Below are 57,671 nucleotides of genomic sequence, written 5' to 3'. Positions count from 1 at the left end.
CGGGCGTCGCGCGTTTTTTGCTCCTTCGGCCGCCGGGCGCGTAGGGTCGCGCGCATGAAGTGGCTCGAGTCGATGCACAGCATCCGCGCGCTCAAGCTGGAGCTCGCGCGGATGGATCCGCGGCGAGGGATGCCGATCGCGCCGCCGGCGGGAGCGTCCGAAGCGGCGATCGCCGGCGTCGAGCGTCGCCTCGGGATGCCGCTGCCGCCGAGCTACCGGGAGCTGCTCGCGCGCCACGACGGCTGGCCGCAGCTCTTCGAGGGCGCCAGCTTGCTCGGGGTGCGCGCGCTCGCGCGCGGCTCGTACATGGATGTCGGCCGGATGGTGCTCGAGCACTGCGAGAGCGAGGAGGCGCGCGGCGCAGGCGGTCGCGACGCCGTGCCGACGACGGTGCGCGGCCGCTACGGCGCGCGGAGCGCGCTCGTCCCGTTCGGGATCGACGCGGCGGCCGAGACCGTGTTCGCCTGGGATCCGGAGGCGAGGGCGCCTGACGGCGAGCTCGAGGTGATCCTCTGGACGAACGACGTCGGGCTGCGCCTCTCGGGCTTCCCGGAGCTGCTCGACATGGTGAAGGACATGCTCGCCGCGGAGCTCGACGATCGCCGCCAGCGCGCCGCCGCGCAGCTCGATCTGACGCCGCGCCAGCGCGCCCTGGTCGCGCCGAGGAGCCGCCCGCGCGCCGTGGCGGTGCCGCTCACGCCTGCGCCTCGCTCGTTCGCGAGGAGCGCGCTCACGGGCTGAGCCCCGCGTCGCGTCCGGACGCCCGTCCTCGTCGCTGCCCGCGTCGAGAGCGCGTCCTCTGGACGTCGAACGCGCTCGTAACAGAGCGCACGCCTGCGCGTCGCGCGCAGGGCGCCGGGGGGAAGAGCCGGTTGTTTCCGCGCACAGCGTGGGACGTGATGTACTAGGCGGAGCATGACGGAAGCCCACCAGCAGCAGCGCTATCGGGTCGTCGAGCGGCTCGCTTCGGGCGGCATGGCCGAGGTCTTCCTCGCGGAGAGCGCGGGGATCGAGGGGTTCAAGAAGCAGGTCGCGATCAAGCGCGTGCTCCCGCACCTCAGCGAGAAGAAGCGCTTCATCGCGATGTTCCTCGACGAGGCGCGGCTGTCTGCGCACCTCTCCCACTCCAACGTCGCGCAGGTGTTCGACATCGGCGTCGGCGACAACGCGTACTTCATCGTGATGGAGTACGTGGACGGCGCCGACCTGAAGGCCGTCCTCGAGTCGATGCGCAAGGCGGGCCGCACGCTCCCGGTCGAGTCCGCGGTGTTCATCACGGCGAAGCTCTGCGAGGGGCTCACGTACGCCCACGAGCTCAAGGCGGCCGACGGGCACCCGCTCAAGATCGTGCACCGGGACATGTCACCCCCGAACGTGCTCATCACGAAATACGGCGAGGTGAAGATCGTCGACTTCGGCCTCGCCAAGGCGACGAGCCAGCTCGAGAAGAGCGAGGCAGGGATCATCAAGGGCAAGTTCAGCTACCTCTCGCCCGAGGCAGCGCAGGGCCTGGAGGTCGATCACCGCACCGACATCTTCGCGGTGGGCGCCATCCTCTGGGAGATGCTCGCCGGGAAGCGGCTCTTCCTCGGCGACACCGACTACCAGACCGTCAAGCTCGTGCAGCAGGCGCAGATCCCGCCGCTCTCCACGATCAACAAGGCCGTTCCCCCCGAGCTCGATCGCATCATCGCCCGCTCGCTCGCCCGCGAGCCGGGCGATCGCTACGCCTCGGCGCGCGAGTTCGGCCGCGATCTGACGAACTTCCTCTACAGATTCGGCCGGCCGGTCAGCGCCTACGACATCGCCGAGCACGTCCGCAGCGCCATGGCGCTCCGGAGGCGCGCCCCCGCGTCGGAGAAGGCGTCGTTCATCGACAGGCTCATCGAAGAGACCCTGCTCGAGTTCACGTCGATCCCGGACGACAAGGCGGCGCCGAGCACCGCACGGCTGAACGAGCCGCTCAAGATCTCGGCCTTCGAGGACATCGGGAAGTGGGCCGACGAGATCAAGATCTCGGCGCCTGGAGAGGACCTCATGCGGCGGTCCCTGGCCGCGGTGTCGGTCGAGGCGGGCAACCTGGCCGCGCTCGAGGAGCCCGAGCTGCTCGCCCCGCCCCCGACGCTGCCGGCAGCTCCTCCGCCCAGGCCCGCGGAGCCGCCGCCTTTCGCCCTCACACCGCCGCCGCTCACACCGCCGCCGCTCACACCGCCGCCGCTCGCCGAGCAGCCCTTCGTGAGGAAGCCCGAGACGACCCTGGCCTCCCCACAGCACGCGCCCGGGCTCCAGCGCGCTGCGCCGCCCTTGCCGGCGCTGGCGCCGCTCGCCGTGGCGCCCCCGCGCGACCTGGACCCGGGGCCGCTCCCTCCGGCAGGGGGCGGCGCCGTGAAGGCCGTGCTGATCCTCGCCGCGCTGGCGGTCCTCGCCGCGGGCGCGTGGTTCGGCGGTCTGATTCCGCACTGACGCCGCGGCGGGCGCGCACCGACGCCGTGACGGGCGCGCACCGACGCCGTGACGGGCGCGCGCTGACGCCGCGGCGGGCGCGCACCGCCGCCCGCGCCGCGCTGCAGGCGCCGCAAGCGTCGTGGCGCGCTCTCGCCGGGCGCTTTACGCGTTCCCCTCGGCCTCGTCGTCGTCGTCGTCGTCGTCCTGCTCTTCGAGCTGCCTCTCGAGCTTCTCGATCTCCTCGTCCTCCGCGTCGGCCGTCGCCGGAGCGGCGCGTCCCTCCTGGAGCGCCTTCTGGCGGGCCTTCTCGGCGGCGGCGCGGGCCTGCGCGACCTTCTGCAGGATCGCGGGCTTGGGCGCCATCATCAGCGTCATCGTGCGCTGCTCCATCATCGGGCGCACCTCGACGTTCGCGATCTCCTCGCAGTGCTGGACGATCCAGTCGAGCTGCTCCTGCGCCTTCTCCGGGTGCGTGATCTCGCGGCCGCGGAAGCGCACGGTGAACTTCACCTTGTGACCGGCGCCGAGGAACCGGTGCGCAGCCCTGGTCTTGAACTCGAGATCGTGATCGTCCGTCTTGGGACGGAGCTTGATCTCCTTGATCTCCACCACACTCTGCTTGCGCTTCGCCTCGCGGGCCTTCTTCTTCTCGTCGTACTTGTACTTGCCGAAGTCGAGGATCTTGCAGACCGGAGGATCCGCCTTCGGGTTGACCTCGACGAGATCCAGCCCCTTCTCCTGTGCCCGGCGCAGCGCCTCGTGGGTCTGCATGATGCCGAGCATCTCGCCGTCATCGCCGATGACGCGGATCTCCGGGACGCGGATGCGCTGGTTGATGCGGATCTGCGGCCCCCGCTGGGCCTGCCGGGGGTCGAAGCGTCTCATCGCCATGTGATATTTCCCTGCCTCCTTGTGTTCTGTGATCCTGAAAGCGACGGACCGCCGCTGCGCGACCGAACCTGGTCGCGGCGACCATCACCATGCCAATGTCGCCTGACTCCGCGCCGCAGGCAACGGCAGCAAGCACGACAGCCGCTGCGGCGCACGGGCGTTCCGGAGCCCGGGGCAACCGGGCTCGACGGGGGTGGGGGAGGGGCCTGCCGGCGGGAGGATCCGGACGGAACGGCAGGTCACGAACTCGATGAGCTCACGGCGAGGCGAGGGGGCCTCGACTCCGCGGCGAGCCGGTCGGCGAACTCCTCGAGCGGCATCGCCCCGAGGTCCTTGTTCAGGTCGCGCGACCGGGGGGCGACCTTGCGGGCCTCGGCCTCCTTGTCGCCGACGACGACCACGTACGGGACGCGCGTCAACCGCGCCGCCCGGATCTTGGCGCCGAGCTTGTCGGAGCCGAGGTCGGCCCTCGCCCGGAGCCCGCGGCTCCGGAGATGGGCGACCACCTCCTCGGCGTAGGCGGCCTGCTTCTCGCTGACCGTCACGATGATCGCTTGCTCCGGGGCGAGCCAGGCCGGGAAAGCGCCCCCGATGTGCTCGAGGTACACCGAGAAGAACCGCTCGAGCGAGCCGAGGATCGCCCGGTGGAGCATCACGGGGCGATGGGCGGCCCCGTCGGCGCCGGTGTACTCGAGCTCGAACCGGTCGGGCAGCGCGTAGTCCACCTGGATGGTGCCGAGCTGCCAGCTCCGGCGCAGCGCGTCCTCGACGTGGAACTCGAGCTTCGGGCCGTAGAACGCGCCCTCCTCGGGCGCGTACTCGAAGGGGAGGCCCGCCTGCTTCAGCGCGTCCGCGAGCGCCCCCTCGGCGGCGTCCCACTGCGCGTCGGTGCCGATGCGCTTCTTGGGCCGGGTCGCCAGCTTGATGTCGATCCTGGCGAACCGGAACGCCGCGTACACCTCGAGCAGGAGGCGCAGGAACGCCTGGATCTCGCCGTGCATCTGCTCCGGCGCGCAGAAGATGTGCGCGTCGTCCTGGCAGAAGCTCCGCACCCGGGCGAGCCCGTGGACGACGCCGCCGCGCTCGTACCGGTGGAGCCGCCCGAAGTCTGCGAGCCGCCACGGCAGCTCGCGGTAGCTGCGCCGCCGCTGCCCGAAGATGAGGCAATGGCTCGGGCAGTTCATCGGCTTCTGCGCGAGCCGCTCGAGCTCGGCGAGCTGCTCTAAGACGGCCGCGTCGCGCTTCGTGTCCGCTTCCTTGTACGCCGCCGCGTCCGCCTCCCCCGGGGAGACGCCGAGCCGGAGCGCGAGCCGCATCGCATCCAGGTGCTCCGCCGTGACCGGCAGATACATGTTCTCGCGGTAGTTCGGCAGGTGACCGCTCGTGTCGAACAGCCGCTTGTCGAAGATCTGCGGGGTGATGACCTCCTCGTAACCGTAGTCGACGTAGAGGTCGCGCATGTACTGGACGAGCGCGTTGTAGACATGCGCGCCGCGCGGCAGGAGGAACGGCATCGCCGGCGCGTACTCGTGGAACATGAAGAGCTCGAGCTCTTTCCCGAGCTTCCTGTGGTCGCGCTCCTTCGCCTCCGCGAGGAGCTTGAGGTGCTCGTCGAGCGCCGCCTGGCTCGGGAACGCCGTGCCGTAGATGCGCTGGAGCATCGGGTTGCGCTCGTCGCCGCGCCAGTACGCGCCCGCCACGCTGACCAGCTTGACGGCCTGGAGCACCGAGGCGTCCGGCACGTGCGGCCCCTCGCAGAGATCGACCCACTCGCGCTCGCCGTCGCTGTGACGGTAGAGCGAGACGTCCTCGCCCGGCGGGATCGCGTCGATGAGCTCGCGCTTGTACGTCTCGCCCATCTGCGCGAAGAGCTCGTGCGCCGCCTCGCGGTTCACCACGTCGCGCCGGAACGGGCGGCCCGCGGCGATGATCTCGCGCATCTTCGCCTCGATCTTGGCGAGATCCTCGTCCGTGAAGGGGCCGCTCGGCTTGTCGAAGTCGTAATAGAAGCCCGCCTCGATGGCGGGTCCGATCGTGACCTTCGTGCCCGGAAACAGGCGCTGCACGGCGTCGGCCATGATGTGCGCCGTCGAGTGCCGGATGATGCGCAGGCCGTCCGGATCGGTCGTCCGGACCGGCTCGATCCGGGTCGCCTCGTCGCGGAGGATGGGAGTGTGGAGATCGAGGAGGCGCCCGTTGACGCGGGCGCCGATGACAGTGCGGTCCTTGGCGATGTCGTCGGCGAGAGCCTCGCGCACCGTGGTGCGGGCCGCCGAGGCGGCCTGGGCTGTCTGATCGAGGGCCATGAAACCTCGCAGGCTAAGTCTCCTGCTGATTTGTAGGCGCGGCCGGTTTCGAACCGGCGACCCCTACCGTGTCAAGGTAGTGCTCTACCACTGAGCTACGCGCCTATGTCCCGCTCGCTCGGCACGAGGCCGACGAAACGGAGAGCGCCTCCTATCAAGGGCGTACGAGTCCGTCAAGCGATCATTTTCTCGCGACCGCGTTTTGAGCGCGGAGGCACGCGCGGCAGCAGCCATCGGTGCCGCCGGCACGGCGCCCTCGCCGGTGCTGCCTGACGTCCCCCGCCCGGAATGCCCGAGCTCGAGCGAGCGGCCGCCCAGGGCCATGGGGGGGCTGCGCGCGGCGCCAGCCGACGCCCTGCGCTGCGCGCCGTTGTCGAGCGCGGCGCAGGGCCGTTCAGCGCACCTCTCGGGTTGCCTGAGCCACGCCGAACCACCGATTCGCGCCGATGACCCTTACGTCCAGAGACGGGCGTCGTGATCGCCGCGCCACTTCAGGCCGGTCGTCGCGCGCGATCCGAGCGCGCTCGCGCTTGACCTCGGATGCGGCTCGGGTGACGAACGGCTGGATGGCAGGACCTGACGGTCTGGGCTCGCCGCCGGATCCGGCGGCGGTGATCGCGGTGGTCGAGGTGGCCGCGGGGGGAGCGCTCTTCGCCGCCCACGCGGCGGTGCCCGGTGATCTGCCGATCGAGCGCGCCGCGAGCGCCACCGAGGCCATCCGCGGCGCCGCGGCGCGCACCCGCGCCGGGCAGCGGGCGAGCGTCGTGCTGGGCGCTCACGAGCTCGTGGGGGCCCTCGCCGCGCTCGGCGAGGCGGCGGCGGTGCGGACGCCGCTCACGGTGCACGTCATCGAGCGGCGCGGCGGGCTCGCCGTGGGGCGCGACGAGCTCGCGCCGGCGCTCGACGTCGGCGCGGGGGTGCTGGTCACGTGGAGCAACCAGGAGGCCGCCGACATGGCGCTCGTGGCGCGGCGCGCCGCCGAGGACAGCGAGACGCCGTTCCTGCACCTGGTCGACGCGCTGCCGTCGGACGTGTCCGGCCTCGGCGGCGCGCGGGAGCTCGCCGCCCGCTTCCTCGGCGCGGAGCGGACCGCGCCGACCTTCATCGACGCGGCGCCCGGCGAGAGCGACGGCGACGGGGGCCCTCGCCCGCAGGGCCGCGGCGTCGTGCGCAAGCGGGCCGAGCGGAGCTTCTGCGCGCGCGTGCCGTTCGCGCTCACCAGCGCCATGCGGGAGCTCTGCGCGCTGACCGGCAGGCCGCTCGGCGTCATCGAGCGCGTCGACACCGTCGACGCGGAGGAGATCATGGTCGTGGTGGGCTGCGCCTTCCCGGCGGCCCGCGAGGTCGTGCGCAGCCTCCGCGCGCAGGGCCGGCGCGTCGGCCTCGTGGGCGTGCGCGCGCTCCGCCCGTTCTTCGGCGCGGAGGTGGTGAAGACCCTCGGGCGGGCCAGGGCCGTCGTGGTCCTCGAGCCGCTCGACGTGCCGCTCGCCCCGTACGGGCCCGTCGCCGCCGGGGTGAAGGCCGCGTTCGCGGACGCGCTCACGTGGGCCCCTGGCTTCCCCGGTGTCGGGCGCATCCCGCCGATCATCTCCGCGACGTTCGCGACGATCGACGGCACGATCACCGAGCGCGACGTGCGCCTCTCGCTCGCGGAGATCGCGAGCGGAGAGCGGGCCCGCCGGCACATGGTCTTCGGCAGCGACGGCTGACGCCGCGCCGCGGCGCTCCCTCGCTGGACCCGCGGCGTTCCGGCGGCGCAGGGCGCGACAGAGCAGGAGCGGAAACGCCCGCGACGCTGGATTCCTGGAGTGTCCGGGTGAGGCTGCCCGCCTAGCTCCTTGCGCGACCCTTGGATCCTGGGTATGGAGGCGGGCCCCGGGGGGTTGGGAGAGGCCCGCAATTTGCGGGCGAGCCCCGTCGGGTCCCGGAGAGACGCGTCACCTTGGCAAGCTCAAACTGGTTCCAGCCGAACGCCGCCCCCGGGCGCGCGGGCAACGCGCCCGCAGCGCCGGTCGAAGGTCAACCGTCGCCGCCGCCGTCCGGAGGGGAGGCGCCGCCTGGGCCGTTCGGCGGGGGGGCCTTCTCGTTCCTCATCCTGGCGCTGCCGTTGCTGCTCATCTTCGTGATGACGCGGAGCCAGAACAAGAAGCAGAAGCAGCTCGAATCGAGCCTCAAGGTGGGCGACCGGGTCTACACCCAGTCCGGGATCCTCGGCAGGATCACCGACCTCAGCCCGAACTCACCGAGGGTCAAGCTGGAGATCGCCCCCGGCGTGAACGTGCAGATCCTGAAGAGCGCGATCCAGGGCCCGGACCCGGGCGAGGTCGCGGCGGCAGACGCCAAGGTCGCCGACAAGGCGAAGGAACCGGCGAAGGACAAGAAGTCGTAGGCCGGCGCTCGGCCCAACAGGAAGCTTTTTACCGCCCCCCGCGGCGCCACACTCCATGCTCCTAAACATCTTCCAGTACGGGTTCGCCGGCGTCGCCGGCCTGTGCCTCCTCGGCGCGTGGCTCAGCCGTCCGCGGCGCGGCGTCTTCACCTGGGCGGCGCTCGCCGCGGGCGCCGCCGCGATCGCGGCCCACTACCACGTGTTCTGGGCCCTCGCGACGTTCGGGCTGATGGTGCCGTGGGCGCTGTTCTGCGCCGGCCCGTGGATCGACTTCGCGTGGCGGGCGAAGACGGGCTTCGTGCTGTTCCTCGCGCTCGGCTCGGCGCTCTGCATCTACCCGACCTACCACGACGAGCGGCACGGCCGCCCCGACCACTCGGGTCTGTCGTCCGAGGAGCTGTCGGAGCAGCAGACCAGGGCGCAGCGCGGGGAGCTCGGCTTCAGCCGCTTTCTCACCTCGAACATCCCGTTCCGCCTGGTGCGCGGGCTCGACCTGAAGGGCGGCCTCCGGCTCGTCTACACGGTCGACGTCGACGAGGCGATCAGCGACAAGCGCGACCGGTACTACGACGACCTGCGCGGGGCGCTCGCGAGGTCGTTCGGGTTCACCCAGGGCGACAAGCCGCCGACGATCGAGGAGATGCAGAAGCTCCAGACGAAGCTCCGCATCGAGAAGTCGCGCGAGCAGACCGACACGATCGTCATCACCTTCAACGACCCGGCGGACTCCGCGAAGATCAACGACGAGTTCCTCTCGAAGTTCCTGAGCGAGCTGCAGCTCCAGCGGTCGGCGGACCGCAACGTCGCGCGGTTCCGGATCCGCGACGAGGTGTCGAGCGGCATCCGCGAGCGGGCGGTGACGCAGGCCAAGGAGACGGTGCTCCGCCGCGTCGACGGCCTCGGCCTCAAGGAGGCGAGCGTCTCGACGCGCGACGAGGACGTCATCATCGAGGTCCCCGGCGATGACGAGAACGCCTTCAACACGATCCGCGAGATCATCAGCCAGACGGCGCGCCTCGAGTTCAAGATGGTCGATGACGACCAGGACTTCTTCGAGCCGATCGCCAGGAGCGCCAAGGAGGAGGACCTCCCGAAGGGGCTGACGTTCTCGATCGAGAACGCGCCGGTCGGCCCCGGGAAGACCAAGCCGGTCCACTTCGCCCGCATGGTGCGCGCAGAGCACGAGGAGATGCGCGACACGCTGAAGCGGCTGCGCGAGTGGGTCGGGACGCTCCAGGTCCCGCCCGACAACGAGGTCGGCTACGGCAAGCTGTTCGAGTACAACGAGGAGAAGGACGTCATCGAAGAGATCGGCTGGCGGACGTACTTCCTCTTCAGCAAGGCCGAGATCACGGGCGACATGGTGCGCGACGCCCAGGCGCTGCCCGACCAGAGCGAGGGCGGCCTCGGCGGCTGGTACGTGTCGATGGAGTTCACCCCGCTCGGCGCCGACCGGTTCGAGGACATCACCGGCAGGAACATCAAGCGGCGGTTCGCGATCATCCTCGACGAGAAGGTCGAGAGCGCGCCGGTCATCCAGACGAAGATCGGCGGCGGCCGCGCGCAGATCACGATGGGCTCGCAGAACCCGGATCAGCAGCTCCAGGACGCGCGCAAGCTCGAGCTGGTGCTCCGGTCGGGCGCGCTGCCGGCCCCGATCTCCCCGTCGAACGAGCAGCGCATCGGCCCGTCGCTGGGCAAGGACGCCATCCAGCAGAGCATGAAGGGCGCGATCGCGAGCGGGGTGCTCGTGGTCGTGTTCATGGTGGTGATCTACAGCCGCGCCGGGCTCATCGCGGACGTCGCCGTCATCTTCAACCTCATCCTGCAGATCGCCGTGCTCGCGATGTTCGGCGCGTCGATGACGCTGCCCGGCATCGCCGGCCTGGTGCTCACCATGGGCATCGCGGTCGACGCCAACGTGCTGATCAACGAGCGCATCCGCGAGGAGCTCCGGAACGGCAAGAGCCCCCGGGCGGCGGTCGACGTCGGCTACGACAAGGCGTTCAGCGCCATCCTCGACGGCCACGTGACGACGCTGATTTCGGGGCTCATCCTCGCGCAGTACGGCACGGGCCCCATCAAGGGCTTCGCGATCACGCTGATCGTCGGGATCGCCATCAGCCTGTTCACGGGGGTCGTGTGCACCCGCCTGATGTTCGACTGGGCGGTCCGCGGCCGGAAGGTCAAGAAGCTCTCGCTCGGCTGAGGTAGACGCGGGCGCGGGGCTCCGCGTCCTGAGGGAGGCCGCGAGCGCGGATCTCCGGCTTTCTGAGGGAGACCGCGGGCGCGGCGCTCCGAGAGTGGGACACGACGATGGAACTCATCAAACCTGGCCGTCAGTTCGACTTCATGAGCAAGCGCTGGCTCTTCATCGGGCTCAGCGGCGTGCTGCTCATCCTGTCGATCATCTCGTTCATCGTGCCGGGACCGAAGCTCGGGACCGATTTCAAGGGGGGCACCGAGGTCGAGGTCGCCTTCAAGGGCGAGGTCTCGAGCGCCGAGGTCCGCGAGGCCGTCACCAAGTCGGGCTTCGACTCGCCGGACGTCGTGTCCGTCGCGGATCAAGCCAACCCGAACCGCTACCTCATCCGGGTGCACGAGGTCTCCGCCCTGACGGAGCAGCAGAAGGCGACGCTGCGCGATCGGATGTGCCTGCCGCCCGAGAACGTCCCCGTCCCGGAGGATCGCTGTCCGCCGGCGGTGCGCGCGACCGAGGTCAAGTTCAGCCCCGGCGGCGACAAGATCTCCGCCCGCTATGACGCCGCGCCCGACCTGGAGGGGATCAAGAAGCAGCTCGAGGGCATCGAGGGGGTCGACATCAGGCCCGGCGCGAACAACCCGCTGATCGTCAGCGAGCGCGACCACAAGGTCGAGATCCACCTGAAGTCCAAGGGCGACCAGCTCATGGACGGCCTCCGGCAGCACCTCGGCGCGGACAAGGTGCCCGACCAGGCGCTCCGGGTCGAGTGGATCGGGCCGAAGGCCGGCGCGCAGCTCCGCGACGCGGCCATCAAGAGCGTCCTCATCACGATCTTCTTCATCATGGCGTACATCGCGTTCCGGTTCGACATCCGGTTCGCGCCGGGCGGCATCCTCGCGCTGGTCCACGACGTGGGCATCGCGCTCGGCGCCATGGTGATCACGCAGCGCGAGATCACGCTCTCCACCGTCGCCGCGCTGCTCACGATCGTCGGCTACTCGATCACGGATACGGTCGTCGTCTACGACCGTATCCGCGAGAACCTGGCGAAGCACCGCGACATGAGCTTCGCGGCCGTCATCAACTTCTCGCTCTCCGAGATGCTCGGCCGCACGATCCTCGTGTCGTTCACGACGTTTCTGTCGCTCGTCATGTTCCTCTTCTACGGGACGGGCGTGATCAGGGACTTCGCCTTCACGCTCGTGGTCGGCATCGTCGTCGGCACTTACTCCTCCATCTACGTCGCCGCGCCGCTCACCGAGTGGATCGATCGCCGGTTCTTCGGCTCGAACGGCGCCAAGCGCAAGAAGGTGAGCCGCGTGCGCGCGCAGAAGCGCGCCGACGCGGTCGTCTGAGCGCCTCGCCCGGCGTCGTGGTCGCGCTCGCTCGCGATGCCCGACCCCAGGCCGTAGACGCCTCCGTGGCGTCGGTGTACCCGTTCCTGCGATGACGAGCACGGCCACGGAGGCCTGGAAAGAGCTCGCCGAGCGCGAGGCGCCGACGCCCGCCGCGCGAGGCGGCGCGGGCGCGCCCTGCGCCGAGCGCATCGCCGATCCGGGCGAGGCGTCGGCCGAGGCGCTCGCGATGGCCCGCGAGCTCGGCCTCTCGATCACGGTGGCGGACATCCTGCACCGGGCCGGCCGCGCTCCGGACGACGCGACCCGGCGCTTCCTCGATCCTCGGCTCTCGCACCTCACCTCTCCCGACGCGATGGCCGACCGCGAGGCGAGCGCCGAGCGGATCGCGCGCGCCGTGCGCGCCGGCGAGCGGATCGCGGTCTTCGGCGACTACGACTGCGACGGGATCACCGCGACGGCGATCATGACCGGCGCGCTGCGCGCCATGTCCGGCCAGGTGGTGCCGCTCCTCGCGACGCGCGCCGAGGGCAGCTACGGCCTCTCGGCGCCCGCGCTGGAGCGCGTGATGCGCGCCTGCCCCACGCTGCTCATCACGTGCGACTGCGGCTCCAGCGACCACGAGCGGCTCGCCGCCGCGCGCGCCGCCGGCATCGACTGCGTCGTCATCGACCACCACCTCGTGCCGGCGGATCCGCTCCCCGCGATCGCGTTCCTGAACCCGCACCGCGCCGACTGCGGCTTCCCGTACAAGGGGCTCGCGTCGTGCGGGCTCGCGCTCTCGTTGCTGGCCGCCGTGCGCAAGAAGCTCGGCTCCTCGCTCGACCTCCGCCCCTACCTCGACCTCGTGGCCATCGGCACCGTCGCCGACGTCGCGCCGCTGACCGGCGACAACCGCGCGCTCGTGCGCGCCGGCCTCGGCGTGCTCCAGACCGGGCCCCGTCCCGGGCTCCGCGCGCTCGCGGCGCTCGCCAACCTCGACCTCGGGCGCGGCGCCTCCGCCGAGGACGTCGCTTTCCGCATCGCGCCGCGCCTCAACGCGCCCGGCCGGCTCGGTGACCCCGACATCTCGCTGGAGCTCCTGCTCGCGCAGGACAGCGTGACCGCCTCGGCGCTCGCGGCGACGGTCGAGCAGGCGCAGATGAAGCGGCGGGCCATCCAGGACGAGATGCTCACGTCCGCGCTCGCCGAGATCGAGCGCGCCGGCTTCGATCGCGATCCGGCGATCGTCATCGCGCGGCAGGGCTTTCACCCCGGCGTGGTCGGCATCGTCGCGGGCAGGCTCACGGCGCGCTTCGGCAAGCCCACGATCGTCATCGCCCTCGAGGGCGTGAAGGGACGCGGCTCCGTGCGCGGGCCGTCCGGCGCGCGACTCCACGACGCGCTCGTCCGCTGCAGCGCCGAGCTCGTCGGCTTCGGCGGCCACCAGGCGGCGGCCGGCGTCGAGGTGCGCGCCGATCGCGTCGAGGCGCTCCGGGCGGCGTGGTGCGACGCCTTCCGTGAGCTGGACCTCCCGGGCGCCGTGGGGCTCGCGACCGCCCACGCCCGGCTCGACGACCGCGACGACCCGGCGGCCGTGGCGCGCGACCTGGAGCGGCTCGAGCCGTGCGGCGAGGGGAACCGCGCCGCCCACGTCCTCGTGGCGGGCGCGGCCGTGCGCTCGGCGAGGAACCTGAAGGGCCACCTCAAGCTGGAGCTCACCGTCGCCCGCCGCGAGATCGCGTGCTTCGGGTTCGAGCTGGGTGAGCTCGCGTCCCGGCTCGCCGGCGGGCGCGTCGACGTGGTGGGCCGCCTCCGGCGCGACGCGTGGCGCGGCGGGGACGCCGTCGAGATCAGGATCGAGCACATCGCATCGGCCGACTGAGCGTTCGCGGCGGGCCCGGGCGGCGTGCTAGCGTTCGCGCGTGGCTGAGCCGCTGATCCGGTTCTCGCATGTGCGCAAGGCCTTCGGGCCGAAGGTCATCTACCGCGACCTGAACCTCGAGGTGTATCCGGGCGAGACGATCACCGTCATGGGTGGTTCGGGCGTCGGCAAGAGCGTCATGCTCAAGCTGCTCATCCGCCTGCTTGACGTTGACGATGGAAGTATCCAGTTCCACGGTGAAGAGATCACGACCGTGAGCGAGGCGCGCATCGCCGGGGTGCGTCAACGCATCGCGATGCTCTTCCAGGGTGGCGCCCTGTTCGACTCGACCTCGGTCGGCGAGAACGTCGCCTACGGCCTTCACGAGCACTACCGCAAGGAGATGACCGAGGCGCAGATCGCCGAGCGGGTGCACTGGGCGCTGTCGCTCGTCGGCCTGCCTGGCATCGAGCAGATGCGCCCGGGAGATCTCTCCGGCGGCATGAAGAAGCGCGTCGGCCTCGCCCGCGCCATCGCCGTGCAGCCCGAGGTGATCCTCTACGATGAGCCGACGACCGGCCTCGATCCGATCAACACCGAGCGCATCAACCACCTCATCAAGGGGCTCAAGGGGGCGCTCAACGTCACCAGCATCGTGGTGACGCACGACATGAAGAGCGCGTTCTCGATCTCGGATCGGATGGCGATGATCTACCGAGGCGAGGTCATCGCGACGGGCACGCCGGAGGACTTCCGCGCGTCCAAAGATCCTCGTGTCGCCGATTTCATTACCGGGACCGCCCCGGTGAACGAAGACGTCCAGACGCTTCTCGGCGCGTGACGATCCTCCCGAGATAGCGCAAGATGCCCTTCTGCATGGGCAGAGCGCGCGATCTGAAGGTCGGACTCTTTGTGCTGGCGGGGCTTGTACTGTCCGCCGTAGTCATTTTCCTGATAGGCGATGAGCGACGGCTCTTCGACTCCTCGGTCGAGTTCGGGACGAGCTTCGCCGACGTGCAGGGGCTGAAGCCGGGCGCGCCCATCCGCATGGGCGGCATCGATATCGGCCATGTCGCCGAGGTCGGCTACGGCCCCGACCCGAAGGACTCGAAGATCTACGTGAAGCTCGAGGTCGTCGAGAGCGAGGCGAGCCGGATCCGGACCGACAGCAGGGCCCAGATCGCGAACAAGGGCCTGCTCGGCGACAAGATGCTCGAGATCACGAAGGGGGAGAGCCAGGAGTCGGCCCCCCCGGGCAGCCACATCCCGGGCGAGGTGCCGACCGACGTGATGGGCAAGGTGACCGGCATGGCCGAGAAGGCCGAGGCGACGCTGGACAACATCCAGAAGGTCTCGGAGAACATCGCCGACGAGAAGCTGCACAAGGATCTCCGCGAGACGGTCGCCTCGGCGAACACGCTGATGAAGCAGGTGACGGAGGGGGATGGCTACCCGCACCGCTTCCTGACCGACCCCGAGGAGGCCGAGCGCATCTCGCGCACCCTGGCGAGCCTCGACCGCGTGAGCACGGAGCTCGCGGGCACGCTGCGCGAGGTGCGGGGGGTCGTCTCCCGCGTCAAGGAGGGGCCGGGGTTCGCGCACGACGTCATCTATGGCGACGGCCCGCAGAAGCAGATCCAGCAGTTCGGGAACGCCGCGGACGAGGTCGCCCTGACGCTGCGTGGCATCCGCGAGAGCGACAGCCTCGCGCACGACGCCCTCTACGGGGGCAAGGGTGACGGCGCCGAGGCGCTCGCCAACGTGACGGCGATGACGGGCGATCTTCGGGCGATCGTGCACGACATGAGGGCGGGCAAGGGGACGCTGGGCGCGCTCCTGGTCGATCCGTCGATCTACGAGGACATGAAGAGCCTGCTCGGAAACGTGCAGCGCAACGACGTGCTCCGCGCGCTGGTGCGCTACTCGATCAAGCAGGACGAGCAGAAGCCCGCGGTCCAGGTCGGCGGCGCCACGCAGTCGCCCTCGCCCTAGAGCGCGGGCCGGCTCCGGAGCGCCGGGCTGGCCGGCGGCGAGCGCCGCGCCCGTCCCAGGGCTCCCCGACGATCGAGGCGCAGGGCAGCGGCCCGCGCGGGGCAAGGCACATCCGGGCCGCCTGCGCAACCGCCGGGCGCTAGTGCCTTGCGTCGTCCCGGGCCCCCCTTTATTCCTCATTGTCTCGATGCCGAGGAAGCTCGCTGACCGTCTCTCGGCCGTCGCGCCGAGCGCAACGCTCGCCATGGCGGCGAGGGCTGCGCGTCTGCGCGCCGAGGGGCACAGGGTCTACTCCTTCAGCGTGGGCGAGCCGGACTTCGACACGCCCGAGCATATCCGCAGCGCGGCGAAGGCGGCGCTGGACGCGGGCGCCACCCATTACACGGCCGTGTCCGGCACGCCCGAGCTGAAGTCGGCGATCTGCGCGTCGACGGAGCAGCACCGCGGCTGGCGCCCGCTGCCGAGCCAGATCACCGTGAGCTGCGGCGCGAAGCACGCGCTGTTCAACCTCGCCGCCGCGCTGTTCGAGCCGGGCGACGAGGTCGTCATCCCGGCGCCGTACTGGGTGAGCTACCCCGAGCAGGTGCGCCTGGTCGGCGCCACGCCGGTCATCGTCGGGACCACCGAGGAGGCGGGCTTCCGGCTCACGGCGGAGGCGCTGCAGGCCGCGCTGTCTCCACGGGTGAAGGCGATCGTCCTGTGCACGCCCTCGAACCCGACCGGCTCGGCGTACGCGGAGGAGCACCTGCGCCCGCTCCTCGGCGTGCTGCGGCGCCACGACTGCTGGATCATCGTGGACGAGATCTATGCCGACCTCACCTACGACGGGTTCCAGCACGCGTCGCTCCCGGCCCTCGCCGAGGACCTCGCGCCGCGCGTGATCGTCGTCGACGGCGTCAGCAAGACGTTCGCGATGACGGGCTGGCGCATCGGCTGGAGCATCGCGCCGACCGAGGTCGCGCGGGCGCTCGACGTGGTCCAGGGTCAGAGCACCACGAGCGCGGCGGCCGTCTCGCAGGCCGCCGCCGTCGCGGCGCTGAACGGGCCTCGCGACGCGGTGTTCGCGATGCGCGCGGCCTTTGCCCGGCGGCGCTCGCTGATGGTCGAGGGGCTCAACGCGATCCCGGGGATACGTTGCCGGATGCCGGAGGGCGCGTTCTACGCGTTCGCGGACGTGCGCGGCCTCTGCGGCCGCTCGTTCCAGGGGAAGACGCTCGCGGGCGACGAGGACGTGGCGACCTGGATGCTGGAGCAGGCGCACGTGGCGTCGGTCGCTGGCACCCCCTTCGGGGCGCCTGGCTACCTCCGGTTTTCCTATGCGTGCGACGAGGACCACATCGAAGCGGGCCTCGCCGCGCTCCGGCGGGCCGTCGCGTCGCTGGACTGACGGGCTGCGTCACCGGCCTGCCCGCTCGAGGCCGCCACCGGGAGGTGCGCGACGTGGTCGCCTGTCTGATCCACCCCTTCCAGGGGCTGGGGCGCGAGGTCACCCGGGCGGTCGAGCCTCCGGCGGAGGCGGTCAGACCGGCCTGCAGGGCTCACGGCGGCCCGGTTTTCTGGGGTCTCATGAAGAATTCGACATCGACAGCGAGTTGTTCTTGTCGAACGCCGATGTCTGGGTTAAAAGCGCCACGTCTTTCCGAAACGGCCGGGTGACAACCGGCTGGAATCGGGCGCATAACTCAGCGGTAGAGTGCGTCCTTCACACGGACGAAGTCGCAGGTTCAAGTCCTGCTGCGCCCACCCCGATTCCCGTTCCTGGCGAGCTGATCCGTTGCCTCGTGCCACCCGTGTGGCCGTGCCGGTGCCGTCAGACGTTACGCAGCTGAGTCGACGTCTGAAGTCCTGTTCGGACGCGACGGCGTGATGCCCGCCGCCGCACGACGTGCAGCGGTTCCGGGCCGTGAGAGCGGAGGCCAGGCCAGCGTCGAGGTGGCCGTGTGCAGCGGCGAGGCGAGGTCCGCGCCTCACGCAGCGGCGACGTGGGCTTGCTGCCGAGGGGGGGACCTCAGGGCGCAGCGCTCGCCGCAGGCGGGGCAGCTGCCGGCTTCTCGTTCTTGCGCTTCTCGATGACGCTGGCCGCCGCGCGCAGCTCCTTGGCGACGGAGCCACATTTGATGCAGCGACGCCGGGACCCGCAGCGTTGCGGGGTGAGATAATACTTGATGTAGTGCAGCGAGCGGACATCGCCCTCCTCGCGTGCCCTGGCGATCAGCGCCCTGGTGGGGCAGTCCGTGAGCCGGCGCAGGTCGTCGGCGACGAGCAGCGCGGGCGTCGCGAGTTGCCGCACGCTGCTGTCGAGCATCAGCCGGCTCGCGTTGTCCCTGATCCAGTCGCCGAACTTCGGCGCGGTCATCACCTCGTAGAGCAGGTCGGGACCGCGGCTCCCCATGTGCTTGGCCATCAGGTCGAGCGCCGTGAGGGCGACGTCCGGGGGGCCGTTGGCGACCCTCAGGAGGAGCTGCTTGAGCTCGTCATTCCCGGCCTCCGCGGGAGCGATCTCGAACAGCCGCTTCGCCGTGACCAGCGCGGCCGCTACCGCCTTTTCGCGCCCCTGCGCGAGCGCGAGCGGCCGGAGGACCGCCGGATCCTCCGGATACCGCTGCGCGAGCGCGCCGAGCGCGGCGCTACCCCCGGCCAAGGCGCCCTCGATCTCCTCGGGCTGCGCGCGGGCGGGCTCCGCCTTGGCGGGAACCTCGGGCTCCGCGGATGCGGTCGTCGTGGGCTCGGGCGACGGCGGCTTGACGCGCTCGCCGCTGCTCAGCGCGGCGGGCGCCGCAGGCCTCCGCGTCACGACGGCGCCCCGCTCGAGCGTCGCCACGTCCGCGGGGTTCCGCAGCACGACCGCGCCGCAGACGAGGGCCGTCGCGGCCAGCAGGCCGAGCGCGGCCAGCGAGGCGGCCGTCTTGGGGCGGTTCAACCCTGACTCACCGGCGTGACTTCCCGAGCCGCTCATCGCAGCGACCTCTCCCGCTGGGAACGTGTGCCCTGGCCATCAACCGTAGGGATCGTCGTTCTTCGGCGGCCTGGGGGCCGCCGGCCTCGGCCTCGGCGTCGCCGGCTTGGGCGCTGCCGGCTCGGCCGTCGCCTTCGGCGCTGCCGGCTCGGCCGTCGCCTTCGGCGCTGCGGGCTCCGCCGTCGCCGTGGGCGCTGCGGGCTCCGCCGTTGCCGTGGTGGGCGCCACGGGCTCGGCCGTCGCCTTCGGCGCCTCGACGGTCGCGGTCGCGGTCGCCGTGGCCGTCGTTGTCGCGGCCGGCGGGGCCGTGTCCGTCGCCGCGGGCGCGGTCTGGGTCGGCTGAGGCTTCTCCTCCGGCGCCGCCGCGGGCTGCTCCGGCGTGGTCGGCGCGGCCGGCGTGGGCGCGGCCGGCTTGGGGTCGCTCTGCCCGAAGACGAGCCAGAGCGCACCGCAGAGCGCCGCCGCGACCAGCAGGATCGTGAGCAGCCGCCCGGTGCCGCTGCTCTCCTCTTCCTGCGCAAGCGGGGCCTTGCCCGTCGCTGCGGCCTTCGCGGCGACCGCCTTCTCGTCCTTCGGCTTCGCCGCGGCCGCCGCCGGCTTCGTCTTGGCCGGCTCCTCGACCGCCCTGGCTTCCTGGCGCGCAGGCCTGGCGGGCGGCTCCTCGACGGGCGCCACCTCCGCCTGCCTCTTGGCTGCCGCGACCTTCGCCGGCCTCGCCTCGGCTGCGGGCACGTCCTCCCGCGCTTCCCGCTCGTTCGCCAGCTGGGCGACCGCCGCGACCGGCATGGCCGCCGGCTCGGCCAGCGGCTTCACCCGCTCCTCCTTCGGCGCCGGCGCGGGCTCGGGTTCGACCTTCTTCGGCGGCGTGGCGATGAGCGGCTCCTTGGACGCGCCGATCTCTTCCAGCGACCCGCCGGCCTCCGCGAGCGCCTGCTTCAGCAGCTCGGCCGCCTGCTTCATCATCGTCCGCTCGTCGGGCGGCGGCATCTCCTTCTCGGGGTTCGTCTGCGGGAAGAAGCTGCCTCCCGCCTCGACGAGGTCGCCCTTCTTCATCGCCTCGCTCTTGCCCGCGTCGCCCTTCGGGCTCGCCCCGATCGCGCCCAGCCCGAGCATCGTCGACGCCCGCTTCACCTGCGCGGCCTTTGCGGCCGCGGGCTCCGCCTGCGGCGCGGGCGCGGGGGCGGGCGCCGCCACGGGCTCCTGCGCCTCGTCGCCCAGATCGGAGCGGTCGGTGATGCCCGCCTCGAACGCCGACCCGGCGCCCTGCTGCGCGTCGACGAGCCGGGTGATCACGGCCTTGGACTTCTCATCGATCTTGATGAACTTCACGCCCATGCCGGACGGGTGCACGTCGCTCGCCTGCGCGGGCTCGCGCTTCCACACGACGCGACCGACGCCGGCGATGACGGCCTGCTCGTCCTGCAGCCGGATCTCGAACTTGAGCAGCGTGCCAGCGGGGAAGGGCGACGGCGTCTTGATGAAGATGCCGCCCCGGCTCACGTCATGCGAGTGGTGCTCGATGAACTCGTCGACCGTGGCGCTCTTGTAGCGCACGGTCATCTGCAGCACTCTCGCTCGCGGATCTTTGCGTGTGTCCTGGGCCATCAGGGTAGAACTCCGGTCTACTTCGCGACTCGCTCCTGCGGATGTGGTCCGCATGTTACCCAAGGTTCGCCGCGAAGCCCAAAGGGTAACACGTGACGGTCGCTTTACCGAACGCAGCCTTGGGCTTCACCGGGCGAGCACGCTGTTCGTGCGCGAGCGCTCGCGCACGAGCGCGCACGCGTCCCGCGATGGAGGGCGCGGTGATACGAGCTTCCGCGCGCGTCTGTCGTGATATGTTCGCGCCGACTGGAGAATGCGCCGGGATGGCTGTCCGGGACCACTTTCGCGTTCACGCGAGGCGACGCGTCGATCTTGGGGCGACGCTGCGCGATCGGCAGTCCATCGAGGAGCACGGGGTGCGCATCCGCGATCTCGGTCTCGGCGGCGCCGGCATCGAGCTGTCCGAGGCTCAGCTCGCGTCGGAGCTCCTCGATCGCGAGGCGCCCGTGATGCTCGAGGTCGCCACGCCGAACCTGTGGGATCCGCTGAGCCTCCGCGGCCGCATCGCCTGGATCCGCCGCGGGGCGGCGGGGCGTCCAGCGCGCGCGGGCGTCCGCTTCGAGCACCACGACGCCGGCGCGCTCTACGCGCTCTACCAGTTGCTCGGCTCCGAACGCTTCGACCTCTAGCGCGAGGGGCGCCCGCTGCGGAGACGGGCCCATCTCGACGTTTTCGGTGCTCGGCGTACGAGAGTACGCCTCCGCGCCGAAAACGCCGATCTGGGCCCGTCTCCTGTGCGGGCGCGCCTCGCGCTGCCGACCGCTGGAGGGGTGGTGGCGGGGAGAGATGGGGGACAGGCGCGCTCGACGGCCATGCGCGTCGAGAACGCCGGACTGGGCTCGTCTCCTGCGCGGGCGCATCGCGCTGCCGCGGGGAGGGAGCCGGGCGTGCTGGAGGGGGACGGCGGGGGCTAGAGGGCGAAGACGGGGCCGATGGTCGGTGCGAAGACGAGGCCCAGGGTGGGCCACATCAGCATGACCTTCACCTCGGCAGACACACCCAGGTTCGGGGTGATGCCGTAGACCACACCAGCGCCGAAGCCCGAGAAGTTCCGACCCGTGATCTGGAAGGCGTCGAGGTCCTCGACGAAACGCGTGTCCGTCGGGCACCGGTTGCTGCCGTTGCCGTCCTGCAGCGATCCGTCCTCGTTGCGGCGGTCGCACACGTCCACCGGCACCGAGGCGTTCACCTGGGCAAGGCCGATCGGCGACAGGAAGGCATAGGGGCGAAATCCGCCTTTCTCGACAATGCGATCTCCCAGGAAAAAATACGTGGCGCGAAGCTCCCCGTGGATCGGCAGGAAGCTGAGCGCCTGGAGATGCGGGTTCTGCTTCTCGTCTCCCGTCCACGCCGGCGGCTCGTTCGTGGACGAAGGCGAGCCGCCGAAGGCGAACCCGAGCCGTGCTCCCACCAGCAACGGCAGATCCGCGAAGATCTGGCGGTCGTACGACAGCATCACGCGACCGCCCGCGGGGCTCAGACCCCCCTTGACCCCATTCGTGCCCGGGAGATCGGCCGGCTCGCCGTAGAACTGCTTGCCGTCGGTGCCCGGATAGAAGCAGGCGTAGGCGGCGTCGCTGCCAGAGCACACGTAATCCGTGCCGCGCACGAGGAGAAGGTCGAGCTCCCCCCAGAGGCCGATCACGTTGCGATTGCCCTTGCCCGACCCCGCCGAGGCGCGACCACCCTCGTCGCCCTGCTCGCAGGTCCCGTTCATGCAGACGAGCCCGGACTGGCACTCCACCGTCTCCTCGCAGGTCGAGCCCCAGCCCTTGTCCCCGCGCTTGCCGCCGGCCTCGGGGCAGCCCGGCAGGCCAGGCGGGCAGTCCTCCTTCGCGGCGCACCGCTGCGGCGGCTCCTGGCCGGGCAACGAGGGCGCCGTCTCGATCTCGTTTCTGATCGGCACCCGGTGAGGCGCCTGCATCGAGCCGGCCGTGCCCACCGGATCGCCCGCCTCATCCCTCAGGATCACGAAATACCGGACGTCGCCGGTCGTCGTGACATCCTCGCACGGGATCTCGGCGCCGAAGCCGTCCCCGAGGCGCGGCATCTCCAGCGACTTCCACTTCGGCGAGCCGAACGGCCTGTACCGCAGCGTCGCCTTGGCCGCGTCGATCTCCTCCGGGATCTCGACATAGACCGGCACCGGCGTGTTCACCGCCTGCTCGGCCACCGGCGTGTGCGGGACGTCGCCCGCCGCCTGCTTGGCCGGCTTCCCGCCGCTCGCGCCGGGCGTGTCCTCCGCGGCCGGCTTCCCGGCGCCGGACTGCACGTCCTTCTGGGCCTCCTTGAACGCCTGGGCCAGCTCGGTCGTCGTCAGCGCGTCGATGAGCGCCGCCTTCGGGTCGGCCTGGAGCGCCAGCACGAACTCCGCTCTCGCCTGGTCGAGCTTGCCGCCGCCGCCGTAGACCGTGCCGAGCGCGATGTGCAGCTTGCCGACCACCGGCCTCGTGCACGCGTTCTTCTCGCACCGCTTCAGGGCGTCTCTGAGCTTCTTCTCCGCCTTGTCGAACTCGACGGAGAGATAGTCCTCGTCCATCGCCTGGTTGTGCAGCTTCATCGCCTCCGCGTCCTTTTCGCCGGCGGCGCTGGCCGCGGCCGGCGCGCCGAGGACGAACAGCGACGTCAGAGCGAAGGCGAGATGAGCGCGGCGTGAACGGCGAAACAACACGGGTTCAGACCTCCAGGAAGTGCTGGGGACGGGCTCTTGCTGTCAGGAGCGGAGCCGCGGGCGGCTCCAGGACTGCGCGGTCGAGATCGGGCGTACCGCGGCACGCCCGGGCGGCCTGTTCGCGGATGCTTGACTACTGCGCGGGGGCCGGGGCCGCCTCCGTGCGGACGAACTGCACGCGCCGGTTCAGAGCGCGGTTCTGATCGGACGTGTTCGGCACGATCGGCCGCTCCATCCCGTACCCCACGGACGTCAGCCGGGACTCTTCGATCCCCTTGGCCACCAGGTACTTCTTCACCGACGCAGCGCGCCGATCCGACAGCTTCTTGTTGTACGCCGCGGCGCCCTTGTTGTCCGTGTGCCCCTGGATCTCGATCTTGATCTTCGGGTTCTGCTGGAGGACCTCCACCACGGCGTCGAGGATCGGGAAGCTCTCGGGCCGGATCTTGTCCCTGTCGAACTCGAAGTGGATCTGCTGCGTGATCTTGATCTCCTTCTCGGTGACGATGACCAGGCTCGGCTTCTTCGGGCAGCCCGGCTTGTCCCCGCCGACCACGCCCGGCTCGTTCGGGCACTGGTCCTCGAGATCGACCACCGTGTCCTGGTCGTTGTCCGGCTCGGGGCAGCCGTCGGCGTCCTCGTAGCCGTCCGGATCCTCCGGATCGTTCGCGCAGTTCCTGCCCGTGCTGTCCTTGTCGTTCAGGTCCGCGACGGTATCGAGATCGTTGTCGAGCTCGGGGCAGCCGTCCTCGTCGAGGTAGCCGTCCTTGTCCTCCGGCAGGAGCACGCAGCTGTCCTTGCTGTCGGTGAGGCCGTCGCCGTCCGTGTCCGGGTCGTCCGGGCAGCCGTCGTCGTCCTGGAAGCCGTTCCAGGTCTCGGCGTCGCAGGGGCACTTCTTGTCCTGCGGATCGAGCAGCCCGTCGCCATCGCAGTCGCCGGGCTTGGGCGGCGGCGCCTCCTCGATGAACCCGCGCTCGGCGCACTTCTGCGGCGGCGACAGGTCGTACGCGGCGTGCGTGTTCGCCTTCGCGATGTCGAGGTGCTCCTTCGCGCGGGCGAAGAAGCCCTGGTCGAGCTCGACCGTGGCGAACGAGAGGTGCGACTTCGCCATCGCGAGCTCGCGCGGCGCGCAGCGGAGCGCGCCGTTGCGCTCCGCCTGCTTCGCGATGGTGCTCAGCGCCTCGATGTCGCCGCGCATCACCGGCACCTGCGCGCACGAGAGGGCGGACCCCGCGAACGCCACGACGGCGACGAGGCCGGCGCGACGAGCGCGGCGCGAGGAACGGCGCGTCATTCGAATGCTCATCGACCCGCGCCCTCGTGCGCCTGCTTCGACAGGGTGATCGCCTTGTCCGCGTACTCCTCCGCGACGTCAGCGAAGTCGATCGCGTCGCCGTAGTCGGCGGCCGCGGCCTCCTCGCGCGCCTTCCAGAGGTGCTCTCGCGCGGTGTAGTACTCGTACGGCGCGTACTTCGCCGCGCCGAGCGCCTCCGCCGTCTCGAGCTTGCTCGAGGCCGAGTTCGCGGTGAACGCGTAGATGGCACCGCCGCAGCCGCTCGTGAGAGCCGCCGCGAGCACCATGCCCGCGCCTGAAATCCATGTCCCGAATCGCCGCCCGTGCGTCGTCACGATCGCAGTTCTTTCTGGAGCGGGCCCCTTGGACCGTCTGCCCGGTCGTCGCGACGCTACCAAGGGCGCTCGGCGCGCGTCAACCGGCTCGGGGAAGGGAAACGGAGGTTAGAGCTTCCGGTAGACGCCGACGACCACGCCGAGGAGCATCGCCGGCTTGAAGTCGCTGGCCCGGACCAGGATCGGCGCCATCGCCGCGTTCGCGGGCTGGAAGCGCACGTAGTCCTTCTCGGGGAAGAAGTACTTCACGGTCGCCTCGTCGCCGATCAGCGCGACCACGATGTCGCCGCGCTGCGCGGTCAGCTGCCGGCGCACGAAGATGTAGTCGCCGCTGAAGATGCCCGCCTCGATCATCGAGTCGCCCGTGACGCGCAGGCCGAACACCTCGCGCCCGCCGCGCACGAGCGTCCGCTCGATCCGGACCGTATCGAGGACATGCTCCTCGGCCAGGATCGGCAGACCCGCGGCGATGCGGCCGACGACGGCGATCTCGACGAGGTCGTCCTCCTGGTCATTCGCAGGAGCGTCGTTGCCGCCGCCCACGAGCGCGCTGCGGAGCTCGGCGCCACCGTTCGCGCCGCCGCCGTCCAGGTCGCGCGGGCGGAGGGCACGCGACTTCATGTCCTCGCGCGTGAGGTAGCCCTTGCGCTCGAGCGCCCGGAGGTGATCGTTCACCCCGTTCGTCGAACGGATCCCCATATGCGCGCCGATCTCGCGCAGCGTCGGCGGGTACCCGCGCTCGCTGATCGACTGCCGGATATAGTGAAGCACCTGCTGTTGTCGCTCGGTGAGCCCCTGCATCGGGCGGAACCTACTGAACGGTTGGGTAGATGTCAAAAAAGTGTGGAGCCCCCTCTCCACAGCCCCAATTTCGCTGGGGTTTTCCGGGCACCTGGGCGGGCTCTGCGGGCGATCGCGTCGTCCGGGAGGGCGCCGCGCGGTGAGCCCCAGGGCGGGTCGAGCGTGCAGGGTGAACCGAAGGGCAGGGGGCCTCGATCAGGGCTGCTTCGCGAGGTTGCTCCGCGAGCTCATCGCCTGGCGGGGCTCGAGCATCGCCCGGATCTCGTCTCCGTCCGCGGCGGCGGCGAACGCCTCCTCCAGCGTGATCATCCGGCGCTGGTAGAGCGACACGAGCGACTGGGCCATCGTCTGCATCCCGCTGCCAGCCTGGCCCATCTGCATCTGCGAGTAGATCTGGTGGAGCTTGTCCTCGCGGATGAGGTTCCGGATCGCCGCGTTCGGGATCATGACCTCCATCGCCATGACGCGCCCCGGCCCGTTCGCGCGCGGCAGGAGGAGCTGGGTCATCACGGCGACGAGCGTGAACGAGAGCTGCTGGCGCACCTGCGACTGCTGGTGCGGCGGAAAGACGTCGATGATGCGGTTGATCGTCGAGATCGCCGAGTTCGTGTGGAGCGTGGCGAACACGAGGTGGCCGGTCTCGGCGATCGTCAGCGCCGACTCGACGGTCTCGAGGTCGCGCATCTCGCCGACCAGCACCACGTCCGGATCCTGACGAAGGGCGTAGCGCAGGGCGTCCTTGAACGACGCCGTGTCGGAGCCGATCTCGCGCTGGTTCACCAGCGAGAGCTTGTGCGGGTGCAGGTACTCGATCGGATCCTCGATCGTGAGGATGTGGAGCCGCTGCTCGGAGTTGATCTTGTCGATGATGCTCGCGAGCGTCGTCGTCTTGCCCGAGCCGGTCGGGCCGGTCACGAGCACGAGGCCGCGGGGCTTGGAGGCGATGTCGAGCACGATCGGCGGCAGGCCGAGCTCGTCGAAGTTCATGATCCGGAAGGGGATCTGCCGGAAGGCGGCCGCGACGGCGCCGCGCTGCATGTAGATGTTGGCGCGGAAGCGGGCGAGCCCCTTCATGCCGAACGACAGATCGAGCTCGTTGCGCTGCTCGAACTGCGCGACCTGCTCCTCGCTCAGCACCGAGTAGCAGAGCTGCTTCGTGTCGCTCGGCATGAGCGGCGGGAGCTTCAGCGGCACGACGGTGCCGTCGATGCGCAGGAGCGGCGGCGTGCCGCTCGTGATGTGCATGTCGCTCGCGCCCTTCTCCACCATCGCGCGGAGGAGCTGCTGGAGCGTGTACCGGAGGCCCTCCTGCTGTCCGACGAGCTCGGTCGTCATGCGCTCAGTCCCCCATCGTCACGCGGCCGACCTCCTCGGTCGTGGTGACGCCCGCGAGCACCTTCTCGATCCCGCTCATCCGGAGGGTCAGCATCCCGCCCTTGATGGCCGCGGCCTTGAGCTCGGCCGTGGACGCGCCCTGGAGGACCATCTCCTTCAGCGCGTCCGTGAAGCGCATGACCTCGTAGAGCGCGACGCGACCCTTGTAGCCCGAGCCGTTGCACGTCTTGCAGCCCGCGCCGCGCACGAGGTCCGCGCGCGCGACCTGCTGCTCGGTGAAGCCGAAGTCGAGGAGCACCCTCGGGTCCACGCGCAGCGGGACGCGGCAGTCGGGGCAGATCTTGCGCGCGAGGCGCTGGGCGAGCACGAGGTTCACGCTGGCTGTGATGAGGAACGGCTCCACGCCCATGTTGAGGAGGCGCGAGATCGTCGACGGCGCGTCGTTCGTGTGCAGCGTCGAGAGCACGAGGTGGCCGGTGAGCGCCGCCTTGACGGCGATCTCGGCCGTCTCGAAGTCGCGGATCTCGCCGACCATGATGATGTCCGGGTCCTGCCGGAGGAAGGACCGCAGCGACATCGCGAAGTTCAGCCCGATCTCGTCGTGCATCTGCACCTGGTTGATGCCGTGCAGGTTGTACTCGACGGGATCCTCGGCGGTGCTGATGTTCGAGCCGGTCTGGTTGAGCTCCGAGAGCGCCGAGTAGAGCGTCGTCGTCTTGCCGGAGCCGGTCGGGCCGGTGACGAGGACCATGCCCCACGGCTGGCCGATCGCCCACTTGAAGTCCGCGAGCGGCTTCGGGTCGAAGCCGAGCTTCGCCATGTCGAGCTGGAGGTTCGACTTGTCGAGCAGGCGGAGGACGATCTTCTCGCCCCAGATCGTCGGCAGCACGGAGACGCGGAAGTCCATCTCCCGGCCCCTGCCCATCTTCAGCTTGATGCGGCCGTCCTGCGGGAGCCGCCGCTCGGCGATGTCGAGCGAGCTCATGATCTTGAGGCGGCTCGCGATCGCGTTCTTCAGCTTGATCGGCGGCTGCATCTCCTCCATCAGCACGCCGTCGATGCGGTAGCGCACGCGGAGCTTCTTCTCGTACGGCTCGACGTGGATGTCGCTCGCGCCCTTCTTGATGGCGTTCAGGAGGATCGCGTTGACGAGCCGGACCACGGGGGCGCCCTCGGCGGCCTTCTCCAGCTCGAGGACGTTCACGTCGTCGGCCTCGACCTGGAAGCCGACCTCCTCCTCGCCGAACTCGCTCAGCACCTCGTCGTACGAGGGCCCGACGTTGTAGGCGCGCTCGATCGCCTCGGTGATGCCCGTCTCCGACGCGACGACGGGCTCGACGTTGAAGCCCGTGAGGAACTTGATGTCGTCGATGGCGTGGAGGTTCGTCGGATCGGCCATCGCGACGACGAGCGCCGTCCCCGAGCGGGAGATCGGGATGATCTTGTGCTTCTCGCAGACCTCCCGCGAGACGAGGCGCGAGACCTCCGCGTCGATCTCGTACTCGTCGAGGGCGACGGCCGGGACGCGGTACTGCGTCGAGAGGAAGCTCGTGATCTCCCCGTCGGAGATGTACCCGAGCTTGGCGAGCGCGTAGCCGAGGTTCTGACCGGTCTTGCGCTGCTCTTCTTGGGCTTGCCTGAGCTGCTGGAGGCTGATGAGCTTTTCGCGGACCAGCAGCTCGCCGAGGCGGTTGGTTGTCGACATCGAGGCCGCAAATCCTGCGGGTAGCGAGGAGGAGAGTCAACGCTGGCGGTTGGGGCGGACGCGCATCAAGGGTAGGATGTCGGATGGTGAGGATGGCGCTGCGTGAGTCTCTTTGAGTGGTTCGGGCTCAGGCGGGGGGACAGCCGACGCAGGGCGGCAGAGGCCAAGGAGCTCGCCGGCGACCTCGCGGGGGCAGTGGAGCTGTACGTCGAGGCGGGCATGCCCGACGACGCGGCCCGGGTCCTCCTCCTCCGCGCCGACGCCGAGCGGAGCGTCGAGAAGCGGATCGCCTTCTGCGCCACGGCTTCCCGGACGGCGGAGAGCCCCGAGCTCCGGCGGGCGGCGCTCGGGCGCAAGGCGCTGCTCGCGTTCGACCTGGTGCGCGCCCGGGGCGCGAGCGCCATGCGGAGCGAGGTGCTCGCGGTCGCGCGCGAGCTCGAGGCGGCGGGCGAGCTCGAGCGCGCGGCGGACGCGTACGCCCTGGTCGGCGACAGCGAGTCGGAGGCGCGCGTCCTGGCCGCCGCGGGCGCGATCGACCGGCTCGAGGAGCGTCTCCGCGCCTCGATGACGGCCGAGCGGGACCAGCGTGAGCTCGCCGCGGCGCTGCGGAAGATCGCCGACCTCGACCGGGTGGCGGAGCGCCGCGAGGCGATCGCGGTGGCGGATGCGTGGCTCGGGGGCAGCCGCGATGGCGAGCGGGTGACGGACGCGCTGCGCGCGATCCGCGCGCGGCTCCTCACGGGGCCGCTCCTCACGATCGAGCTCGGCGGCGCCCTCCTGCGCTGCGCGCTCGGCGACGAGGTCACGATCGGCCGCGGCGAGGCGACCCTCGTGGTCGCGTCCCGCGCGGTCAGCAGGACGCACGCGCGGATCCGGCGCGGCCCGTCCGGCATCGAGGTCGAGGATCTCGGGACGCGCAACGGCACGACGCTCGCGGGCGCGCGGCTCACCGCGGCGCTGCCGGTGGGCCGCGGGGTGCGGATCCTGCTCGGCGGGGAGGTGCCGTGCGCGATCGCGCCCGGGACCGGGCAGGGCTGCGTGGTGGAGCTCGCGGGCGAGCGCTTCGTGGTGCCGCTCGGCGACCTGCCGGTCGGACCGTGGCGAATCCGGCACGAGCGGGCCGGCGCCTCGTCGTTCGTCGCGCTGAAGACGCCGCCGGGGGCGCCGCCGCCGTTCCTCGGCGACTACCAGCTCGCCCCGTCCGTCGAGCTCTGCGCCGGCGACGCGATCGCCGCGTCGCGCGGCGGGACACCGGTCTTCCGGATCCCCGCCGGGGCCCAGGCGCCGGCGACGCGGCGCGACGGCGGCGCGGAGGGCGGGCCGGCGTGAGCCTGTGGCGGCGGCTCAAGGAGCGGCTCGGCGTCGCCACGCCCGGCGGCGGCGCGGCGGTGGACGCGGGCGGCGGGGCGGCGCCGGGCTCACCGGACGCGGACGAGCGCGCGGACCCGGCGCAGGCGACGAGGGGGTCGGCGCCCCCGCGCGCGGCGGCGCGCCCGGCGCGCAAGGACGGCGTCGATGACGTCGCGCGCCTCCGGAGCGCCGGGGCGCGGGACGGACCCTCGACGGACGAGGTGATCGCGGTCCTCCGGCGCGCGCGCGGCACGCTGCGGGAAGCCGAGGCGGTGGCGCACCTCGTCGCGGCGATGGAGGAGCGGGTGCTCCCGGATCCGGTCCGGGTCGCGTGCGCCGATCTCCTCGCGGCCCGGGGCGACGAGCTGGGCGCGCTCTCGGTGCTCGAGGGCGCGGCGGCGTCACGGGAGCGCGGGGGCGCGTCGCGCGCGCGGCCGGTGTCCTCGACCGAAGGGCTCGTCCTCGCGGCCGACCTGTACGCCTCGCTGGGGCAGCTCCCGCGCGCGATCGGCGCGATCGAGCGGGTGCTCGTCCGGGAGATCGGCGCGCCCGGCGCGCGCGAGCGCCACCAGCGCTGGCGCGCGGCGCTCGGCGCGGAGCGGCCCGCGGCGGCGCGGGTGGAGGACGTGACGGTGGTCGCGCCCTCGGCGGCCAGGACCCCGTTCCGCCTGCTCCGCGAGGTGGCGCGCGGCGGCGCCGGGGTCGTCTACGAGGCCGAGGACGAGGTGCTCGGCCGTCGCCTCGGGTTCAAGGTCTACCACGCGCGCGGCGGGGACCGGACGCACGTCACCCGCGAGGCGCGGCTCGCCGCGGCGCTCGCGGGCCCCGGCGTCGTGCGGGTGTTCGACGCGGACCCCGACGAGGGGTGGATCGCGCTCGAGTGGATCGCGCGCGGCTCGGTCCGGGACGTGCTTCGCGCCGGGGACGCGGCGGCGCTCGCGCCGGTTGCGCGGTGGGCGCGGCCGCTCGCGCGCGCGCTCGCCCGCATCCACGAGCGCGGCTACGTCCACGCCGACGTCAAGCCGGCCAACGTGCTGCTGCGCAACCTCGGCGAGCCCGTGCTCAGCGATTTCGGTCTGGCCAGGCCCCGCGGCGCGCCGTCGGCCGGCGGCAGCCCGGGCTACGTCTCCCCGGAGCGGCTCGCCGGCCGCGCGAGCGACCCGCGCGACGACGTCTACGGCTACGGCCGCGTGCTCGAGGACGTCCTCGTGCGCCTCGAGGCGCTCGGCGTCGAGGGGCTGCCCGCCTGGAAGGAGCTGTCGCTGCGGTGCATCGGCCCCGACGACGAGCGGCCGGCCGACGGCGCCGCGCTCGTCCGGGCCGCCTGCTGAGCGCCGCGGCGGCTCAGCACGTGTCGAGGCAGCGCATGTACTCCTCGAACGCGGCCGCGTCCGTCCCGTCGAACGCGCCGCAGGGCACCTCCGCGGCGCACTCCGAGGCGCACCGGACGTCGCCCTCGCACGACGCCTCGCTCGAGACGCCGCCGCCCTGGTAGCCGCACTCCTCCGTGTGTTCAGCGGCCTCATCGCACACGCTGCCGCAGCCCGATGCGAACGCGAACGCGAGCGCGATCCACGCGACGCGCGCTCTTCCGGAGCTGCCGGGCGCTTCCGTCCACCAACGACCCCTGCCTTTGCTCATGGGTGCTCTCTCCCGGAGTGATGTCTCTGCGGGGGACCTTACTGCGGCGGAGTTGCGCGCAGGATGGCAACTCGCTTCGCTTCGGACGCGGCCCTGGGTAGATTGCTCGCCTACATGCGCGCATGCAACGAGGAGAGGGCGGGCTGATGCGCCTGGCGATCGTCGCCACGCCGAGCTTGCACCGCGATCAACGACCGGCTCCCGGCTCGCTCGACGGTGATCTCATCCGGGCCCGCCTCTCGCTGGACGACGCGGGCTTCCGGGTGATCGACGTGGATCCAGGCCGGGATCTCGCCGAGCAGCTCGACGCGATGTTCGACGAGCTCACGGCGACGAGGCAGACCCTGGTCGACGCCGACGAGGCCGCTCGCGACGAGGCGTCCACCTTGCTCCTCTTTTACGCCTCGAGCGCGGTCGCGCTGTCGCCGGACGGGGAGCTCTTCCTCTGCCTCGACCCCGAGAACCCGGGCGTGGGCGACGCGCTGAGCGACGTCGCCGCGGTGTTCCGCGATCGCGCGCGCGGCGAGGTGCTCTTCGTCGTCGAGTGCCATCACGCCCCCGGCGCGACCTCTCGCGCCGTCGTCGCCGCGGCGGAGCGGGCGGTGGCGTCCGCCGAGACGGGCATCGAGCTGCTCGCCGCGGCCCACCCGATCGGCTCGCTCGACGCGGACCTGCCGTCGGTGCTCACCCGCGCCTTCGTCGAGCACCTCGACGAGGCCGAGCCGGAGCGCGGCCTCACCGCCGGCGCGATCGTTCGCCGCGTCCAGGAGAACCCCGAGCTCGCCGGCGCCATCCCGTGCTTCGCGCGCGGCCAGGGGCGGGGCTCGTTCTTCGTGCTCGTCCCGCGCGGCGGCGTCCCCGGCGAGGTGCCGGCGGAGGACCCCGCGACCGCGTCGCCCGACGCCGCGGGCGGGGAGCACGCCGCCACCACGCCCGCGCCGGCGCCGGACAACCCGGTCGACCAGTACCTCGCGCTCGGCGACACGCTCATCGCCGCGTCGGACCTGGAGGGAGCGCTCACGGCCTACAAGAAGGCGCTCGCGCTCGTGGGCACCGCGCAGCGGGACGCGCGCGCGGCGGTGTACGCGCGCATCGCGCACGTGAGGTGGCGTCAGGAGCGGCACCGCGAGGCGATCGAGGGCTTCGAGAAGGCGCTCGCGCTTGCGCCCGAGCACCGCCCTTCCCTCGAGGCGCTGGTCGAGGTGCACCTCGCCGCGCGCGACTTCGCCGGGCTGCGCACCGCCGAGGAGCGGCTCCTCTCGCGGATCGAGGGTGACGCAGACCGCCTCGGGCTGCTCGTCCAGTCCGCCGAGCGCTGGGAGATCATCGCCGGGGACACGGACCGGGCGCGGGAGCTCCTGGAGCGGGCACGGGAGCTCCGCCCCGGCGAGCCCTCCGTGCTGCGCAGCCTGGGCCGGCTCTACGAGGAGGCCGGCGACGTCCAGGCGTCGATCGACGCGCGCCGCGATCTCGTCGAGCTCGTGAAGGATCCGCGGCAGCGGGCGGTCTCGCTCCTGGAGCTCGCGCGCGCGGCGATCCAGGGCGAGGCCCGCGCGACGTTGACCGAGGTCACGCGGGAGCAGGCCGGCATCGACCTGCTGGAGCGCGCGCTCGACGCCGATCCCACGCTGCTCGATCCGCTCGCGCTCATCGCGATCCTCCTCTCGGCGCGGCAGGAGTGGGGCGAGCTGGAGCTCGCGTACCGGCGCATGCTCGACCGCGCGCAGCGCATCGCCGACCCGCGCACGCGCAGCGACGTCGTCTGGGAGCTGTGCCGCCGCCTCGGCCTGCTCTTCCGCGATCACCTCGAGGATCCCGGCTCCGCGCTGGAGGCGTTCGAGGGCGCGGTGGCCGAGCGGCCGGACGACGTCGCGGGGCGGCTCAGCGCGGCGTCGCTCGCGCGAAGCGCTGGCCGGTTCGAGCGCGCGGCGGCGCACCTCCAGGCGGCGGCGGTGCTCGATCCGGGGAACGTCCAGGTGTTCCACGACCTGTTCGACACGTTCCAGAAGCTGCGGCGCACCGATCAGGCCTGGGCCGCGGCGAGCGTGGCCGTGTACCTGGGCGCCGCGGAGGCGCGGGAGCGCTTCCTCTTCGAGGAGCACCGGCCGGCGGGCCTGGTCCAGCCCGAACGCGGCTTGAGCGCCGGGGCGTGGGAGCTCCTGCGCGCGGGAGATCGCGATCGCGCGCTCGAGGAGGTCCTCGCGTCGGTCGCCGACGCGGCGATCCGCGCCCGGCTCGCGCAGCGGGCGCGGGAGAAGAAGCTCCCCCGGCTCGATCCGGCCGCGCGCGCCGACGCGGAGCGGAGCGCGGCGGGCGTGGTGCGCCTGTTCGCGTGGGCGAGCCGGTGTCTCGGGATCGCCACGCCGGCGATCTACTTCCTCAAGGACGCGCAGATCGGGGTCGCCGCGGTGCCGGTGGGCGAGCCGAGCGTCCTCGTCGGCGGCGAGGCGCTCCGCGGGCGGACGGCCGCCGAGCTCGCGTTCCTGGTGGGCAGCCACGTCGCGTACCACGTCGGCCCGCACCGGCTGCTCCTCCATTTCCCGTCGCTCGAGGAGCTCGGCGTTTGCCTGGCCGCGGCCGTCAAGCTGTCGCGCCCCTCGGAGCCCGTTCCTGCCGAGCTCGAGGGCGCGGTGCTCTCGTTGATGCATCTGCTCGACCAGGAGCTCACGGAGCCCGAGCGTGACGCGCTGGAGGCGGCGGTGTTCGAGCTCTACGAGATCCGCGCGCCGCTCGATCTCGCGCACTGGGCTGGCTCGGTGGAGCGCTGCGCTGCGCGCGTCGGCTACCTCTTGACCGGCGAGCTCTCGGTCGCGGCGTCGTCGCTGTCGCGCGCGGACGTGCCGGGCGTGCTGACGGCGGAGGAGAAGATCGGTGACCTGCTCTCGTTCACCGTCTCGGACGCCCACCACGCCCTGCGCGAGGAGCTCGGCGTCGCCATCCAGCCCTAGCGCTCGCCGCGCGAGCGAGCCGTGGCGCCCGCCGCGCGCTCAGCGCCGGCGCGCCGCGCGTCCTCGCGCGCTCAGCGCTTGCCCTGCAGGTAGGCGAGGTACGCGTCGTGGTTCGGCGGGCGTCCGAGGAAGCGGGCGACGAGATCTCCTGCTTCGACGCCGCCCCCCTTGGCGAGCACCTCGTCGCGGAAGGCGCGCGCGACCGCGGGGTTCAGCAGGCCTTCCTGCTGGAAGCGGGTGAGCACATCGCGCGAGAGCGAGAGGGCCCACTGGTAGCCGTAGTACCCCGCGTCGTACGTGATGAGGTGCCCGAAGCTCGACTGCAGGTGCGTCCCCTTCACGAAGGCGAACGACTCGTTCGCGCGCTGCGCTTGTTCGACGACCACGGTCGTGTCGAAGCCCGGGTCGCGCGCGTGGAGCTCCAGATCGATCGACGCGAGGGTGAGCTGCCGCTGCGTCGCGAGCGCTCGCCCGAAGCCCCGCGCGCGCGTCATGGCCTGGAACAGATCGTCCGGGATCTTCTCGCCGGTCGCGTGGTGCTTCGCGAACAGATCGAGCACGTCGCGCGACCACGCCCACTCCTCGAACATCTGGCTCGGCGCTTCCACGAAATCGCGCACGGTCGCCGTCCCCGAGTAGGAGGCGAGCTCCGAGCGCGTCAGCAGGTGGTGCAGCACGTGCCCGAACTCGTGGAAGAACGTCACCACGTCCTCGTGGGACATGAGCGCCGGCTGCGCCCCCGGCTTCGGGAAGTTGCACTCGAGCGCCGCGATCGGGGTCTGCCACGACCCGTCGTCGAGCAGCTTCGCCGTCCGCACCGAGAACATCGCCGCGTGCTTGTACTTGTCGGGCCTGCTGTAGAGGTCGAGGTAGAACTTTCCGATCACCTTGCCCTCGGAGCGCACCTCGTACGCGGTCACGTCGGGGTGCCAGGCGTTCGCGGGGACCTCCCTGTACTCCAGGCCGTACATCCGCGCGGTGATGTCCATGAGCCCCTGCCTCACCGCGCCGATCTCGAGGTAGTCCGAGAGCGCCTGCGAGTTGAACTGGTACCTGGACGCGCGGACCCGGTCTTCGAGGAAGTAGCGCTCCGACGGCGGCAGCTTGTCGCGCGGCTTGCCCCCGAGCCGCACGTGCTCCTTCATGAGCTCGGCGAACTCGGCCTTCGCGGGCTCCTTCAGCGCGGCCCGAACCTGGTCGAGGAAGCCGCGCACGGCGCCGCTCGTCTTCGCCATCCGCGGCTCGATGGCGTAGTCGGCCCAGCTCTTGTAGCCGAGCATCTTCGCCTTCTCCGAGCGGAGCGCGAGCAGGCGCTCGAGCAGCTTCACGTTCTTCTCGCCGCCGCGGTTCGTGAACAGCACGTAGAGGTCGAGCGCGGCCTTGCGGTCCTTCGCGTAGGTCACGAACGGGAAGAAGTCGGGGTAGTCGGTGGTGATCTCGACCTTGCCGTTCGCCTTGGGCGGGTGCTTCGCCACGTACTCCTTGGGCAATCCATCGAGCGATGCGGGCGCGATCTCGATCGAGCCGAGCGACGCGGACAGGTTCGACATGAACTCCTGTCCGATCCGGGTGATCTGCTCGTTCACATCGCGGAGGCGTTGCTGCCGGTCTTTCGGCAGCGACAGCCCGTTGCGGCGGAAGTCGCGCAGCACGTCGGAGAGGAGCCGGGCCCGCTCTCCCTGGAGCGTCTCGCGCGTCTCGCTCTTCTCGGCGTACGCCTTGATGACGCCGGCGAGATCGGCGTCCAGCCACATCGCGGTCGTGAACCTGTCCACCTTCGGCTCGCAGAGCCTGGCGGCCTCTCGCACGGCGGCGTCGGGGTGCGCGACCCCCATCAGGTACGGGAAGTCGCCCGCGCTGTTCACCTCGAGCGCCGCGCCGTCGAACCGCCCGAGCGTCGCGGCGTACGTGAGCTTCTCCGGCGGCGCTTCCTTGAGCGCCCTGATCGCGTCGAGGTGCGCCTCTGCCGCGCGCAGGCGGTCATCGCAGAGCTGCTTCACCCCGTCCACGGTGATCCCCAGCGCCACGGGGTCGAACTCGGCGCGCGCCGGCGCCTCGGGCGGCGCGGTCGTCGCCGCGGGCGAGGTCGTCCCCGGCGCCGCGCTGCCAGGCTTGGGCGGCGACGGCACCACGGCGGTCCGTGGACCGGCGCTGCAGGCGACGAGCAGGAGGATCGAGAGGAGCGCGCCGCGCGCGGGCGAGTTACCGGCCTTCATGCGGTCCGGCTATATCATGGGTGGTCGGCGGGCTCGGCGCGCCGCCGGTGGAACCGGCGGGGCGGGCTGAAGCAGACCCTCGGCGTGTGTCGGCCGGGGCCCGGCGGCGCCGGCTCCGGAACGGAGCGCGGCGCCGCGAGCGTCGGACCCTCAGTTGGTGCCCGGGATGAAGCCGAAGACGCAGTCGTAGCTGCGGCTCGTCACGTCGGCGGCGGGCGTGCCGGCCGACACCAGGGCGATCAACCGGTTCTCCGCGGGGCTTGCCGGGAGAGCAACCCCCGCGATTTCGAGGTCCGCCGTCTCGCTCTCGGTGGCCGTGTAGTCGCTGCCGATCTCCGTGCCATCGCCGTTCAGCAGCGTGAGCGTGAACTCGCGCAGCCCGGAGCCGTGGCGCTGCGCTCCGCAGAAGGCGGATACCCTCCAGGTCTCGTCCGCGCCCTCGGGCATCGGGAGCGCATAATGGTCGGTGTCCGGGGTGACCCCTTCAGGAAGCTCGCCGTCCACGGTGTAGGCGATTCCGCCCCCCCCAATATCGAAGGAGTACAGATCGCCCTCCGGCGTCGTGGCGAGATTGTTGGTCAAGTCCTCGGCCTCGCGACCGGAGATATCCAATCGGTTGTGAAGGAGAACGTAGAAGTCGTTCGCCCCCACCTCTCCCTGCGGGCGCTTGACGAAGACCAGGTACTCGGCCTCCTCGCCTGCCTTGACGGGAACCTCGATGCTGCCGCCCTTCGACGGGTCGATCTTCGCGTAAGGGGTGGTCAGATCCGCCGCGTCGAACACGGTGATCTCGCTGACGTCCACCGTCGAGCCGCTGCCATCGGCTCCGGGCGGGGCCGAGAGGACGAACGTCGCCTTGAGCCCGTGCTCGGAGGCGGGCGTCTCCGGCAGCGTGAACGAGTAGACGTCGACGTCCGTCGCGCTCTCGAAATCGCCGATCAGGAACGTCGTGTAGTATCCCGTGTCGTCGTCCAGCGCCTCGTAGTGGAGCGGCAGGGCCTGCGCTTCCTCGTCGTTCGGCTCCTTGTCCTCGATGAGGCTGTCATCGTCCGCGGCGGCCGCGTCGAGCGACGAGATGGCGATTGCGTAATTGAAGTGCTCGATCTCGTCAGCGGGCGCGCAGCTGCTCGCGCCCAGCGCGGACGTGCACTCCTCGACGAGGAGGTAGTAGTCGCCGTCAGCGGGCAGGACGGTGATCAGCCGGCTGTCGTTGCCGCCCTGAGGCGGATCGTCGTTCCGGGCGATCTGCTCGCCTTGCGCATCGAGCAGCGAGACGACCAGATCGGGATACCTCGGATCGGTCTCGTCGGCTTTCGGCTTTGCATCGGTCAGGATGTACAGGACCTGCCCCTTGGTCCCGGTGAAGCGGTAGAAGTCCTGGTCTGCGTCGACCGGATCGAGCGTCTCCTGCATCGCGTCGGCGTCGATCTCGATCGACTCGGCCGTCTCGATGCTGTCGTTCTGATCCCCTTCCTCGCCTCCAGTACCCGTGGTGACGCTGCTACTCGTCGAGCTCGACGTCGTGGAGCTCGTGGCTCCTCCTGCTCCTCCGGTACCGCCCTCGCCACCGACACCGTCGTCATCGCCGCCGCATCCCGCGGCGGTCGCCGCGATCGTGCCGAGCACGAAGCAACCCAGGACATAAATCGATCTCATGGCACCTCCAGCGTCTGCTGCTCTACAGCAGTGTCTGCTGTGTTCTTGTAGGAATAGTGCACCTACACTGCAGACGGCCCCACGTGCCATGAAAGCGCAAGGTTTCGTCGGCCGGAACTCTGGAGCATCGGAAAGGATGAATGCTGTTCCACAACTACATCTCGCGGCCATGGAAAGGTGCTGTAGAGCCCGGTGAGCAGCGCCTGAAATGATGATCGTTCCAGACCTGAACGCCTAAGGAGATTCCCAGTCTTGACTCGCGAGCTCACCGGTGCCGGCGCACCATGGCTGTGCGGCTGGTTCATCGGCTCGATCCCTCGCCAGCGCTGCGCGCTCCCCTCCTGGTGTCCGGTCGCGCCGCCGACGCGCGGTCTCCCTGCTGCTCGCCGCTCGCCGCCGGCTCCGCAGCGTGCTCCGATGGCGGCCGGAGCTTCCCTGCCATGCATCGTCCCGCGCTCTTCTTCGCCCTGCTGTTCTCCTCCTTCGCCGCCGGTTGCGCGGGCAGCGACCCCTGCGAGGTCGTCTGCGCCAAGAACGCCGAGTGCCAGCCCGATGGCCCCGGAAAAGAGACCTGCGCCGCCCTGTGCGTGGAGCTGTCCGACCGCGCGTCCTATGCGGACGCGATCGAACACCAGGCCGCGTGCTACGAGGAGGAGGACTGGTCCTGCGATGCGCTCGCGAGCGGCGCCTGCGACTACTCGCCCGAGGATTGATCGGCGAGGCGCTTCGCCCCGCTGACGCGTGCCGCGCGTCCTACTCCGCTGCCATGAACGGGTAGGCGACCGCGCGCGCCGGGGCGAACGTCTCCTTCACGACCCGCGGCGAGACCCAGCGGAGCAGGTTGAACAGGCTGCCAGCCTTGTCGTTCGTGCCGGAGGCGCGCGCGCCGCCGAACGGCTGCTGCCCGACGACGGCGCCCGTGGGCTTGTCGTTGATGTAGAAGTTGCCCGCGGCGAAGCGGAGCGCGTCGCTCGCCCTCTCGATGAACGCCCGATCCCGCGCGAACACCGCGCCGGTGAGGCCGTACGGCGACGTCTCGTCGCAGAGCGCGAGCGCGCTGGCCTCCTCGCCGTCGGGGTAGATCCAGGCCGTCAGCACCGGCCCGAACAGCTCGTCCGTCATGAGCGCGTGGCGCGGGTCCGTGGTCTCGATCAGCGTCGGCTCGACGAACCAGCCGTCGCTGCCGTCGTGCGCGCGCGCGCCGCCGCCGCACACGAGCGAGCACGCCGGGTCCCTCTTCGCCGCGGCGATCCGCTCGGTGAGTCGGGCGTGCGCGCGCCCGTCGATCACCGCGCCCATGAAGTTGCGGAAGTCCGCAATGTCGCCCATGCGGAGCGCCTGGACGTGGCCGACGATCCGGTCCTTGAGGGCCGGCCAGAGCGAGCGGGGGATGTACGCGCGCGACGCGGCCGAGCACTTCTGCCCCTGGTACTCGTAGGCCCCCCGGACAAGGGCCACCGCGAGCGCGTCGACGTCGGCGCTCGCGTGCGCGAAGACGAAGTCCTTGCCGCCGGTCTCGCCCACGATGCGCGGGTAGCTGCGGTAGCGCCCGACGTTCTCCCCGATGCGGCGCCAGATCGACTGGAAGACCGCGGTCGATCCGGTGAAGTGGATGCCGGCGAAGTCCGGGTGATCGAGGCAGGCGTTCGAGACGAGCTCGGGCGGACCCATGACGAGGTTGATGACGCCGGGCGGGAGCCCCGCTTCGATCAGGAGCTCCATCACGAAATGCGCCGAGTACAGCGCGTTCGCCGACGGCTTCCAGACCACGGTGTTGCCCATCAACGCCGGGGCCGCGCACAGGTTGCCCGCGATGGCGGTGAAGTTGAACGGCGTCGCCGCGAAGACGAAGCCCTCGAGCGGGCGAGGCTCGGCGAAGTTCCAGTTGCCGGGCGCGCTCGACGGCTGCTCTGACGCGATCCGGTGGGCGAAGTGGACGTTGTAGCGAAAGAAGTCGATGAGCTCGCACGCCGAGTCGATCTCCGCCTGGTACGCCGTCTTACTCTGCCCGAGCATCGTCGCCGCGTTGAGCAGGGGGCGGTATCTGGTCGCGAGCAGCTCGGCCGCCTTGAGGAACACCGCGGCGCGCGCCGTCCATGGCGTCCTCGACCAGGCGGCGTGCGCACGCCTGGCGGCCTCGATCGCGCGCGCCACGTGCTCCGCGCCGCCCTGGTGGGCGCGGGCGAGCAGGAGATCGCGCCGGTGCGGCGCGCGGACCTCGTCGAGCGCGCCGGTCCGGACCGCCTCGCCGCCGATGACCATCGGGATCTCGATCGTCTCCCGCGCCCTGCGATCGAGCTCGGCCTTGAGGGCCGCGCGCTCCGGGCTGCCAGGGGCGTACGCGAGGACGGGCTCGTTCTGGGGGATCGGGGGCGCGGTGATGGCGTCGATCATGACGCGAGTCTAGCGGGGGAGCCGCGGGCGCGCAGCGCTCCGGCGCCGCCGCGCGTCGTCATCGACCGTCGCGGCGTGAGCCGGATGGCCGTGCAGGCGAGCGCTCGCCGCATTTCACGGATGCCATGTTTCAGGAGTCGCCTGCCTTGGGCAGCGTCCGCGCCGCCGCTACGATCGCGGGATGCGCGAGCTCCACACGCCGCCCGATGCGATCCTCGATCCGATCACGGGAGCGGCGCTCGTCGGCTCCTACCGGGGCGAGCTCCCTCGCGTCGATCTGACGCCGCTGGCGCCGCGGAGGCGCGACCGGCTGCTCAAGCACAAGCGGTGGACCTACGTGGCGATCGTGTCGGACGAGGTCTTCATCGCCGCCGCCGTCGTGCACCTCGGCTACCTCGCGAACGCGTTCGGCGTCGTCTTCGACAAGGTGGGCCGGAGGCTGCTCGTGGACCGCTCGACGTTCGGCCCACCCTTCGCGGCGAGCGTGGGCGACGTGGGCGGCGAGGGCAGCTCCGCGCGCGCGTGGATGCCGCTCGGACGCGTGCGGATCGAGCGTCCGCGCGGCGAGGCGAGGATCATGGTCGCCGCCGCGTTTCGTGGCATCGATCTGCGCGCGCGGCTCGACACCGGCGCGGCGCCGCCGGCGATCTCGGTCGTCGCGCAGACGCCGGGCGGCGTGCTGATCGCGACCGAGAAGCGGCAGCTCCTCGGCGTCGAAGGCGAGGCATCGGTGCTCGGCCGCAGGATCTCGCTCGACGGCGCGCTCGCCAGCTACGACTACACGAGCGGGCTCTTGCCGCGCCGCACGACGTGGCGCTGGGCGCTCGCGATGGGGCGCGCGCAGAGCGGCGAGCGCGTCGGGCTGAACCTGGGCGAAGGGTTCGTCGGCGACGCCGAGTGCGCGCTCTGGGTCGAGGGCGATCTCATCCCGCTCGCCGAAGGCCGGTTCACCTTCGACGCGACGCGGCCGCTCGACCCGTGGCACGTCCGGACCGCGGACGGCTCCGTGGATCTCCGGTTCATCCCCGGCGCGGCGCACTCGAACCACACGAACCTCGGCTGGCTCGCGTCCGAGTTCCTGCAGCCGATCTGCCTCTGTTCGGGCACGATCCGCCTCCCGAGCGGGAGGGTCCTCGAGCTCCGGGACGTCTCCGGCGTCACCGAGGACCAGGTCATCTCCTGGTGACGCCGGCGGTCCGGTGTCCTCAGCCGCCGCGGCGCTCGGCGATGAGCGTGTCGAGATCGTCCTCGGTGATGAGCTTCGTGCCGTACTTGCGCGCCTTCACCGCCTTGCTCGACGCGGACGCCACGTCGGCGAGGACGAGGTAGTTGAGCTCCTTCGTGACGCTGTTCAGCACCCGGCCGCCGTTCGACTCGACGAGGTGCGTGAGCTCGCCGCGGGGGCGCGCCGCCGCGCCGGTGAAGCAGAACGTGAGGCCCGCGAGCGGACCTTCCGCCTCGGGGGCGACCGGGACGATGCCGCCGGCGATCAGCCGCGCGATCTCGTCACTGCGGGCGCGCAGCCCGCGGACGATGCTCGCGGCCTTGATCGCGCCGAGCCCCGGGATGCCGGCGAGCTCGTCCTCGCCGGCGGCGAGCAGCTTCTCGATCGTGGTGTACCCGGCCGACACCAGGAGCCGCGCGGTCTGGATCGCGAACCCCTCGATGCCGAGCGCGGCGAGGAAGACCGGCAGGGTGAGCGGGAGCCGGCTCCTGAGCTGATCGAGGCACTTCGTGGCGCTCTTCTCGCCGCGGCGATCGAGCTCGGCGATGTCCTTCACCGTGAGCTTGTAGAGGTCGAGCGGCTCTCGCACGAGCCCCGCCTCCACCACCTGCTCGATCAGCTTGTCGCCCCACTCGAGCGCGCCGATGGCGTCGATCCAGTTGTGGATGCGCCCCTCGATGAGGGCGCGGCACCCGGCGTTCCGGCAGAGGAGGTACTCTCCCTCGACGACGAGCGGCGCGCTGCACACCGGGCAGGTCGACGGAGGCACCGCGACAGGTCCGCGCTTCTCGACGACCTCCTCGACGTACGGGATGACGTCGTTGCGGCGCGAGACGAGCACCTCGTCGCCCACGCCGATGCCGAGGCTCCGCACGTTGGCCGCGTTGTGCAGCGAGGCGCGCCGGACGTTGGCGCCCGCGAGCTCCACCGGCTCGACGATCGCCACCGGGGTGACGCGCCCGCTCGGACCGGTGTCCCACTGGATCGCCACGACCGTCGTCACCTTGGCGGGCGAGGCGAACTTGAACGCGACCGCGCCGCGAGGCCGCCGGTTGACGTCGCCGAGCAGGCCCTGGAGGTGGAGCGAGTTCACGTAGACGACGAGCCCGTCGATCTCGTAGTCGAGGCCCGCGCGGAGCTCGCTCGAGTAGCGCCGGTAGAGCTTCACGACGTCCTCGACGCTGCCGTGGGCGGTCTGCGGCGTCGCGAAGCCGAGATCGCGCAGCCAGGAGAAGCGCGCCTGGCACGTCGGGATCTCGAGGTGCTCGGCGACGTCGTAGAAGAGCACGGTGCAGTGCTCTGCCCCCTGGCCGTCGAACCGCTTGGCCGCGCCCGCGGCCATGTTGCGCGGGCTGGTGACGCCGGGGAAGTAGCGCTTCATGTCCGAGAGGCGGAGGATGATCTCGCCGCGCACGGACAGCCGGCCCTTCTCCCGGATCCTCGAGGGAACCCCCTTCATCCTCGCGACGTTGGCGGTGATCCGCTCGCCCCACTCGCCGTCGCCCCGGGTGATGGCGTCGACGAGCTTGCCGCCCTTGTAGATGACCTCGATGGAGATGCCGTCGAGCTTCTCCGCGACGAAGAGATCGTTCGCGACGCTCGCGACGCTCGCGACGGCGGGGTCCGCCGGCTGCCCGCCTTCGCCGCCCGCGCCGTGCCCGTCCTTGACGAGGATCTCGTCGCAGCGGGCGACCCAACCCCGGAGCTCGTCCTCGGAGACGACCTTGTTGAGCGAGCCCATCGGGATCTCGTGCCGCGCCTTCTCCCACTCGGTGATCAGCGAGGCCGATCCGACGCGCGCGAGCACCGGGTGCGCGGGATCGAGGGCGCGGAGCTCGTCCTCGAGCGCGTCGAACGCCGCGTCCGAGATCTCGGGGTGCCCGGCGTAGTAGCTCGCCCTGTACTTCTCGATGCGCTCGGCGAGCTCGTCGATCCTCGCCTTGTGCTTCGGATCGGTCGTGAGCCCGCCCTGCAGCGCGCTCCGCGCGCCGGTCTCGTCATGGTGTGCCTGCGTCATCGCTTGCCTCGGCTCACTCGAGCTCCGTGTCGCCGGCGCGCCGGGCGGCGGCGAGGAGATCCCCCATGCCCATCGCGAGCTCGGCCGGGAGCTCGTCTTCCCGGAAGAGCCTGACCTCCCGGATCTCGAGCGGGTTCTGGGGAGGGCGCGTGGGCGCGCCGATCCGGGCCGTGACGACGACCGTCACGGCGTGGAACCGGATGTCGCGATCGGGGCGCGAGTACACGCCCACGACCCGCCCGACCTCGACCTCGGTGACGCCGGCCTCCTCCGCGAGCTCCCGGACCACGGTGTCGCGGAGCGTCTCGCCCCACTCGAGGGTCCCTCCCGGGAGCGCCCATGTGCCGGTGTCGCTGCGGCGTATGAGCAGCCACCGGCCGTCTGCGGTCTGCGCGGCGGCGGCGATGCCGACGACGGGTCGCCGGAGCAGCGCGCGCGCGACCTCCTTGGCCAGGGCGAGCACGGAGCGCGGTAACAACGAGAGGGGAGCGATTTCCATGAGAATTTTCGTGATCTGTCGGTAAAGCATAGAAGCGATCGGCGGCCGCCGGGAGAGGGTTCCGCTCGACGTTGACCGTTCGTGCGAACGGCCAGGAGCCGCGCGGCTCGGGGCTCGGCCCGGGGGGAGAGGCAGGCTACGCTCGTCGCCATCATGTCATTCGTGCGGAGGGCGACGCGCGCTCCTGTCAGGTGGTACCGACGCGCTGTCCTCTGCGTCGTGGCGGCGTGGGGCGCGGTCCTCGCGGTCGCGTCGCTCGCGAGCTGCACCGAGGAGCGGCTCCCGCCCCCGCGCCCTCAGGCCGGCTCGTCCACCAGCGTTGGAGCGGCGGGGGGGGCGCCGCCCGACGCGGGCATCGACGAGGGGCCTGGGCCGGCGAACCTCTGCGAGTGCGTCGCGGCGTACGGCGGTGAAGCCGGGCGGTGCGGTGACTGTTTCAACGAGCACGCCGCCCGCGGCGCGCGCTGCGAGGCGCAGCTCTCGGCGTGCGACGGGGAGCCCGGTTGCAGGCAGATCAGCCTGTGCCTCAACGAATGCGGTCGCGACAAGGCTTGCCAGGCGGCGTGCGTGTTCCCTGAGGACGCGGGCGCCGCCCAGCGCGCGTTCCAGCAGGTGCTCGCCTGCGTGTGCGTCGCGTGCGGCGCGAGGTGCGCGTACCACAGCGCGCCGCTCGAGTGCGCTGAACCCGGCCTCGGCCTCGACGGCGGCGATGGGACCGCCGGCGCAGGCGGAGCCGGTGGGGCTGCGGGCGCAGGCGGGGCTGCGGGCGCAGGCGGGGCTGCGGGCGCAGGCGGGGCTGCGGGCGCAGGCGGAACCGCAGGGACCGGCGGGGCGCCGGGCGCGGGCGGGGCTGCGGGCGCAGACGGAACCGCGGGCGGGGCCGCGGCCGCGTCCGGAGGTCGCTGAACCCGGTGAACACCGCGCGCTGCTCGGCGCGAAGTCCACGCCGGTTCCTCGTGCGGTAAGCTTGCCGCATGCAGAAACCGGTCATCTGGGCGGCCCTCCAGCTCTCCAGCCAGGAGAACGTGAGCGAGAACCTGGCGCGGGTGGAGGCGCGTGTCGCGGAGGCGGCGCGCCGTGGGGCGACCACGGTCGTGCTGCCCGAGAACTTCGCGTACATGGGCAGCGAGGAGGGGAAGCGCAACATCGCGGAGGACCTCGACGCCGGCGGCGGCCCGATCGCGCAGCGGCTCGCCGACGCAGCGCGATCCGCCCGCGTGACGATCGTGGCCGGCGGTTTCCCCGAGCGCGCGCACGACCCGGCGCGGCCGTACAACACCTGCGCGGTCTTCGCCCCCGACGGCCGGCTCACGGCCCGTTACCGGAAGATCCACCTCTTCGACGTCGAGATCGCCGACGGGACGAAGTACCGCGAGTCCGCGTCGACGACCGCCGGCGAGGGCCCGGTCGTCACCGAGATCGACGGCGTGAAGCTCGGGCTGTCGATCTGCTACGACGTCCGGTTCCCGGAGCTCTACCGCGCGCTCTCGTCGGCGGGCGCAGAGGCCATCGTCGTCCCCGCGGCATTCACGCTGCTCACCGGCAAGGACCACTGGATGGTCCTGCTCCGCGCGCGGGCCATCGAGGCCCAGGCCTACGTGGTGGCCGCGGCGCAGTGGGGCAAGCACCCCGGCGGGCGAGCGACGTTCGGGAAGTCGTGCGTGATCGATCCGTGGGGCGAGGTGATCGCCCAGGCCTCCGAAGGGGAGGGGATCGCGATGGCGATGCTCGATCCCGCCTATCTCGATCGGGTCAGGGCGAATCTACCCTCGCTCAAGCACAGGCGACTCTGATCTCGATGTCATGGGGGCAGGGAATTTGTCCCCGCATCGTGGGGGGTGGTTGTGGCGCCGACGCATCGCACGACCGGCGCCCCCCGTCAGATCACTCGGCCGAGGCGTCGCTCGCCTCCGCCTCGCCGGCCGGGGACAGCGCGCCGCCGCGCTTGGACAGCAGCGCCCGGAGCTCCGCGGGCCTGCGGAAGCCGATGCGACGGGCGACCTCCCCCTCGGTCAGCCCATCGCGTAACAGCGCACGGGCGCGCTCCGCGCGCACCTCGTCGTAGTAGACGTGCGGCGATAGCCCGAAGGCGGCGCGGAAGAGCCGCGCGAAGTGAAACTCGGACAGATCGAGATCCAGTGCGACCTCGTAGGAACGGATCCTCTGGCCCGCTTCCGCGGCGCTGCGGATGCGGTCGCGGCCGAGGAGGAGCCGCTCCGAGGTGCTGCGCGGGAGCGGGGTTGCCGGGCGCGGCGGCGGCGTGGAGCGCGAGACCGCGGTCGCTGCGGCGCGCTCGCGCGGCGGCTGCACGCCGTAGCTCGGCGCTGCGGCGCGAGGCGCCGCGAGCGAAGTGGGCCGCACGGCCGGCGCGCCGCCGGCGATCGCGGTCGGAACGGCCGGGACCGACAGGGCGCGTGCGGCCGGCGTGTTGTGGGACGAGGAGGGTGCGATCGGAGTCGAGATGGGAAGCGCAGTCGTCACGAGTACCTCTCCAGGTGAAGGGGCGGTGTGCCGCGGTCATCGCGGCCACCGGTGGGGCGTATTGCAACCGGTAGGCCGCAAGCGGACGCAGCGCTTCTGGCTCACGTGATCCGGCATCCCGCAGCACAAAACGCTGGGATTCCTCGTCAACCTGCACGCGATGTCATAGGGGGTGTGGCCTGCCGTTCACGCGACACAGACGCCCGGGATCACTTGTGCCTGGCACAGCGTGCCTCGCGCACGGCGCACGCCGTCGAGAAGGCGTGTCACCAGGCCTCCTCGCGGCGTTGTCGATGATGTCAGGTGATGAATGAACGCCCGCGGCTCGGCATCCAATGCGGCGAGCGCGCGGCGTGTCTCAACGATCTCGGGATCGAGGCGTCGAGGATCAGACGTCGATCTCGGCGTTCGGCGCGCGCTCCATGATGAAGCGGAAGCGCGCCTGAGCGTCCTTGCCCATCAGCTCGTTCAGGATGCGATCGGTCTCGATCTCTCCCTCGATCACGATGCGCAGCGCGCGCCGGCGGCGGATGTCGAGCGTCGTCGCCTTGAGGTCCTCCGCGGGCATCTCGCCCAGCCCTTTGAACCTGGAAATATCCGCCTTGGCTGTCTTCGGGAGCTTCGCGAGGATCCGGTCGCGCTCTGCGTCGTCCAGCGCCCAGTGCGTCTCCTTACCCACGTCGATCCGGTAGAGCGGCGGCTGCGCGAGGAATACGTGGCCGCCGCGGAGCAGGCCGGGCAGGTGCCGGTAGAAGAACGTCAGCAGCAGCGTCGCGATGTGCTGGCCGTCGCTGTCGGCGTCCATGAGTAGAAAAATCCTGCCGTAGCGCAGCTTGGAGGCGTCGAAGTCCTTTCCGAAGCCGCAGCCCAGCGCGCTCACGATGTCCTGGAGCTCCTTGTTGCCGAGCACCTTCGAGGTCGAGGCCTGCTCCGCGTTGAGCACCTTGCCGCGCAGCGGGAGGATCGCCTGGGTCCGGCGATCCCGCCCCTGCTTGGCGGAGCCGCCGGCGCTGTCTCCCTCGACGATGAAGAGCTCGCTCTCGCTGGGATCGGTCGAGGCGCAGTCGGCGAGCTTGCCCGGCAGGTTGAGCCGGTGCGACACGGGCGTCTTGCGCAGGACCTGCTGGGTGGCCTCGCGCCGCGCCTCCCTCGCGCGCGCCGCCAGGATCGCGCGGGCCACGATCGACTCGCCCGCGGTGCCGTTGTGGAGCAGCCACTGCTCGAGCGCGGGTCGGACCATGCCCTCGACCGCCGGGCCTGCCTCCGGGTTGTTGAGGCGATCCTTCGTCTGCCCCTGGAACTGGGGCTCCTGGATGTAGATGGACAGGACGCCCACGATCCCCTCGCGGATGTCGTCAGCCGTCAGCGTCACCCCCTTCGGCTGGATCTTCTTCGCGTCCATGAAGGCGCGGACCGCCTTCACGATCGCGGCGCCAAAGCCGGACTCGTGCGAGCCGCCCGCGTGGGTGGGGATGCCGTTGACGTACGACTTCACGTAGTCGTCGGTCGACTCGGTCCACTGGAGCGCGGCCTCGAGCCGGATCTCGCCCTCGCGCGCGACGTAGAAGATGGACGGGTGCGTCACCGCCTTGCCGCGCTGGGCGACCATCTTGGGGAGGAAGTCCGCGATGCCGTTCGGGTGGAGGAGCTCGATCGACTCGCCGGACGAGAGATCGCGGAACGCGATCGCGAGCCCGCCGTGCAGGTACGCCTTGGCCTCCAGGCGCTCACGGATGGTCTCGGGGTCGAACTTCCGGCCCTGCCCGAAGATCTCCGGGTCCGGCCGGAAGTGGATGCTCGTGCCGTGCTTGCGGGTGGGCGCGCCCTTCTTGAGCTTGCTGATGGGGGCGCCGCGCGAGAACGTCTGCTGGTGCTCGAACCCGTCGCGCAGCACGCGGACCTCGACGAGCTCGGAGAGCGCGTTCACCACGCTCGAGCCGACGCCGTGGAGCCCGCCCGAGACCTTGTAGTTGTCGCTCCCGAACTTCCCGCCCGCGTGCAGCGTGCAGAGGATGAGCTCGAGCGCGGGGCGCTTGTACCGGGGGTGGACGTCCACGGGCATGCCGCGCCCGTCGTCGGTCACGGTCACCCCCTGAAGGTCGGCGTCGAGCGTCACCTCGATCCGCTTCGCGTGGCCGTTGATCGCCTCGTCGACGGCGTTGTCGACGATCTCCCAGAGCAGGTGGTGGTAGCCCCTGACATCGGTGCCGCCGATGTACATGGCGGGGCGCTTGCGGACGGGCTCGAGGCCCTCGAGCACCTCGATGTCGGCAGCCGTGTAACGTGCGCCGGACGCGGCGCGGACCGGGGGATTCGTGGCGGCCATGTCAGCTCACCTCCAGCGTCGGTACGACGACGGCCGGCGGCACCACGCGGGCGAAGCGGTCGCGTCGCGCGACCGGCTCGCCCTGGGTGCCGCGCGGGCCGGCGATCTTGCTCGCGGCGATCTCGAGCGCCTTGCCCTTCTCCGTCTCGACCGTGATCGTGTCGTTCGGGCCGAGGGCGAGCGCGGCGCCGACGAGGCGCTCGCCCTCGGCGACCCGCATCACGACCGAGCCCTTGCCCGGGCCGGAGAGCAGCGCGAGCTCCTCCACGGCCACGCTGAGCGCCCACGCGTCGCTCGAGGCGCAGAGCACCCTGTCGGCGCCGTCCACGGCGTGGACGAAGAGCACCTCGTCGCCCTCGTTCAGCTTGGCGAAGCGGCGCCCGGAGCGCGTCGAGGGATCGCGGTGCGGGCGCAGCGAGAACCGGAAGCCCAGGCCCCCGCGCGTGATCGCGAGCGCGAAGGGCGGCTCCGGCTCTGCGGCGTCCGGGGTCGCCGCCGGCACGTCGAGCGCCCGCGGATCGAAGGAGAGCATCGCGATCAGCCGCTCGCCGTCGGCCAGCTTGAACAGCTTCTGCACGGGGTCGCCATAGCCGGTCGACTGCGGGACGTCGTGGATGCGGCACACGTAGCAGGCGCCGAGGTTCGAGAAGAACGCGACGGTCGACCGCGTCGAGCCGGCGACGGCCGCGAGCACGCTGTCGCCCTCGCGGACGCGCGTCGAGGAGAGATCCCTCACCTCGCGGACGCGCTTCACCCAGCCCTGCGCCGAGAGGATGACGTTCGCGTCCTCGGCCACGATGAAGTCCTCGGCCTGGTACTCGGGCTCGTCGATCGAGCCGACCACCTTGGTGCGGCGCTTCTCGCCGTAGGACCCCTTGATCTCGATGAGCTCGTCGCGGACGATCCCCCAGCGCTTCGCGTCGCTCTTGAGCAGCCCCTCGATCCGCTTCGCCTCGGCGCGCTTCTCGGCGAGGTCCTTCTGCACGAGCAGGATCTCGAGCCGCGCCAGCCGGTAGAGCTTGAGCTCGAGGATCGCGTCCGTCTGCTCCTCGTTCAGGGCGAAGCGCTTGATCAGCTTCTCGGCGGCGTCCGCCTTGCCCTCGCTCTTGCGGATGATCCGGATCACCTCGTCGAGGGCGTCGAAGATCTTCTCGAAGCCCTCGAGGATCGTGATCCGCCGCCTCAGCTCGCCGAGCTGGAACTCGAGTCGCCGCGTCACGGTCCCGTAGCGGAAGTCGAGGAACTTCGTCAGGATCTCGTGCAGGCCGAGCCGCCGCGGCGCGGCGACCTCCGCGTTGTCGGTGGGCACGAGGCAGGTGAGGTTCACCTGCACGTTGATCGCGAGCGGCGTCTGTTTATAGAGGTACGCCATCACGAGCTGCGCGTCGGCGCCGCGCTTGAGCTCCATCACGATGCGCACCTCGCCCGTGGACTCGTCGCGCACGTCCACGAGCGTCGGCAGCTTCTTCGAGATGATCACCTCGGCGATCTTCTCGACGATCGCCTTCCGCTCGACCCCGTACGGGATCGAGGTGATCACGATCTGCGGCGCGGCGCCGCGCTTGCCGTCGCCCTCTTCCAGCTTCCACTCGCCGCGGAGCTTCAGCGAGCCCTGACCAGACGTGTAGACGACCTCGAGCTCCTTCTTCGTCGCGTGGAGCTGGCCGCCGGTCGGGAAGTCGGGCCCCTTCACGTACGACAGCAGCTTCTGCGTGGTGAGCTCGCGGCTCTCGATCAGCGCGACGCACGCGTCGATCACCTCGCCGAGGTTGTGCGGCGGGATGCTCGTCGCCATCCCGACCGCGATCCCCTGCGAGCCGTTCACGAGCAGGTTGGGGAAGCGCGACGGCAGGACGATCGGCTCGAAGCGGGTCCCGTCGTAGTTGGGTCGGAAATCCACGGTGCGCTGGCCGAGCTCGCCGAGCAGCTCGAGCGCGAGGGGGCGGAGCTTCGCCTCCGTGTAGCGCATGGCCGCCGGCGCATCGCCGTCCACGGAACCGAAGTTCCCGTGGCCCGCGATGAGCGGCGCCCGCATCACGAAGTCCTGCGCGAGCCGGACCATCGCGTCGTAGATCGCGACGTCGCCGTGCGGGTGGTACTTGCCCATCACGTCGCCGACGACCGCGGCGCTCTTCCGGAACTTCGCGTCCGGCCCGAGGTGCAGGTCGTGCAGCATCGCGTAGAGGATGCGGCGCTGCACCGGCTTCAGCCCATCGCGCACGTCGGGGAGCGCGCGCGACGTGATGACGCTGAGCGCGTAGTTCAGGTACCGGCGCTGCGCTTCGTCGGCGAGCGAGGTGTCGGGCGCCGGGGGCGGCGGCGGCTCGTCGTCGCCGGGCCGGCCACCGCGGCGGCCCCTGCGGGGCGCCTCACCGTCGGGCGGAAGGGAGGGGGTTCGAGACACGCGTTACTCCAGGGAGTTCGCGGGCACCGGTTGAACAGTGCTCCGATGTTCAGGTGAACGCTGGCGAGCCTCGGCAATTACCCAGGGCCTCGCGCTCGGTCAAGGCTACCTCGCGGGAATTTCTGGCGGCGAGTGCTCGCCTGCGCTCGTTCGGGCCCTGGCATAGCGTCAGATGGCCCGGAGATCGACCCGAACGCCGGGTTCGCAGCGCGACCCGTCGGCGACGCCCTGTTTTCGGCGTCCGCCCTTGAGACTCACGGCGCACTGGGCTACGGGGTGGCGCCTTGTACGCGACAGGCACCCGTCCAATGCTTCGCCTCCCCGGCCGCTGGCTGCGGCTCGTCTGGCTCGGCCTCTTCCTGGTGTTCGTTGCGGCAGTGGCTCTACCGCCCCGGCTCGCGGCAGCGCAGGCGCCCGGAGGTGCTCCGGGCGCCCAGCCGCCCGGGGGTGGCGCCACGCCGTCTCCCGCTCCGGCCGGCGTCGCTGCGCCGCCGGATCCGGCCAGCCCGGCCGGGGGCGCGCAGCCCGGCGCCGCCGGTACACCTGTGCAGGGCGCCGCCGACGCCGCCGAACCGACGATCGACCTGGCGCCCACCGAGGCCGAGCTCGCCCGCGGGCAGCCGGTCGTCCAGGTCACCGTCGCCGGCAACCGGCGGGTCTCGACGGAGGACGTGCTCGTCTACCTGGGGCAGACGCGGGTCGGCCGGCCGTTCACCCCGGAGGGGCTGGCGCGCGACGTGCGCGAGCTCTGGGACTCCGGCCTGTTCGATGACGTCGAGGTCGACCTCACCCGCCGCGACGACGGCGTGAGCCTGCGCGTGCTCGTCCGCGAGCGGCCGAGCATCAAGGCCATCGAGTTCTCCGGCAACAACGAGATCAACAGCGAGGATCTCACCGAGGCGCTCTCGGTCGAGGTCAAGCCGGGCACGATCCTGAGCTACGCGGCGATCCGGCGCGGCGTGCAGAAGCTCCGCGACAAGTACGCCGAGGAGGGCTACTTCCTCGCGGAGGTCAGCTACGAGGTCAAGCCGGAGCGGGAGAACCAGGTCACCCTCAAGTTCACGATCAAGGAGCACGCGCCGGTCACGGTCCGGCGCATCACCTTCATCGGCAACCACAGCATCCCGGACGAGGAGCTCCGGGAGGTGATGATCACGGGGCAGGGGGGCTTCTTCGCCTTCGGCACGGGCGGCCCGTTCCGCCAGGACGCGTTCGAGCGCGACGTGCTCGTGATCAACGCGCTCTACTACGATCGCGGCTTCCTGGCGGTGCAGGTCGCGACGCCCAGGGTGATGCTCACGCCGGACCGCACGGGCATCGAGGTCACGCTGACGATCAACGAGGGGCCGCGGTTCCGCATCCGCTCGCTCCGCGTGTACGAGCGTGACGCGGACGGCCGCGAGATCGAGCCGCTCGGCGGTCGCCGGGCGCTGCGCGAGATGGTGCGGGCCAAGTCGGGGGACTGGTTCAACCGCGCCGAGCTGGCCAAGGATCTCAGCGCGATCCAGACGCTGTACCGCGACGCCGGCTACGCCAACGTCGAGGCGTCGCCTGACACCCAGCTCGACCCCGACCGTCGTGAGGTCGACATCACCGTCGGCATCCGCAGAAACCAGCTCGTTTATTTCGGGCGCATCGAGATCCGCGGCAACACGAAGACGCGGGACAAGGTGATCCGCCGCGAGATGGAGGTGGAGGAGCGGAAGCTGTTCAGCGAGACGAAGCTGGAGCGATCGAAGCAGCGGATCACCGCGCTCGGCTACTTCGAGCGGGTCGACATCTCGACGGAGCAGGGCGAGGACGCCCAGCACATCAACGTCAACGTCGACATCGGCGAGAAGCCGACGGGCACCTTCCAGATCGGCGCCGGCTTCTCGAGCGTCGAGAGCTTCATCGCGACGGCGCAGGTCCAGCAGGCGAACCTGCTCGGAAGCGGCCAGTCGCTCTCCCTGCAGGCGCAGATCTCTGGGCTGCGGCGGCTCATCGACCTCCGCTTCTTCGAACCGTACCTGTTCGACAGCCCGTTCTCCGCGGCGGTGAGCGTCTACAACCAGCTACGGGCCTACAAGGAATTCTCGCAGACCTCCACGGGCGGCTCGCTCACGCTCGGCTACCCGCTCATCGAGCCGGAGCTCCGCGCGCAGCTCACCTACACGCTGGAGAAGGACGAGATCTCATCGTCCACGACGACCGGCCTCGGCACGGCGGACGCGCGGTCCACGTTCCAGCGGCTCCCGCTCTACAACCTCTTCAACGACGGGATCACGTCCAGCGTTCGCCCTGCGCTCACCTACGACACGCGCAACAACCAGCTCTTCCCGACGTCCGGCATTTACCTGCAGGGCTCGGTGGAGCTCGCGCACAGCGCGTTCGGCAGCCAGAACGAGTTCCTGCGGTACCGCGCCACGGGGCGGTTCTACTACCCCATCACGGACAGCCTGGTCCTCAAGCTGAACACCGAGGCCGGCATGGTGACGAGCCCCAACCCGGAGGGCGTGCCGATCTTCGCCCGCTTCTTCCTGGGCGGTATCCTCGACGTGCGCGGCTTCGAGATCCGGGACATCGGTCCGCGCCTGCCGCTGCGCGACTCCCTGGACCCGAACTCTCCGCCGATCGCGAACGGCGCGAACATCGGCGGCAACCTGATGTACTACCAGAACCTCGAGCTGGAGTTCCCGCTCATCGAGGCCGTGCAGATCAAGGGCGTCGTCTTCACCGACCTGGGCAACGCCTGGAACCTCGAGAAGCTCTACTGCAACGCCGCCCCTGCCTCGCCGAACGACGTCACGAACCCGTGCTTCTCGCTCCAGCGCCTCCTCGACGTCCGGACCTCGTGGGGGTTCGGGCTCCGGTGGTTCTCGCCGCTCGGACCGCTGCGCTTCGAGTGGGGCTTCCCGTTCAAGCGGCTGTCCTACGAAGAGACGTACAAGTTCGAGTTCAACATCGGAAACTTCTTCTGAGCCGCCGCCCTGCGGGGCATCAGGGAACCCGGGAGGTGGGACCAGGGGACGAGCCGCTGGCGCGCCGCCCCGACCTGCCGCGGCTGCCGGGCGGCCCCTGCCCCGGAGCGTCCTGGCTGGCGTGAGGCGGGTGTTGGGCGGGGCGCGCGCGCGCTGACAGGGGGCGCACCGCGGCAAAGTGCGGGGGCAGCGGTTGCCCGGCGGGGGCGCGGCTGTTAGGTGGAAAGCATGCGCCCGGAGCACGGCTCAATGGGGTTCCCCAGACCAGGCAAGGCCCTGCTGGGGATGATGATCGCGATCGGCTGTATCTGGGTGATGTTCACCCTGGGTCTGAACTGGGGAGGCGCCGGGGAAGGAGTCCTGGAGCCGTTCCTCGGCATCAGCGACCGGGTGCTCCACGGTCAGGTGTGGCGGCTGCTCACCGCGCCGCTCGTCCACAGCCCGAGCGACCCCTGGCACTTCGTCACGACGCTCCTCGGCCTGTACTTCCTCGGCACCTCGCTCGAGGAGCGCTGGGGCGCCCGCCGCATGGTGGCGTTCCTGTTCGGCTCCGCGGCCTTCGCGTTCGCGCTCCAGGTGGCGATCGGCGCCCTGTTCCCGAAGGTGGCGCAGTCCGTATTTTACGGCGGGCTCGGCATGATCGAGGCGGTCGCCGTCGCGTGGGCGCTCGCGCACCGCCACGCCACGGTCCGCCTCTTCTTCGTCCTCCCCGTGACGGGCACCATGCTGCTCGTCTTCATCTTCGCCATCTCGGTGCTCAACGTCATCGCGATGCGCGCGCCCCCCGAGGGCTTGATCACGCCGTTCGGCGGCATGCTCGCGGGCTACCTGTTCGGTGACTACTCTCCGCTGCGCCGCTTCTACCTTCGGATGCGCTTCCGCCAGCTCCAGGCGCAGTCCGCCGCGCTCCGCCGCGTCCCCGCGGCGCGCGGCCGCTCCGGCGGCGTCCCGCTCCGGGTCATCCCCGGCGGTCAGAAAGACCCGCCGAAGGACAAGCGCTACCTGAACTGAGCCTGAGCCGAGTCGCGGCAGCGCGCCCCTCGGGCGCGCCTGCAGGTGTTCATCACGGCGCGCCGCACCGGCGGAGCTCTTCGAGCGTCTTCGCGCGCGTGAGGCAGTCGATCTCGCCCGGGTCCACCTCGCTCCCGGCGAGCTCCCGCCGGCAGTCCGACGTCCACTCCGACGAGAGCCGCTCGCCCTCGCTCGCGAGCACCACCGAGGCTTTCCCCGAGACCTGCGGATCCGCGGGCCCGACCCGCTTCACCTCTGCCGCCCAGGCGGCGCGCATGGCCTCGCCGACTCTGCGGCAGTCGTCCTCGGACATGGTCTTCTTGCACCCGGCGCCGAGGAGCGCGCCCGCCACCACGAGGAGGACCACGACCACGGCGCGCTGCTCGAAAAGGGAGCCGCTCCCCCTGCGAGCGCGCGGCTCGCAGGGCAGAGAACGGCAGCGCGGCCTGCGCGCGGGGGCTGCCTTCGGTCGCCGAGCAGGACAGCCCACGGGCTAGCTGTCGATGAAGCTCTTGAGCTGCTTCGACCGGCTGGGATGCCGGAGCTTGCGGAGCGCCTTCGCCTCGATCTGGCGGATGCGCTCGCGGGTGACCTCGAAGTCTTGGCCGACCTCTTCGAGCGTGTGGTCGCTCTTCTCACCGATGCCGAAGCGCATCCGGAGCACCTTCTCCTCGCGCGGGGTCAGCGTCTTCAGGACCTTACGGGTCTGCTCGGCGAGGTTCATGTTGATCACGGCCTCAGCGGGCGAGATCACGCTCTTGTCCTCGATGAAGTCGCCGAGATGCGAGTCCTCCTCCTCGCCGATGGGGGTCTCGAGCGAGATCGGCTCCTTCGCGATCTTCAGGACCTTCCGCACCTTGTCGAGCGGGAGCTCCATCTTCTCGGCGATCTCCTCGGGGGTCGGCTCGCGGCCGTACTCCTGCACGAGGTAGCGCGAGGTGCGGATCAGCTTGTTGATCGTCTCGATCATGTGGACCGGGATGCGGATCGTCCGCGCCTGGTCCGCGATCGCGCGGGTGATCGCCTGCCTGATCCACCACGTCGCGTACGTCGAGAACTTGTAGCCGCGCTTGTACTCGAACTTGTCGACGGCCTTCATGAGGCCGATGTTCCCTTCCTGGATGAGGTCCAGGAACTGGAGGCCGCGGTTCGTGTACTTCTTCGCGATGGAGACCACGAGGCGGAGGTTCGCCTCGACAAGCTCCGCCTTGGCGCGCTCCGCCATCCGCTCGCCTTCGCGGATGTTCTCGTAGGTCTCGCGGATCGCCGCGACGTCGATGTTGAGCTCTTCCTCGACCTTCTTGAGGCCCTTCTGGGCGTTCTTGATGGTCGACTCGAAGTCATTGAGCTCTTCGCGGTTGACGTTGAGCTTCCTGGCGAGTCGCCCCTCGAGGGCGCGGTTGCCCTTCACCTTGATGAGCTCGCGCTTGAGCTCGCCCTTCGAGAGCCCCGTGCGCCGCTCCAGCTCCGTCGCGCCGGCCTCCGCCTTCTCGACCTTCGAGATGAGGCTCTTCAGCTTCTGGACGATCTTGTCGATCGTCCGTTTGTTGAGGCGCATCTCCTCGAGCGTCGTCACGAGCTCGGCCGTCGCCTGCGTCACCTCGACGTCGATCTGCTTGCGGCGGACCTCCGTCTTCACGTCCTTGCGCTCCTCGAGGAGCTCCGCCTTCTTCTTGTCGACGCGCTTCACCTTGTCGATGAGGCGGATGATGCGCCGATCGGCCTCCTCCTCATCGAACTCCTGGTCGTCGTTCTCGGCGTCCTTGATGAGCTCCTTCACCCGGATCTTGTGCTTCCGGAGCTTCTCGCCGAGATCGATGATCTCGCGGACGGCGATGGGGGAATCGAGGATGGCAGCGTTGACCTTCTGCTCGCCGATCTCGATCCGCTTCGCGATCTCGACCTCGCCCTCCCGGGTGAGCAGCGAGACGCTGCCCATCTTGCGAAGGTACATCCGGACGGGATCGTTCGACTTCGAGTAGTAGTCGACGTCCTCTTCCTCGCGGTCGGGCGTGACGACGAGCTTCTTCTCGCCCGCCTCCTCGTCCGCGATGCGCTTCGGCGCGATCTTCACCTGGGTCGCGCCGTCGACGATCTCGATGTCCTCGTCGCCGAGGGCCCCCACCACGTCGTCGAGCTGATCGGGCGCGACGTCCGCGGGGAGCGCGTCGTTCACCTCGTCATAGGTGAGGAAGCCTTTGCTCTTGCCGGTCTCGACGAGTTTTTCCAGCGTCTTCCGGTCCTTCTCTGACCGCTCGGCTCGGATGCCCGCGTCTCCTTTGTTGCTTGGGCGTGCCCCTGCCTCAGCGTGCCCGCGTGTCGAAGCGTGCCGCGCGCCGTTCAGCGCGCCGCCCCCCGCCGCCCTCGCGACCCCGCCTGCCCGACCGGAAGATTGCTTGGCCTTGCTCGCCATTACC

The 57,671-nt window shown here is 71.0% G+C and carries 41 protein-coding genes and 2 tRNA genes; 21 read left to right on the top strand and 22 right to left on the bottom strand.

Annotated elements, in window-relative coordinates:
* The first annotated feature begins 54 nt into the window (after positions 1 to 54).
* Positions 55 to 741 (top strand): SMI1/KNR4 family protein, encoded by a 687-nt coding sequence (locus WME96_RS23460; RefSeq protein WP_437283812.1) that lies wholly within the window; start codon positions 55 to 57, stop codon positions 739 to 741.
* A 174-nt stretch (positions 742 to 915) separates the two neighbouring features.
* Positions 916 to 2,463, top strand: a complete 1,548-nt coding sequence (locus tag WME96_RS23455) for a serine/threonine protein kinase (protein ID WP_437283811.1) — start codon at positions 916 to 918, stop codon at positions 2,461 to 2,463.
* 144 nt (positions 2,464 to 2,607) lie between these two features.
* Here the strand turns inward: WME96_RS23455 and infC are convergent, their stop codons facing one another.
* The 3 genes from infC to WME96_RS23440 all read right to left on the bottom strand — a co-directional run bounded on the left by infC (position 2,608) and on the right by WME96_RS23440 (position 5,747).
* Complete coding sequence (infC, locus tag WME96_RS23450) at positions 2,608 to 3,330, bottom strand: translation initiation factor IF-3 (protein ID WP_437283810.1); 723 nt, start codon at positions 3,328 to 3,330, stop codon at positions 2,608 to 2,610.
* A 245-nt stretch (positions 3,331 to 3,575) separates the two neighbouring features.
* Positions 3,576 to 5,642 carry a threonine--tRNA ligase gene (gene thrS / locus WME96_RS23445; protein ID WP_437283809.1) on the bottom strand — a complete coding sequence of 689 codons (2,067 nt, stop codon included), beginning with the start codon at positions 5,640 to 5,642 and terminating at the stop codon, positions 3,576 to 3,578.
* A 33-nt stretch (positions 5,643 to 5,675) separates the two neighbouring features.
* A tRNA-Val gene (locus tag WME96_RS23440) sits at positions 5,676 to 5,747 on the bottom strand.
* Between the two features lie 461 nt (positions 5,748 to 6,208).
* On the opposite strand from WME96_RS23440, the gene WME96_RS23435 reads away from it, so the two are divergent.
* The 9 genes from WME96_RS23435 (at position 6,209) to WME96_RS23395 (ending at position 17,167) form a co-directional block, all read left to right on the top strand.
* Positions 6,209 to 7,351 carry a transketolase gene (locus tag WME96_RS23435; protein ID WP_437283808.1) on the top strand — a complete coding sequence of 381 codons (1,143 nt, stop codon included), beginning with the start codon at positions 6,209 to 6,211 and terminating at the stop codon, positions 7,349 to 7,351.
* A gap of 233 nt (positions 7,352 to 7,584) precedes the next feature.
* The gene (yajC, locus tag WME96_RS23430; protein WP_433926051.1) at positions 7,585 to 8,031 is read left to right on the top strand and encodes a preprotein translocase subunit YajC; all 447 of its coding nucleotides are present in this window, start codon (positions 7,585 to 7,587) and stop codon (positions 8,029 to 8,031) included.
* A 55-nt stretch (positions 8,032 to 8,086) separates the two neighbouring features.
* Complete coding sequence (secD, locus tag WME96_RS23425; protein WP_437283807.1) at positions 8,087 to 10,240, top strand: protein translocase subunit SecD; 2,154 nt, start codon at positions 8,087 to 8,089, stop codon at positions 10,238 to 10,240.
* 107 nt (positions 10,241 to 10,347) lie between these two features.
* Positions 10,348 to 11,589 (top strand): protein translocase subunit SecF, encoded by a 1,242-nt coding sequence (gene secF, locus WME96_RS23420; RefSeq protein ID WP_437283806.1) that lies wholly within the window; start codon positions 10,348 to 10,350, stop codon positions 11,587 to 11,589.
* Positions 11,590 to 11,680: 91 nt separating this feature from the next.
* Complete coding sequence (gene recJ / locus WME96_RS23415; RefSeq protein ID WP_437283805.1) at positions 11,681 to 13,453, top strand: single-stranded-DNA-specific exonuclease RecJ; 1,773 nt, start codon at positions 11,681 to 11,683, stop codon at positions 13,451 to 13,453.
* Positions 13,454 to 13,493: 40 nt separating this feature from the next.
* Positions 13,494 to 14,273 carry an ABC transporter ATP-binding protein gene (locus WME96_RS23410; protein ID WP_437283804.1) on the top strand — a complete coding sequence of 260 codons (780 nt, stop codon included), beginning with the start codon at positions 13,494 to 13,496 and terminating at the stop codon, positions 14,271 to 14,273.
* Between the two features lie 71 nt (positions 14,274 to 14,344).
* Positions 14,345 to 15,424, top strand: a complete 1,080-nt coding sequence (locus WME96_RS23405; protein WP_437283803.1) for an MlaD family protein — start codon at positions 14,345 to 14,347, stop codon at positions 15,422 to 15,424.
* Between the two features lie 244 nt (positions 15,425 to 15,668).
* Positions 15,669 to 16,811: a pyridoxal phosphate-dependent aminotransferase gene (locus tag WME96_RS23400; protein WP_437283802.1), complete on the top strand. Its 1,143-nt coding sequence runs from the start codon at positions 15,669 to 15,671 to the stop codon at positions 16,809 to 16,811.
* 284 nt (positions 16,812 to 17,095) lie between these two features.
* Positions 17,096 to 17,167 (top strand) — tRNA-Val (locus WME96_RS23395).
* A 265-nt stretch (positions 17,168 to 17,432) separates the two neighbouring features.
* Here the strand turns inward: WME96_RS23395 and WME96_RS23390 are convergent.
* Both WME96_RS23390 and WME96_RS23385 read right to left on the bottom strand, forming a co-directional pair.
* Positions 17,433 to 18,344 (bottom strand): hypothetical protein, encoded by a 912-nt coding sequence (locus WME96_RS23390; protein WP_437283801.1) that lies wholly within the window; start codon positions 18,342 to 18,344, stop codon positions 17,433 to 17,435.
* A gap of 75 nt (positions 18,345 to 18,419) precedes the next feature.
* Positions 18,420 to 19,985: a TIGR02266 family protein gene (locus WME96_RS23385; RefSeq protein ID WP_437283800.1), complete on the bottom strand. Its 1,566-nt coding sequence runs from the start codon at positions 19,983 to 19,985 to the stop codon at positions 18,420 to 18,422.
* A 263-nt stretch (positions 19,986 to 20,248) separates the two neighbouring features.
* Here WME96_RS23385 and WME96_RS23380 point away from each other — a divergent pair, with 263 nt between their 5' ends.
* Positions 20,249 to 20,614 (top strand): PilZ domain-containing protein, encoded by a 366-nt coding sequence (locus WME96_RS23380; protein WP_437283799.1) that lies wholly within the window; start codon positions 20,249 to 20,251, stop codon positions 20,612 to 20,614.
* Between the two features lie 281 nt (positions 20,615 to 20,895).
* Here WME96_RS23380 and WME96_RS23375 read toward each other — a convergent pair whose 3' ends face one another.
* The 6 genes from WME96_RS23375 to pilB all read right to left on the bottom strand — a co-directional run bounded on the left by WME96_RS23375 (position 20,896) and on the right by pilB (position 28,126).
* Positions 20,896 to 22,656 (bottom strand): tetratricopeptide repeat protein, encoded by a 1,761-nt coding sequence (locus WME96_RS23375; RefSeq protein ID WP_437283798.1) that lies wholly within the window; start codon positions 22,654 to 22,656, stop codon positions 20,896 to 20,898.
* Positions 22,657 to 22,789: 133 nt separating this feature from the next.
* Entirely contained in the window at positions 22,790 to 23,950 is a 1,161-nt protein-coding gene (locus WME96_RS23370) for an OmpA family protein (RefSeq protein ID WP_437283797.1), read from the bottom strand.
* 8 nt (positions 23,951 to 23,958) lie between these two features.
* On the bottom strand, positions 23,959 to 24,285 hold the full coding sequence (locus WME96_RS23365; RefSeq protein ID WP_433926040.1) for a DUF4398 domain-containing protein: 327 nt from the start codon (positions 24,283 to 24,285) through the stop codon (positions 23,959 to 23,961).
* 108 nt (positions 24,286 to 24,393) lie between these two features.
* Positions 24,394 to 25,086, bottom strand: coding sequence for a transcriptional repressor LexA (gene lexA / locus WME96_RS23360; RefSeq protein WP_061614804.1), 693 nt, complete (start codon positions 25,084 to 25,086; stop codon positions 24,394 to 24,396).
* Between the two features lie 195 nt (positions 25,087 to 25,281).
* Positions 25,282 to 26,421, bottom strand: coding sequence for a type IV pilus twitching motility protein PilT (locus WME96_RS23355; RefSeq protein ID WP_433926039.1), 1,140 nt, complete (start codon positions 26,419 to 26,421; stop codon positions 25,282 to 25,284).
* Between the two features lie 4 nt (positions 26,422 to 26,425).
* Positions 26,426 to 28,126, bottom strand: coding sequence for a type IV-A pilus assembly ATPase PilB (gene pilB / locus WME96_RS23350; protein ID WP_437283796.1), 1,701 nt, complete (start codon positions 28,124 to 28,126; stop codon positions 26,426 to 26,428).
* Positions 28,127 to 28,228: 102 nt separating this feature from the next.
* On the opposite strand from pilB, the gene WME96_RS23345 reads away from it, so the two are divergent.
* On the top strand, positions 28,229 to 29,455 hold the full coding sequence (locus WME96_RS23345) for an FHA domain-containing protein (protein WP_437283795.1): 1,227 nt from the start codon (positions 28,229 to 28,231) through the stop codon (positions 29,453 to 29,455).
* On the top strand, positions 29,452 to 30,807 hold the full coding sequence (locus WME96_RS23340; protein ID WP_437283794.1) for a serine/threonine-protein kinase: 1,356 nt from the start codon (positions 29,452 to 29,454) through the stop codon (positions 30,805 to 30,807). The genes WME96_RS23345 and WME96_RS23340 overlap by 4 nt, the downstream gene beginning before the upstream one ends.
* A gap of 13 nt (positions 30,808 to 30,820) precedes the next feature.
* Here the strand turns inward: WME96_RS23340 and WME96_RS23335 are convergent, their stop codons facing one another.
* Positions 30,821 to 31,117 (bottom strand): hypothetical protein, encoded by a 297-nt coding sequence (locus tag WME96_RS23335; protein WP_437283793.1) that lies wholly within the window; start codon positions 31,115 to 31,117, stop codon positions 30,821 to 30,823.
* Positions 31,118 to 31,239: 122 nt separating this feature from the next.
* On the opposite strand from WME96_RS23335, the gene WME96_RS23330 reads away from it, so the two are divergent.
* Positions 31,240 to 34,065, top strand: a complete 2,826-nt coding sequence (locus WME96_RS23330) for a tetratricopeptide repeat protein (RefSeq protein ID WP_437283792.1) — start codon at positions 31,240 to 31,242, stop codon at positions 34,063 to 34,065.
* Between the two features lie 71 nt (positions 34,066 to 34,136).
* Here the strand turns inward: WME96_RS23330 and WME96_RS23325 are convergent, their stop codons facing one another.
* Both WME96_RS23325 and WME96_RS23320 read right to left on the bottom strand, forming a co-directional pair.
* Positions 34,137 to 36,281: a M3 family metallopeptidase gene (locus WME96_RS23325; RefSeq protein ID WP_437283791.1), complete on the bottom strand. Its 2,145-nt coding sequence runs from the start codon at positions 36,279 to 36,281 to the stop codon at positions 34,137 to 34,139.
* Between the two features lie 150 nt (positions 36,282 to 36,431).
* Positions 36,432 to 37,937 carry a pre-peptidase C-terminal domain-containing protein gene (locus WME96_RS23320; RefSeq protein ID WP_437283790.1) on the bottom strand — a complete coding sequence of 502 codons (1,506 nt, stop codon included), beginning with the start codon at positions 37,935 to 37,937 and terminating at the stop codon, positions 36,432 to 36,434.
* Positions 37,938 to 38,377: 440 nt separating this feature from the next.
* Between WME96_RS23320 and WME96_RS23315 the strand changes: the two genes are divergently transcribed.
* The gene (locus tag WME96_RS23315; RefSeq protein ID WP_437283789.1) at positions 38,378 to 38,650 is read left to right on the top strand and encodes a hypothetical protein; all 273 of its coding nucleotides are present in this window, start codon (positions 38,378 to 38,380) and stop codon (positions 38,648 to 38,650) included.
* A gap of 40 nt (positions 38,651 to 38,690) precedes the next feature.
* Here the strand turns inward: WME96_RS23315 and pruA are convergent, their stop codons facing one another.
* Complete coding sequence (pruA, locus tag WME96_RS23310; protein WP_437283788.1) at positions 38,691 to 40,331, bottom strand: L-glutamate gamma-semialdehyde dehydrogenase; 1,641 nt, start codon at positions 40,329 to 40,331, stop codon at positions 38,691 to 38,693.
* 181 nt (positions 40,332 to 40,512) lie between these two features.
* Between pruA and WME96_RS23305 the strand changes: the two genes are divergently transcribed.
* Positions 40,513 to 41,517 (top strand): DUF2804 domain-containing protein, encoded by a 1,005-nt coding sequence (locus tag WME96_RS23305; RefSeq protein WP_437283787.1) that lies wholly within the window; start codon positions 40,513 to 40,515, stop codon positions 41,515 to 41,517.
* Between the two features lie 19 nt (positions 41,518 to 41,536).
* Here WME96_RS23305 and ligA read toward each other — a convergent pair whose 3' ends face one another.
* Together ligA and WME96_RS23295 are read right to left on the bottom strand one after the other, a co-directional pair.
* Positions 41,537 to 43,573 (bottom strand): NAD-dependent DNA ligase LigA, encoded by a 2,037-nt coding sequence (gene ligA / locus WME96_RS23300; RefSeq protein ID WP_437283786.1) that lies wholly within the window; start codon positions 43,571 to 43,573, stop codon positions 41,537 to 41,539.
* Positions 43,574 to 43,586: 13 nt separating this feature from the next.
* A complete protein-coding gene (locus tag WME96_RS23295) occupies positions 43,587 to 44,072 on the bottom strand; it encodes an NUDIX hydrolase (RefSeq protein WP_433926027.1) in 486 nt (161 codons plus the stop codon).
* Positions 44,073 to 44,291: 219 nt separating this feature from the next.
* On the opposite strand from WME96_RS23295, the gene WME96_RS23290 reads away from it, so the two are divergent.
* Positions 44,292 to 44,978 (top strand): hypothetical protein, encoded by a 687-nt coding sequence (locus WME96_RS23290; RefSeq protein WP_437283785.1) that lies wholly within the window; start codon positions 44,292 to 44,294, stop codon positions 44,976 to 44,978.
* Positions 44,979 to 45,046: 68 nt separating this feature from the next.
* Positions 45,047 to 45,865: a carbon-nitrogen hydrolase family protein gene (locus tag WME96_RS23285; RefSeq protein ID WP_433926025.1), complete on the top strand. Its 819-nt coding sequence runs from the start codon at positions 45,047 to 45,049 to the stop codon at positions 45,863 to 45,865.
* A 91-nt stretch (positions 45,866 to 45,956) separates the two neighbouring features.
* Here WME96_RS23285 and WME96_RS23280 read toward each other — a convergent pair whose 3' ends face one another.
* The 3 genes from WME96_RS23280 to WME96_RS23270 form a co-directional block, all read right to left on the bottom strand.
* On the bottom strand, positions 45,957 to 46,553 hold the full coding sequence (locus tag WME96_RS23280) for a helix-turn-helix domain-containing protein (protein WP_437283784.1): 597 nt from the start codon (positions 46,551 to 46,553) through the stop codon (positions 45,957 to 45,959).
* Positions 46,554 to 46,941: 388 nt separating this feature from the next.
* Positions 46,942 to 48,879, bottom strand: coding sequence for a DNA gyrase/topoisomerase IV subunit B (locus WME96_RS23275; RefSeq protein WP_437283783.1), 1,938 nt, complete (start codon positions 48,877 to 48,879; stop codon positions 46,942 to 46,944).
* Position 48,880: 1 nt separating this feature from the next.
* Positions 48,881 to 51,283: a DNA gyrase/topoisomerase IV subunit A gene (locus WME96_RS23270; protein WP_437283782.1), complete on the bottom strand. Its 2,403-nt coding sequence runs from the start codon at positions 51,281 to 51,283 to the stop codon at positions 48,881 to 48,883.
* Between the two features lie 308 nt (positions 51,284 to 51,591).
* On the opposite strand from WME96_RS23270, the gene bamA reads away from it, so the two are divergent.
* Both bamA and WME96_RS23260 read left to right on the top strand, forming a co-directional pair.
* Positions 51,592 to 54,243, top strand: a complete 2,652-nt coding sequence (gene bamA / locus WME96_RS23265; protein ID WP_437283781.1) for an outer membrane protein assembly factor BamA — start codon at positions 51,592 to 51,594, stop codon at positions 54,241 to 54,243.
* 228 nt (positions 54,244 to 54,471) lie between these two features.
* Positions 54,472 to 55,254, top strand: coding sequence for a rhomboid family intramembrane serine protease (locus WME96_RS23260; RefSeq protein ID WP_061618642.1), 783 nt, complete (start codon positions 54,472 to 54,474; stop codon positions 55,252 to 55,254).
* A gap of 52 nt (positions 55,255 to 55,306) precedes the next feature.
* Here WME96_RS23260 and WME96_RS23255 read toward each other — a convergent pair whose 3' ends face one another.
* A complete protein-coding gene (locus WME96_RS23255) occupies positions 55,307 to 55,627 on the bottom strand; it encodes a hypothetical protein (RefSeq protein WP_437283780.1) in 321 nt (106 codons plus the stop codon).
* Positions 55,628 to 55,747: 120 nt separating this feature from the next.
* Positions 55,748 to 57,667: an RNA polymerase sigma factor RpoD gene (gene rpoD, locus WME96_RS23250; RefSeq protein WP_061618644.1), complete on the bottom strand. Its 1,920-nt coding sequence runs from the start codon at positions 57,665 to 57,667 to the stop codon at positions 55,748 to 55,750.
* Positions 57,668 to 57,671: the final 4 nt, after the last annotated feature.

Origin of the sequence: Sorangium sp. So ce406 (assembly GCF_051474675.1) — a bacterium.
Classification (GTDB): domain Bacteria; phylum Myxococcota_A; class Polyangia; order Polyangiales; family Polyangiaceae; genus Sorangium; species Sorangium cellulosum_G.
The sequence above is the reverse complement of the archived record's forward strand: the minus strand, read 5'-3'. Positions and strand labels throughout refer to the sequence as shown.

Coding starts and splice junctions, on each gene's coding strand:
- WME96_RS23460 (WP_437283812.1), top strand. CDS start 55: ATGAAGTGGCTCGAGTCGATGCACAGCATCCGCGCGCTCAAGCTGGAG.
- WME96_RS23455 (WP_437283811.1), top strand. CDS start 916: ATGACGGAAGCCCACCAGCAGCAGCGCTATCGGGTCGTCGAGCGGCTC.
- infC (WP_437283810.1), bottom strand. CDS start 3,330: ATGAGACGCTTCGACCCCCGGCAGGCCCAGCGGGGGCCGCAGATCCGC.
- thrS (WP_437283809.1), bottom strand. CDS start 5,642: ATGGCCCTCGATCAGACAGCCCAGGCCGCCTCGGCGGCCCGCACCACG.
- WME96_RS23435 (WP_437283808.1), top strand. CDS start 6,209: ATGGCAGGACCTGACGGTCTGGGCTCGCCGCCGGATCCGGCGGCGGTG.
- secD (WP_437283807.1), top strand. CDS start 8,087: ATGCTCCTAAACATCTTCCAGTACGGGTTCGCCGGCGTCGCCGGCCTG.
- secF (WP_437283806.1), top strand. CDS start 10,348: ATGGAACTCATCAAACCTGGCCGTCAGTTCGACTTCATGAGCAAGCGC.
- recJ (WP_437283805.1), top strand. CDS start 11,681: ATGACGAGCACGGCCACGGAGGCCTGGAAAGAGCTCGCCGAGCGCGAG.
- WME96_RS23400 (WP_437283802.1), top strand. CDS start 15,669: ATGGCGGCGAGGGCTGCGCGTCTGCGCGCCGAGGGGCACAGGGTCTAC.
- WME96_RS23385 (WP_437283800.1), bottom strand. CDS start 19,985: ATGGCCCAGGACACACGCAAAGATCCGCGAGCGAGAGTGCTGCAGATG.
- WME96_RS23380 (WP_437283799.1), top strand. CDS start 20,249: ATGGCTGTCCGGGACCACTTTCGCGTTCACGCGAGGCGACGCGTCGAT.
- WME96_RS23370 (WP_437283797.1), bottom strand. CDS start 23,950: ATGACGCGCCGTTCCTCGCGCCGCGCTCGTCGCGCCGGCCTCGTCGCC.
- lexA (WP_061614804.1), bottom strand. CDS start 25,086: ATGCAGGGGCTCACCGAGCGACAACAGCAGGTGCTTCACTATATCCGG.
- WME96_RS23355 (WP_433926039.1), bottom strand. CDS start 26,421: ATGACGACCGAGCTCGTCGGACAGCAGGAGGGCCTCCGGTACACGCTC.
- pilB (WP_437283796.1), bottom strand. CDS start 28,126: ATGTCGACAACCAACCGCCTCGGCGAGCTGCTGGTCCGCGAAAAGCTC.
- WME96_RS23335 (WP_437283793.1), bottom strand. CDS start 31,117: ATGAGCAAAGGCAGGGGTCGTTGGTGGACGGAAGCGCCCGGCAGCTCC.
- WME96_RS23330 (WP_437283792.1), top strand. CDS start 31,240: ATGCAACGAGGAGAGGGCGGGCTGATGCGCCTGGCGATCGTCGCCACG.
- WME96_RS23325 (WP_437283791.1), bottom strand. CDS start 36,281: ATGAAGGCCGGTAACTCGCCCGCGCGCGGCGCGCTCCTCTCGATCCTC.
- WME96_RS23320 (WP_437283790.1), bottom strand. CDS start 37,937: ATGAGATCGATTTATGTCCTGGGTTGCTTCGTGCTCGGCACGATCGCG.
- WME96_RS23315 (WP_437283789.1), top strand. CDS start 38,378: ATGCATCGTCCCGCGCTCTTCTTCGCCCTGCTGTTCTCCTCCTTCGCC.
- pruA (WP_437283788.1), bottom strand. CDS start 40,331: ATGATCGACGCCATCACCGCGCCCCCGATCCCCCAGAACGAGCCCGTC.
- WME96_RS23305 (WP_437283787.1), top strand. CDS start 40,513: ATGCGCGAGCTCCACACGCCGCCCGATGCGATCCTCGATCCGATCACG.
- ligA (WP_437283786.1), bottom strand. CDS start 43,573: ATGACGCAGGCACACCATGACGAGACCGGCGCGCGGAGCGCGCTGCAG.
- WME96_RS23295 (WP_433926027.1), bottom strand. CDS start 44,072: ATGGAAATCGCTCCCCTCTCGTTGTTACCGCGCTCCGTGCTCGCCCTG.
- WME96_RS23285 (WP_433926025.1), top strand. CDS start 45,047: ATGCAGAAACCGGTCATCTGGGCGGCCCTCCAGCTCTCCAGCCAGGAG.
- WME96_RS23275 (WP_437283783.1), bottom strand. CDS start 48,879: ATGGCCGCCACGAATCCCCCGGTCCGCGCCGCGTCCGGCGCACGTTAC.
- bamA (WP_437283781.1), top strand. CDS start 51,592: ATGCTTCGCCTCCCCGGCCGCTGGCTGCGGCTCGTCTGGCTCGGCCTC.
- WME96_RS23260 (WP_061618642.1), top strand. CDS start 54,472: ATGCGCCCGGAGCACGGCTCAATGGGGTTCCCCAGACCAGGCAAGGCC.
- rpoD (WP_061618644.1), bottom strand. CDS start 57,667: ATGGCGAGCAAGGCCAAGCAATCTTCCGGTCGGGCAGGCGGGGTCGCG.